A 57,671-nucleotide genomic window follows, 5' to 3' on the forward strand; every position below is an offset into this window, starting at 1 on the left:
ACCGTGTTCGGCGGTGATATTACTCAGCATTGGCTTATTATGAAAAACGGTGACCACATCATTGGTCTGTTTCAGGGCATGTTCGAAGGTAATGTACTTACGTTTAATCCGGGTTGGGATCAAAACGCCCGAAACCTGGACAGTTTTACCGATGTCAGAGAGATCGAGGCGCAACTGGTTGCGCAAGGCGTTGAACTGACAAAACCCACTGAACCAGGCGGGGAGGGGCCGGAAAGCATTGCATTCCTTGACCCCGACGGCAACGCCATTCTTATCGACCAACATCGTTAGCACTGCGTTCTGCAGTCATTAGACATACTTTTTTACAATACTGTGTTTAAGGGCAGTAGCCAGTGACGCAAAGTTTGCTTAATGTTGCGATACCCAAAAAGGTATACATATACGTGCGACAGATGAGCAACATTCATTGCGTCTTTTGGCGGCGTTTTACGTATATGTCCACTAAATACAGATAATACAAGGCACCTAGAATGAAAAAGCTCTTTGCTATGAGTGCAGTTACACTGGCTATTCTGGCTGGATGTAGTGCAGAGCAAGCGAAACAAGTTACCCCTACACAAACCAATGCAGAGGCGGTTGCGCCATCAGTCATTATTTCTGCGAACGACAATCGCCAGTACGATACGTTTACCTTACCGAATAGCGTTGAGGTGATGCTGGTGTCAGATCCCGACGCAGAAAAGTCAGCTGCCGCACTGAGTGTTAGCGTTGGTCTGCTGCATGACCCTATGTCTCAACAAGGTATGGCTCACTATCTGGAGCATATGTTGTTTTTGGGGACGGAGCGTTTTCCTGACACCAAAGGTTATACCGACTTTATGACGGCCAATGGCGGTCAGCACAATGCTTATACCTGGCTGGACATCACTAACTACATGTTCAAGGTCAATAACGAGGGCTACCCGGAAGCGCTAGATCGTTTTTCTGATTTCTTTAAGGCCCCTAAGCTTTACCCTGAATATACTGACAAAGAAAAGAACGCGGTAAATGCTGAATGGTCAATGCGCCGCGAAATGGATTTCTTTGGTCAGTTTAAGCTGGCGCGAAACCTGATGGGTGATCACCCGGCGAACCGTTTCCTAATCGGAAACCTGGAAACCCTGGGCGACAAAGAAGGCAGTAAGCTGCACACCGAGACGGTGAACTTCTACGATCAGTATTATTCTGCCAATATTATGAAAGTCGCGATGATCAGCAACCGTCCGCTGAGTGAAATGAAAGCACTGGCTACCCAGTACTTTGGTGACATCAAGAACAAGCAAATTGAAGATCCGGAAGTCACAGAGACGCTGGACTTTGCCAAAGTCGGCGGCAAACGTATTCACTATGTGCCAAACGAAGACGTAAAACAGCTGAAAATTGATTTTACCATCACCAATAACAGCGATCAGTATGCGTCAAAGCCCAACAAATACCTGACGTACTTAATTGGCTCAGAGATGCCAGGTACGCCAGCCTATCAGTTGAAAGGGATGGGGCTTATTTCCAACCTGGTCGCCAGCGCATCACCTGATATGTATGGGAACTACGGCTCTTTCAGCATTGATATTGATTTAACCGATGCAGGTATGCAAAACCGCGAAGCTATTGTGGCGGTTGTAATGCAATACATCGACCTGATTCGTGAAAAAGGCGTTGATGAGAAATATTTCAGCGAAATCAAAACCAGCCTGAATAATCAGTTCCGCTTCCTGGAAAAAGGCGATGAATTCGGTTATGTGTCGAATCTGGCCGCGGCTATGCAAAACGTTCCTGCCAAACATGCGGTATCTTCGCCGTACTATTACGAAGCCTTTGATGCTCAGGCTATTAACGACGTACTGGCGCAATTGACACCAGAACATCTACGCATTTGGTATATCAGTAAAGGCGAGCCGTCGGACAGTCAGCTGCATTTCTACGACGGTAAATACAAGGTTGCCGATATTGGTCAGGAAGAAGTCGCGAGTTGGAAACAAGCGCCCCAAATCCCACTGCAGTTGCCTGCAGTCAACAATCTACTGCCTGAAAACTTTGAAATTAAAGACACTGGCAGCAAAGCAAAGCCTGAGCTGGTTGTTGATAAAGACGACATTAAAGTTTGGCATTACCCAAGCAAAGCGTTTGCCGATCAGCCGCGCGGCGCCATGGAAATCTATATCAACAACGGTAAAGCCGAAACCGATATTAAAGCGAATGTGCTGACCACGCTTTGGAAAGATTTGTACTCGCTGCAGCAAAGTGCGCTTATGACAGAAGCCAGTATTGCGGGTATGAACCTGAAACTGAACGACGGTAATGGCTTGAGAATGACCCTGTCAGGCTTTACCGACAAGCAACCACAGCTGTTAAAACAAGCGCTTGGCGCGCTGGTGGTAGACGTCAATGAACAGAACTTTGCCCAGGCGGTAGACCGTTTCATTCGCGGCTTACAAAACCAGGGCAAACAGTTCCCGTTCTATCAGGCATTTGATGCTTATGGTCGTCTGGTCCGTAAAGGTAACTTCAACACAGAGGCGTTGATTGCCACTGCGCAATCGCTCAAGCCTTCAGATTTAACTGCCTACATGCCGGCCTTATTGGGCGAGCATCAGTTACGTGTCTTTGCATTCGGTAACTACGACAGCAAAGATTTGGAAAGTGCTGTTGCACAAATTACTGCAGCGTTGCCTGAAGATCGTAAAGCCATTGCGTATGACTACCGCGATTTCTGGAAGCCTCAGCCAGGTGAAAAACTGCTGTGGCAGCAAGATCTCGATGTGGCTGATGTTGCCATTGTTGATGTTTCCGTTCACCCTGAAGCTGGCTTCGAGGCGCAGGCACAGGCATCAGTGTTACGCGGTCATTTCCGCACGGCAGCATTCGATAAATTGCGTACCGAAGAGCAGTTGGCTTATGCCGTAGGTGGCGCAGCTGTGCAAATTGGCGATTACACCGGTTTTGCCATGTACATTCAGACGCCGGTTAAAGATGTAGAGGCTATGCAGGCTCGCTTTGATACCTTCAAGCAGGAGTATGTAGAGCAGCTAAACAGCATGACCGAAGAGACCTTCGCGCAGTTAAAAGCCAGTACATTGGTTACGCTGAAAGAGCCGCCGAAGAACCTGCAGGATGAAGTTACGCCGTTCATGGCTGATTGGTACAAAGAAAACTATGATTTCGACAGTAAGGAAAAGCTCATTGCTGCCGTTGAAAATGTGACGTTGGAAGGATTAAAAGACTTCTACGCTAAAACCATGCTGAACAAAGACGCAGCAAGAGTGTCTGTACAAATGCGCGGTGCAAAATTTGCCGATAAGCCATTTGCAGGCCTGGAAGGCGCGAAACCGATTGCTGACATGGCAACATTCCACAGCAATATGAAAACCCAATAACGTTAGTCATTTCGCGTTTTACGTGTTGTATTGAAAAGGCCTGCTGATTCAGCGGGCCTTTTTATTTGGCAAAAAATAAAAGGGCACACGCTTTGAAGGCAAGCTGTTATACTGCAAACAGACTATAAGGAAGATCCATATATTATGAGTAAAGATCCGCATTTCGAGCGGGAAAAATCCAAATACGACAATCCAGTCGCCAGCCGTGAATATTTGCTGGAAACACTGAAAAAATACGGCAAACCCATGTCCTTTATGGATATTTGCCACAGTGTGAATGCGCTGGACGAAGACAGTCGTATTGGTATTCAACGCCGTTTACGCGCCATGGAGCGCGAAGGGCAAATTCAATTTACTAAACAAAAGCGTTATGCGGTGCTGCAACAAGAGCAGCTGTTTCGTGGACGCGTGATTGGCCATCGCGATGGTTACGGCTTTCTGCGACCAGAAGACAAATCCGGCGACTTGTTTATTAGCGCAGGGCAAATGCAAAACCTGTTGCATGATGATTTTGTTGAAGCCAGAGAAAGTGGTACCGACAGGCGAGGTAAGCGCGAAGCCTTTATCAATCAGGTTATCGAACCGCGCAAAGAGCCCATTGTTGGCCGCTATTTCACCGAACAAGGTATGGGCGTTGTTATTCCTGACGACAGCCGAATTAATCATGAGATCATCATCCCGCCTGAGCATGCCCACGGCGCACGTCAGGGGCACGTGGTTGTTGTTGAGATCACGCAGCGACCGCGTCGACGGGTAAATCCGGTTGGGCGCATTGTTGAAGTGCTCGGCGAGCATATGGCGCCGGGCATGGAAATCGAAATGGCCCTGCGCACGTTCGATATCCCGCATCAGTGGCCAAAAGGCGTTACCCGCCAAATTGAAGGGTTGGGTGATACCGTAGACGAAGAAGCAAAAGCCGGACGTATCGACTTACGCCAACTACCGCTGGTTACCATTGACGGTGCAGATGCACGTGACTTCGACGACGCGGTATTTTGTGAGCCGTTGGATGACGGTGGCTGGCAGCTTTGGGTCGCCATTGCCGATGTCAGTCAGTACGTGCGAATGGGCACAGCTTTAGACACAGAAGCGCTGAACCGGGGTAACTCAGTATACTTCCCGGACCAGGTTGTCCCCATGCTGCCAGAAGTACTGTCGAACGGGTTGTGTTCGCTGAACCCGGAAGTCGACCGCTTGTGTATGGTGTGTGAAATGACCATCAGTCCGCAAGGGCAGCTCAAGCAATATCAGTTTTATGAAGCAGTGATGAATTCTCACGCGCGCTTCACCTACACCAAAGTCTGGCAAATACTTCAGGGTGACAAAGAACTCCATCAGCGTTACGAAAGCTTTGTACCGCATTTACGCAATCTGCATGATTTGTATCGCGCCCTGAAAAAAGCGCGTGGTTTGCGTGGTGCCATTGAGTTTGAAACTCAGGAAAGTAAATTCGTGTTCAATGCACAGCGCAAAATTGAAAATATTGTGCCTATTGAGCGCAATGATGCGCATAAGCTCATTGAAGAATGTATGATCATGGCTAATGTGAGTGCCGCTCAGTTCATTGAAGCGAATAAAGCGCATGCGTTGTTCCGGGTGCATGACAAACCCGATGCCGACAGATTGGCCGCATTTACCGCTTACTTAGGTGAAATTGGCATTCCACACCGCATTACCGATGGCGCGGCGCCTGCTGATTTTACCGACGTGGTATCGAAAACACTGTACCGTCCTGATCAGGAACTGATCCAAACCATGTTATTGCGGTCTATGAAGCAGGCCATATATGACGGTGAGAATATCGGCCACTTTGGGTTGGCGCTCGACGCCTATGCCCACTTTACTTCACCCATACGGCGTTACCCGGACTTAGTTGTTCACCGAACAATTAAAGCAATTCTGAAGAAACAAGGGCAGACGGTGCACGGTGCTAAAGCTTACAGCGCAGAGGAAATTGAGCAGCTCGGTGAGCAGTGTTCTATGACCGAGCGTCGAGCGGATGACGCCACCCGGGACGTTGCAGACTGGCTCAAGTGTGAATTCATGCAGGACCATGTTGGCGAGACCTTTGAAGGGGTCGTCAGCTCGGTAACCGGTTTTGGTATTTTTGTGCGGATCACCGAATACCATATCGACGGACTGGTGCATATTACCTCACTGGATGACGACTACTATCGCTATGATGATGTAAAACAATGCCTGGCTGGTGACAGCGGCGCGCGTCAATACCGATTAGGCGATCAACTACAGGTAAAAGTCGCTGCAGTGAATCTGGATGAGCGTAAAATTGACCTCATCCTCGACAATAAATGGTTAAAAGCGACGACCGGTAAAAAGGTCAAAGTCATGAAGAAACGGGAACCTCGCAAAACGGCCGACGCCAAAGGCAGTCGAGGCACACCCAAATCCGCCCCGCCACCGAAAAAGCGAGGCTCAAAGAAACCCAATAAGAACAAAGGTAAACGACGTTAATGGCACAGCAAGAGTGGCTTTATGGTCTGCATGCATTGCAGGCTGTGATCGACAAAGAACCCGAACGGTTAATTGAAATCATGGTCCTTAAAGGACGTGATGATGCGCGCTTACAATCTATTGTGAATACCGCGCGCCGTATGGGGGTGTCAGTACAATTCTGTAACCGCAAGGTGCTGGATGACAAAGTAAATGGTGAGCAGCACCAGGGAATTGTTGCCCGGGCGAAGCCGGCGAAAACCCTCGACGAAAGTGATCTGGACTATTTGCTGGATAATACCGATTCTCCCCTGTTATTGTTTTTAGACGGCGTGACAGACCCTCACAACATTGGGGCCTGTTTACGAACCGCTGATGCAGCGGGCGCGCACGCCGTGGTTGTGCCTAAGGATAAATCTGGCGGGCTAACTGCTACCGCGCGTAAAGTGGCGTGTGGCGCAGCCGAAGTGGTGCCCTTCATTCAGGTGACAAACTTGTCTCGTACGCTTAAACACATTCAGCAAAAGGGTGTCTGGGTTATCGGCACCGCAGGTGAAGCGGAACAGCTGATTTACGACTGCAAACTGACCGGTCCAATGGCACTGGTGATGGGCGCAGAAGGTAAAGGCATGCGACGTCTTAGCCGGGAACATTGCGATGAGCTGGTTAAACTCCCCATGGCGGGCAGCGTTTCTAGCCTGAACGTCTCGGTCGCAACGGGTGTTTGTTTGTATGAAATCGTGCGCCAGCGCACGGCAAATTAATAGATACCCAATGACTCCGGCGGCACTGGAAAAGTGGTTGAAGGCGGTTGATGAACCCCATGTTATCATGGGGTACGGCAGCCTGATGAATGCCGATTCGCGCCATCGCCATTCCAATATCCCTCATCATGGCATTGCCGTCAGTGTACTCGGATTTGAACGGGCGTGGGTAACACGCTCATTGCCTGAGAAACAAACCTATGTCGGTGCGTATCAACAGGCCGATGCCTGGTTAAATGCGCAGTTAGTACCGTCACACCTCGACCCAAGTATTCAACAACGCGAACAGGACTATCGTTTTACACGGGTAAGCGAGGCGCAACTTTGCTTGCCCTACGATGCAGAGGTGAACGAGACTCTCGCATCCTGGTTGTCTGAACGGGACCTGTGGATATGCGAAACGCTGGATACCCATCCGGCAACCAATGACTTCCCGGTCAATCAATCTTACATCGATACGTGTCTGGCGGGTTGCCTGGAGCTGGGCGGCGAAGCGGCAGCACGCGAATTCATTCACTCTACAAAAGCCTGGAATCATCCACGAGTTAATGACCGGTCGTCCCCCAATTACCCCAGAGCTGCGCGGGTCAGTGCGGCGCAGCACACTGTCATCGACGGGTTGTTACGTGAATACGGTTATTGAATCAGGGCGCGTGCGCTTTCGTCAGCTAACCACAGAGGATGTGGATTTCGTGCTGGCAATTACCAGCGATCCGGACTGGCTCTACTTTATTGGCGATCGCGGGGTAAAAGAGCCCGACGAAGCCAAACAATATATCAATACGTCAAGTAGCAGTTTCTCCCAGCAAGGCTTTGGTCTCTGGGTAGTTGAAAGTGATGTGGTAGAAGGCGACAGCCGCGTTGGCTTATGTGGTTTTCTGCATCGCTCGTTTTTAGATTGCCCGGATCTCGGTTATGCATTTTCGCCGCATGGCAGAGGACAGGGGTTGGCATTAGAGGCGGTGACTTTAGCCCTCAGGTGGGCTGCAAAGTCCGGGCTTAACTCTAAGATCAGTGCGATCTGTCGTTGCGACAATACTCGCTCTTTACACTTATTGGAAAAAGCCGGCTTCACCGCCATGGGCAAGTTTTTTCAGCGAGACGTGCCCGCCCACCAGTTCTTTCTGACAACGATAGCGCCTGAATAAGTCCTGATTCAAGGAACATTTGCTGTCAATGTTGCTCTAATAAGCGGTTGCTACCCGCACGTCCAGACATTGAGTTGTTTCTGATTTTGTTACAAATGAACGGTTTACAATGATTCTGGCTAAGGTAGTTTACGTTAAATGTTCAAATTACGGTTGGCTGGTTGTTACGTTGCAGGCCATCAATTTTTCCACAACGTGTTTATCAAAAGGAATTGAAATGACTTTTAAAAAAGCGTCATCCACACTGGCTTTTGCTGTCCTGGTGTCACTGTCGTTACCGTTACAGGCATTGCCAGATAGCGTCGGAATCAACGCCGAATTGCTCGATGAGCACTTTAAGCAAGGTGATTACGAATTCGTTATTTCAGCGCTGGAAGACACCAATTCAAAGACACCTGAGCAGTACAACATGCTTATTTCTGCGCTTATGAATACCGATCTGGATGACGCGGAAGAGATTGCCGAAGAATTTATAGCGCACTACAAAGACGATTACAGAGCCTATCACACGCATGCCAGCGTAATGGGCGCGCAGGCATCGAGCAGCATTTTCTCTGCGTTAGGCTATGCGGAAAAAGCGAAACACAGTTTAGAAGCGGCGATCACCGTTGCGCCGGAAGAAGTAAACGTCTATCAGGCACTGATGCAGTTTCATTTAATGGCCCCCTCTATTGCTGGCGGTGATATGGAAGAGGCCGAGAAACTGGCCGACAAAATCGCCACGCTCGATGCGCTTGAGGGGCAGTTTGCGAAAGCGAAGTTTTATCTCGAAGATGAACAAACGGAAAAGGCCAGTGCTATCTATGAATCACTCTCTCAGCAAGACGAGACGAAAATACGTGCCAGCTACGAATTAGGCAGTTTTTATCTCTCAGATGAGCGCTACGAGGACGCGTTTAATGCGTTATCTGCACTGCTAACGGCGTCGGTTGTGTCCGTTGAAGATACTGAGTCGGAAGCGTGGGAAGCCTATGAAAAGAACAAAAGCAATTTGCTCTATGGAAAGTACCGTCTTGGTCAGCTTGCAGTAGAGAGTGGTGACTATACCCAAAGCGGAATAACTGCACTTGAGCAATACATTGAAGAATATAACGCGACTAATATCGAAACGACCCATTTACCCAGCATGAACTGGGCTCACTTGCGCCTGGCCGAGCTACGCTTAAATGCCAATGATGTCGAACAAGCAAAAAATGCCCTGGCGTCAATTCAAGGCGAGGAAGACAAGCGCTTTGCAAAAATTTTGAAAGGCCTGAAAAAGCAGCTAAACAAGAAGGCTTAGGAGGTTCAAAAGCCTACTTGTCGTTTCAGACGCTGTGGAATGCACAAGGTTAACGAACTTTCACTGCATACGTATTCTTATTGAGGGCAAAGCGGATAGCACCTAGGGTTGTTATCTCTTTTATTGCCAGGAATTCGAATCATGTTTGCCATACTGAGTCGCTTTTTGCGTTTTACCGTGCTTGCCGTGGCGTTGTGTTGTCCGTTCAAACTCATGGCGCAGCCTGATTTACAGGCCGACACTTTTGTACACCTGTTTGAATGGCGCTGGCCTGACATTGCAGCTGAATGTGAGGCGTTTCTTGGGCCACATGGCTACAGCACCGTGCAGGTATCGCCGCCGAGTGAACACAGAGCCGGTTCACAATGGTGGACGCGTTATCAACCGGTTAGCTATGTATTAATAAGTCGCAGTGGCAATCGTGCTGAATTCATCGATATGGTACAGCGGTGTAAAGCGGTTGGTGTGGATATCTACGTTGATGCAGTGATCAATCATATGGCTGCAGGCAGTGGTCGCAGTCTCACCGGAACCGCATTTGAACGAAAGCAATTCCCTGATTTTACCCCCAAAGATTTTCACATGGATTGCGGTATTACTAATTACCGGGACCGGGACAATGTTCAACAGTGTGAATTGGTTGGTCTCGCCGATCTCAAAACCGAAGACCCGCAAGTACAGGCGCGTATTGCCGGGTATTTGAATGATCTGGTCAACATTGGCGTAGCCGGCTTTCGTATTGATGCATCGAAGCATATGCCTGCGCGCGACATAAAGCAGATATTGGAGCAGGTAGAAGGGGAACCATGGGTATTTCAGGAAGTCATCGACCAGGGCGGTGAACCTATACGTGCCTCGGAATATACCGACAATGGCGCTGTCACTGAGTTTAACTATTCGCTGGCAATTGGAGAGGCTTTCAGCCGTGGGACGCTGGCTTCGCTACACGAACAGGTGGGAGCGGGGCAGTGGTTAGCTTCTGGCGACGCCGTGGTGTTTGTCGATAACCATGATAATCAACGTGGACACGGCGGCGGTGGTCATGTCATTACTTTTGAAGACGGCCGGTTATATGACTTAGCCAACGTCTTCATGCTCGCCTGGCCATATGGTTATCCTAAAGTGATGTCGAGTTATGCATTTGACGGTGATACCGACGCAGGGCCGCCTGGTGTGAATGTGCACGGTGATGCAAAACCCGCTTGTTTTAACAAGGCATGGCAATGTGAACATCGCCGGCCCTATATCGGAGGTGCGGTGGATTTCAGGCGCAATACGTCTGCGCATACCGACGTCACAAACTGGTGGGACAATGGCAGTGACCAGATTGCATTTGGCCGGGGGAGCAGCGGCTATGTGGTGATTAATGCCAGCGAACAGCGCCTTAACAAGACGCTGTTGACCTCTCTGCCGGAAGGACGGTATTGCAATGTACTAACCGGCGGGCTGGATACAAAAAAACAGCAGTGTACCGGAGAGGAAATTGTGATAAACGACGCCGGGCAATTCACGTTGTCATTACCTGCAATGCAGGCTATTGCTATCCATCACAACGCTCGGTTAACCTCAAACTAAACCCGGCGTCTGGCTTATAAAAACAAGGGAAAGCATTATGAACCAAATATATTCACTCACTAATAAGGTGGCTATCGTAACCGGCGGCGGTAAAGGACTTGGCCGCACTATCACCGAATATTTACTGGCTGAAGGGATGTCAGTGGCCATCTGTGGACGGACTGAAAAAACGATTGCAGATACCGTTGAGGATTTGTCCGAACGATTTGGCAACCGCCTGTTTGGCGCGGTGTGCGATGTGAGTGATGCCAGCGAGACCGCAAACTTTGTGCAACAGGTTATTCGACAGTTTGGCAGCGTACATGTGTTGATCAACAACAGTGGTTTTGGCAAGGAAACCCGGGTGTGGGAAACCCCTGAAGCCGACTGGGATGAGGTAATGAATACCAACGTGAAAGGGACGTTTCTGATGTGCAAAGAGACGGTGCCTGCAATGATAGAAAATCGCGAGGGATACATTATTAATATTGCTTCACAGGCCGCGTTGAATGGCTATGCGAAAGCCGGCGTGTATTGCGCGTCGAAGTTTGCCATGGTGGGCCTTGGAAAGGCATTGCAGGAGGAAGTGCGTGAATATGGTATCCATGTACATTCGCTAAACCCTGCACTGATCCAGTCATCACGTCAACCTGATGAAGCCATTGACGATGGTCTGATTCAAAATGAAGATATTGCGGGCATGGTTGTGTATCTGCTGCAACAGCCAAGACGGTTGAAGATCGATAATATTGGCTTATGGGGGTTTTAGCTAAAAGTTGCAGGTAGAGCCTTGTTTTTTTGCATCGCAAGGCGCAGTATATTTGCTATACGCTATATTAAATAATAACTGAGTAAAATGTTTGGATTAGCAAATTCAAACGCGGCGTATATCTGCAAATTTGCACAATTACCTAGTGAGGGATGCACTAGTGTCCATGTATTCTGGTATCAAAAACGCGCTGGCTTCCTTTAGCAAAAAAGAAGGAAGCTCACTCACTGTACTTGCTATTGTACTGTTTCTTCTTTTCGATTTTATTGCCCTGTCTTTAAATGTCTGGTTGTCATACCGAATTGAACAGCAAGCCATAAATATTAACTTGTCTGGTCGTCAGCGTATGTTGAGCCAACGTATGGTTAAAACACTGTTGCTGATGGACAAAAATATTCAGAATGAACAGGTCTATCTTGAGTACCTGGACGAGCTGAGCAGCACCTTCGACCGCTTTGAATACACATTAGATGCCTTTCATCGAGGGGGACGAACATTCTCCGCAGAGTCTGACATGATAGAAGTTGCGCCGCTAACCAGTGAAGCCACACGGAAAATTATCAATCAGGCGTTACGTGAATGGGCACCGTTAAGGCAGAAGGTTCGCCAGTTGATAGGGCGGGAATTCGATACGCTGTTACTTCAGCAAGCCAACGATGTCGCGCAACGAAAAAACCTCGCGCTGCTCGCACTAATGAACGCCCTCACCGTAGAACTCGAACATGAAACACAGGAAGAGGCGCAACGCATTCGCTTTTTCCAGGGAATAGCGTTTCTTTTGGCGCTGGTTAATTTTAGCGTTGCCATCATTTTATACAGACTGCGGGTCAGAAAAGCGCACCACACACTGGACCTGGTCGATAACATAATGAATCGTATCGCGACAGGGATCATCGTTGTTGACGCCAGTGGGTCAATCGTAAGAGCCAATAAGGTAATGGCTGAGATGAGCGGCTTTTCTCAGCAAGAACTTCTGAACAAGAAAAAATCTGTGCTGCTAGTTGATTATGAGGGTAAAACCTATGGGCTCAGAAAATACGGGGAACGGTATCACTGCAAGCTTGAAGTGAGCAAGGTGACGCTAAACAACAAGCCCGCAACGGTGTATACCGTAATAGACGATACAGTATCTGTTGTACAGCAGCAGGAACTGGCCCAGTTAGCTTATCACGATCAGTTAACTGATTTGCCCAATCGTCATTTGTTCAAAGACAGGCTCGATTTGGAATTAAAACATGCCAGCCGTCGGGGCGAAAAACTGGCTGTGTTGTTTATTGACCTCAATGGTTTTAAAAGTGTTAACGACCAATACGGACATAAATTTGGCGATCTTCTATTAGGTCGCGTTGCAGTTAGAATGCGTGATACGGTGAGGGAATCAGATACGGTTGCCAGAATTGGCGGTGATGAATTTACACTGATCCTGACTGACGTAGCAAACTATCAACAATGCAAAGCGCTGGTGGAAAAAATACTGGCCGCCATTTGCAAGCCTTATCTGATTCAGGACATCGTGGTAGACGTTGGCGCCAGTATCGGCGTGGCGTGTTTCCCGGATGATGCACAAGAGGAAGCGGATTTATTGAGCTTGGCGGATAAGGCCATGTATCAGTCCAAGGCATCTGGCGAAAGCCGGATTACTTTCGCCAGTGCATGGAGAAGCCCTGACGATTAGAGTTCTGGTAACACCGTCGCTTTGTGCAAAATAATGGGTTCTACGGGCGCGTCAGCGAACCCCAACAGCGCTTTGTATTCAGTTTCTACCTCACCCATGGCATCAACGACTTCGTACCCTTCAACTACCGCACCGAACACGGTGTAGCCCCAGTTTCTGCCCGGGTCGAGACTGTCGTTGTCGTCCAGATTAAAGAAAAACTGACGCGTTGCCGTATGCGGGTCATTTTGTCTCGCCATGGCGACAGAGTACAGTGAGTTTTTCAATCCGTTACCCGACTCGTTATAGATTTCCGGGTACGAAGGCTTTTCGTCAAAGTCGACAGTGTAACCGCCACCTTGGACAACAAACCCGGGCACAACACGGTGGAAAATGGTTTCTTCGTAGCTGCGCTTGTCGACATAGCGCAAAAAGTTGTTCACCGTAATGGGGGCTTTTCTGCGGTCCAGCTCGATGACAATGTCACCCATGGATGTTTCCAGTTTTACTCTGGGGTAGTAATTGTCAGGTTGAATTTGCGAGCCGTCATCGGCTTTCTTCGCGGCAAATGCAGGTGCAGTTATCAACGCTAAACACAGTAGTAATGATCTCAGCATGAGGACTCCTTATCGTTTCGCTGCGCTGTAAATTACGAACTTTCGGTCATTGGCGATGGTGTTTACGCCACCAAATAAGCGCTTTAATTTAGGGTAATAATCTAAATGGCGGTTGGCTACCACGATAAGATGACCGCCTTTATTAAGCAGTTCATAGGCATCGTGAAACATCTGCCAGGCAATATGGTCGGTGATGGCGTTTTGCTGGTGAAAAGGGGGATTACAAAACACTTTTGTCACTAACGGTCTGTAAGGGCGATCCAGCAGTGACTCCAGACAGTTGCTGGCAACAAACTCGCATTGCTCAACTTGATCTTGAAAATTGTTTGCCACGTTGTCTTTGGCTGACTCAACCGCCATCAGTGATTCATCAACAAAGGTTACTTTGCATCCCGGCGCCAGTGACAGGGCATTGAGTCCAAGTACGCCGTTGCCACAACCCAAATCGACAACATGGTCATGGTCTGCGACGGTCATATGTTCCAGTAACAGGCGAGCTCCGATGTCCAGAGACTGCCGGGAAAACACATTGGCGTGGTTACTCACCGAGACTGCCTGACCGGTTGCCAGCTTGCATTGCCAGCGGGTCGGATAGGGCGATGAGACAGGCGTATTGAGTTTGCTGGAGTCGGCTTCACAGAAGATCAGTCGGGACTTCTTTTTGGCCAGTGAAGTACGGGTTGGGCCGAGATACTTCTCAAACAGATCTAACACGCCGCGGGTAACGGCTTTAACCTTGGCGGCGGCAACAATATGCGTTTGCGCCGACACTACACTGCGCAGTTGAATAAGCTGGTGTTCCAGAAGCGCAAGGGTTCGGGGGACTTTAATAACAACCAGCGCCGGAGCGGTCGGTAAAGAGGCCAGGCAATCAACCACGTCTACCTGTTTACAATGATTAACCTGCAGGTTTTCTGCCAGGGACAAGCGGGCAATGGTTGAGTCGCTAACCCAGGTCGGAACAGCCGTAGTCGCGTTCTGACCGGCAAAAAACGTAGCCAGTGATCCAAAATCATCGTTCATGATTATCCATGGCTGAGCGTCAGGCACGCATTGCTCGGTTAACAGGTGTTCGATAACCAGTTCATCGGCACTGTCCCAGGCCTGCAGGCTTTTGTGTTGATGCTTGGCCGGGTAACGAATCAACGTTAGCTGCCGGTCAAATAGTGTAAACTCTGTGTTCATGAACGCATTTTATCTTGGTGTTGAATACTGTGCAGTCTGATTTATTTCACACATCCACTCCGGGCCTTCAGGCATTGCCGCTCAAAGACGCCCAGGTGAGTTATCAGCCTGATTGGTTGTCGGAACAAGCCGCGTCGACACTCATCACGCAACTGCAACAAAGCTTGCCCTGGCGGCAGGATACTATCAAATTGTACGGCAAATCGGTATCGATTCCACGCTTGCAGAGCTGGCACGGGGCACCACACTGCGAATACACCTATTCCGGGCTGCGCATGAAACCTCACCCCATGCCAGAGGCATTAGGCGCATTGCAACAACGGCTTACAGATGAGCTGGGCGCGCCATTTAATTGTGTGCTGGCCAATTGGTATCGCGACGGCCAGGACGGCATGGGGTTGCATGCAGACGATGAACCTGAGCTCGGCGAAGAGCCTGTCATTGCGTCTGTTTCACTGGGCGCGGAACGCAAGTTCAGTTTCAAGCACCTGCCCACCGGTGAGCGCACTGACATTCAACTCGAAAATGGCAGTCTGCTGGTCATGGCGGGTCAGACTCAACGTTTTTACCATCATGGGTTAAGCAAGACGCGCAAAATCATTGATGGTAGAATTAACCTCACATTTCGCTATATTTCACCGGATTTATGCAAGTATACGAGTTTATCGAATCACAACTGAGCGAACACCTTAAGCCCACTTTTCTTGAGATTGTGGACGAAAGTCATCAGCACAATGTGGCGCCTGGTGCGCAAAGTCATTTTAAGGTTACCGTTGTGACTGACGCTTTTATCGGGCAACGCCTGATTGGTCGCCATCGCCAGGTGAACGGCTTGTTGGCTGATGCATTAGCTGGCCCGGTTCACGCGTTAGCCTTGCACACCTATACACCTGAAGAATGGACCGCACGTGGTGAACAGGCGTCTGCATCACCGGCATGTCGCGGCGGCAGTAAGGCGGATTAGCAACATCTCACAACAAGTTACGCGAAGCCAATAAGTCAAACGCAACGATGGTGACGGGTAACGACAGCAAGGTGGTGACCGCAATAATACTGGCCGCCAGTCGGTGATCACCACCTAAACTTCTTACCATCACGTAACTGGCTGCCGCCGTGGGCGAAATAGCCATGAGAAGTACAATCCCTAATGGCATACCACGTAGTCCGACAACATAGGCCAGTGCGACCAGCACTAACGGGTAAAACACGCACTTACTGAGCGTACTCAGTGAAATATTGAACCAGTCGTCACTAAACGAGCGGAATTGCAACGAGGCACCTGTGCAAAGCAGAGCCAGTGGCAACGTCAACTGGGCGAAGTACTCACCGGTGGTCACAGCAATACCTGGTAGAGACCAGTCAAAGTAGGAAAACGGCAAGGCACAGCAAATGGCAATAATGAGTGGGTTTTTCGCAATACCTGAGAGCTGTTTGGTCAGTGAGCGTTTGCCTTCCTGATAAAAATTCAGCACAAACACACTCAGAATATTAAACAATATGGTGACTAACCCGAGGTAAACCGACGCCGCGGCTAAACCATCATTGCCATAGGTATTGGCACAGTAAGCTAAACCAATGATGCCCATGTTGGCTCGAAATCCGCCCTGAGTGACCACGCCTTTGGCTTCTGATGCTGACACCATGAAATGGCTAAGTCCCATAAGGATCAGAAAATACCCCAGGGTGCCGACTAACCCAACGCCTATCAATAACGGGTTGGCAGCATGACTAAAGTCCGCCTGGCTAATCGACAAAAATAGTAAGGCAGGCAGAGCAACGGTAAACACCAGTTTTGAGCCCATAGCTACAAAATCGTCGTTTATCAGTTTCACGCGAATAAGTACGTTACCCATTACGAGCAAAGCGAGCACCGGCCCAATAACGGTAATCGCGAAATCTATAGTGGAGGACTGCATGAGTAGGTAGGTCGCAGTATGATTGGAATGTTGAATAGTTTACCACCTAAGCCTATGAACAATAAGTGCTGTTTACGGTATTTATCAGTGTATAGAACCGAGCGTTTTATCGTAAAAGCCGGTGATTCAACGTAGAACCGGGGCGTGTTTGTATACATTAATTGCATTTTAAGTGATGTTATACAGTATCAATGTGGCGTAGGGACAATCATGCAAACACGACGACAGCTATTAAAAAATGTAACAACACTTTCATTGGCAGGATTGTCATCATCCGTTTTCGCAGGTAGTACTCAAAACGAGCGTATCAAACTTGCTGATACGTTGTTAACAAGCGAGTCAGCGAGTGAAGTAGCGACTAATGAAGCCTATTGGAAGAAAGTGACAGATTATTATGACAAGGGACGCGAAATTATAAATTTAGAACAAGGCTATTGGGGAAAAATGGCGTTGCCGGTTGAAGCGGAATACATTCGACTGACAAAAAAAGTAAATAAAGACATGTCCTGGTATGCCAGAAAGGACTGGTACGAAGATTTTAAACACGTAAAGCTGACACTTGCCTCTGCTCTAGGAGCACAACCAAGCGAGGTGGCGCTAACCCGAAATGCAACCGAGTCATTTGTTAATTTAATCACCCAGTACAAAGGATTACAGCAGCAGGATGCGGTCTTATGGGCTGACGTAGACTACCCTAGTTTTCAGCGCATGATGAAATGGCTGTCGCAAGAACACAAAGTACAAGGTGTTGAAATTGCATTGCCTGCTGCCGGTAAAAAGCAGGATTTTATAGACACCTATGCACAGGCTTTTGAACAACACCCAAACCTAAAACTCATGCTGTTAACACATACCAGTAACCAACATGGTCTCACTTTACCGGTAAAAGAAATCGCAGCACTTGCCAAGTCTAAAGGTATTGATGTTATTTGTGATTGCGCCCAATCCTGGGGTCTGGTGAACTTCCAAATGGATGACCTTGGAGTCGATTGGGCGGTGTTTAATTTACATAAGTGGATAGGCTCGCCAATTGGCGTAGGCGCGTTGTATATGAGAACCGGCACGCTGGATCGTGTATCTCCCTTTCCAGGGGAAGCTATGGGTAATGAGTCAGTTCAAAATCGCGTCCATATTGCCACGTCTGATTTTGCGTCGTTTCTTGCGGTACCCGACGCATTGGCTTTTCACTTTACCGTAGGGGCCGAAAATAAAGCCGAGCGTTTGCGTTACTTACGACGTCGCTGGGTAAGTGTAGCGGATAACCTGCCCAACATTGAAGTACTCGGAGCGCAAGATCAGGATTGTGCTTCAGGCATGGGCGGCTTCAGAATTAAAGGTCAAGTTACCAAGGAACAGGTATCAGCACTTCAACAACGTCTGGAAAATGAATTTGGTGTATTTACTGTCGTCCGTAAGGACCTGGCAAGTGGCTGCAATATTCGGGTTACTCCTCAGGTATTTACTACAACGGATGAAATAGACACGTTTGCTAATGCGCTAATTGCTGTAGATAAGTCATTGTAGTTAAGTCGGTGCGAGCGAATACAGGTGGTTAATTTGACGTGTATTCACGCGTGATATTAGCCACCTGCACTTGATAATCCTGATACCAACTGCGCTTACCTTGCTGCTGAGCAGCTTTGTGGAGCGGATCGTTTTTCCAACGCAGTACACTGTCTTCGTCGGGCCAGTAGGATAACGCAATTTCTTTATCGCCTTCACATAGCGCGGTAAATTCGAGGCAGCCGTAGTGGTCTAACGCCAGCTGGCGCAGTTTGCCTGCTTGTTGCAGGTACTCGTCATCTAACTGCTTTACCGTGGCGCGAAAAATGACCACGATCATGAAGGTTCATCCAATACCGTTCGCAAGCCGTTTTGCATAAGTGTTTCACGTCGGTTGTTTATCATAATCCGGGAGATAACCAGGCCAGCGATCAGTGCGACTACAGGTACCCAACTGGCAAATCCTACCGTGAAGTATAACCCGGCACCGATACCGGCAATCCACAACATCGGCACCAGCCAACTGTAAAGTGTATATGCGCGCTGTGCGGCGGGCGTGAAGGCGGCGGCCTGCGCCTGTTCCAGAATCTTAAACTGCTCGTGGCGTTCGCGTTGGGCAATTTCGGGGAAATGGTCGATATACTCTTTGATGTCCATAACTTTATTTTGTAAAAACCACACCGGGTCAGTAAATCGAATATCGTTCACAGGGTCAAGTGGACGGTCAAATATTAACAAACTGTTAAAGGACAAAATGCCCGGATAGTGGTAGGATCCCCGACCAATTTTTAACCACCCCACTGAAGAAACAAATATGTTTGACATAATCTCCAGTAAAGACAGCAACATCAAAAACGATGTGCTTTCAGGGATAACGGTTGCACTGGCATTGGTGCCAGAAGCCGTTGCCTTTGCCTTTGTGGCAGGTGTAGAGCCAATGATTGGCCTGTACGCCGCTTTTATGATGGGTTTGATCACGTCTGCCATTGGTGGCCGTCCCGGTATGATTTCCGGTGCAACCGGAGCCATGGCCGTCGTCATGGTGTCGCTGGTAAGCGAGCATGGCGTACAGTATTTGTTTGCCGCGGTTGTGTTGGCGGGTCTGCTGCAGATACTCTGCGGTGTGTTCCGCCTAGGTAAGTTTATACGTCTGGTGCCGTATCCGGTTATGCTGGGCTTTGTAAACGGCCTGGCCATCGTGATTTTCCTGGCGCAGCTCGGCCAGTTCAAAGTAGCTGACGCACTGGGTGAACAACAGTGGATGCAAGGCACCATGTTGTACTGGATGCTGGGTCTGGTTGCACTCACTATGGCAATCATTTACTTGCTGCCGCGCCTAACCAAAGCCGTTCCTGCCTCACTGGCTGCCATCATTACCATAACGCTATTGGTTCACGGTTTGGATCTTGAAGCGCGTACGGTCATTGATTTTGTGCGTGATATGCTGCCAGCAGACCAGAAAGACAGTGCAACACTGGCTGGAGAACTGCCGTCATTTGCGATTCCGATGGTGCCGTTTACCTGGGAAACCTTCATGATTGTGCTGCCGACAGCAGTAATTTTGTGTTTGGTGGGCCTAATTGAATCCTTGTTAACGCTAACGCTTATCGACGAAATGACCGACACACGCGGTCGTGGTAACAAAGAATGTATCGGTCAGGGTGTAGCGAATACGGTTAATGGCTTCTTTGGCGGCATGGGTGGTTGTGCCATGATTGGTCAGAGTATGATCAACATTAACTCTGGTGGTCGTGGGCGTCTGTCAGGTATTACCGCTGCTATCGTATTACTGGGCTTTATTTTGTTTGCCGCGCCGCTGATTGAAATGATTCCGCTTGCCGCGCTGGTGGGCGTTATGTTCGTAGTGGTGATTGGTACCTTCGAATGGGCCTCGTTCCGCATTATTCGTGGTGTGAACAAAGAAGATGCCTTTGTATTATTCCTGGTAACAGCGGTTACCGTTATTGCTGACCTGGCTATTGCTGTAGTGGTAGGTGTCATCGTGTCTGCACTGGTATTCGCCTGGAAGCACGCGCGCCATATCGAGGTCAAAACACACGTCGACAAAGACGGCTGGAAAGTGTACGAGTTGCAAGGGCCCTTGTTCTTTGGCTCTGTAAGCCATTTCCGTGATTTGTTTGATATTACCAATGACCCGGATGATGTGGTGATTGATTTTCAGTCCAGTCGTATCTGGGATTCATCGGGTATCGACGCGCTGGACGGTCTGGCCGATAAGTACGAAAATGCAGGTAAAAAGCTGCATATCCGTCACGTCAGTCAGGAGTGTTTAGCACTGCTGTCGAAAGCCAATAAGTTTGTAGAGATCAACGTGAATGAAGATCCACGTTACCGGGTAGCCACAGATAAGCTGGGCTAACCCCTAATTTGAACAAGCGTTATTATAAAAACCGAGTCATTTCACACTGACTCGGTTTTTTTGTGCTCTACTGTTAGCTGTCGCTTCGGCTGATAAGTTTAAAACCCTGTGCTTCATAGTCGTTAATACACTTCTGGTATTTATTCTGGAGCTTAATCTCATCAAAGAACCCAAGTGAATAGGCATCGCATTTTACTTTCATTTTTTCGCTATTCTCCAACACGGCAACCAGCTTGAGTTCAGCAAACCCAAATTTGTAAGCCAGTTCAGAAAACTGTGAGTAGAGTAAAAAGATACAGGCAACCAGAAGGAGCGCAGTGATGGTTTTATTCATGGTTTATTCCCTTAAAAGTTGTTCATTGTTAGAAATCATTACTACTTTGTCACTGGAGAAGTAGCAATTATTGAACCAGTTTCCAATATCCCCTCATTCGGCGGCTTTCAGGCCAGTGGCTGGTATGCGCCTATTGTTTGTTTTAGTCACAATGTGGTGAATATGCTCACATTGTGAGTAATCGTAGCACCCATACTTTAGCGAAATATAAGTTGTTGATATTCAGATCTCTGTTTCAGCCAGTAGCTTCAGGATTTTCTCTTTTAGTGCATAAAGCGTCGATTTGTTTCCATCGCTGGACATCAATATGATGACAATCTCGTTTTCGAAATCATGGAATTTTAATGTGTGGTGAGATGGGTTCGAACCGTCATGTTGCCAGTAAAGTAATGCGCCTTTTTCATCCTTAAAGAATGAACCAAAGTCGTACAGCGCGCGATGTTGTTGTCCGGATAACACATCACCGTCCAGTTTGGCTTGAAGTGATGAAAATGGCAGTAATAGCTCTGACGTCAGGGCCTGCTCGAATTTCAATAATTCTTCAGGTGTAATGTAAACAGTAACGCCGTTGATATACGTCGGGTAATCACCTGCGGCCTTGTTGGCAGAGACATCTTGCGGGGTCAATTGCTGGTAGGCCTCCGTTATTTTTGCAGGCTCGAATATATGTTGTTGCAAGTAGGCTGAAAATGGCATGTTTGCTATCGCTTCGATTATCAACGCGCGGACCACAACATTTAAATTCGAGTATTGATATCCGCTTCCTGGCGTGAATAACCCCTCACTGCTAGCGATTTGCGAAATGGCATCGGCGGTTGAAATGCCACTGTGCCATTTGATTTTGGGGAAGCCTGAAGTGTGGTTGAGAACCTGATGAATGGTTACTTTCGACGCCCATTCAGGGAGCCCTTTGACATATTTCGAGACCTTGTCCTCATAAGACAACAGGCCTTGTGCTTCGAGTTGCATCATGCCGACGGTTGTAAATTCTTTGCCAACTGAACCTGGACTAAACAGGTGTTGGCGAGTTAGCGCCATCGTCTTTTCACTATCCGCGTAGCCAAGATAGGCTTCGACAATCAGCTTTTCATTCCGGGTAACTAAAATGGCGCCGTTGAAGCCTGCCTCATCAGCGTAGGTATGAATTTCAGTCAGGTTTAATTGGTTTTTGCTACTGGCAATGACTTGCAGCGACATGCTCAATAACAATAAAAACATAAGGCGTGACTTCATAAATTCCCTTTGACTGTAACTAGCAAACCATCTAATTATTCACAGTAACACGTTGCAATATGCGGTTCCAAGTACCTGCTGAATTAACGGATTTCTCCAGGGAACCCGGATTTTGCTGCCCGATTTTGGGATGACGAAATGGGGCAGGGCCCGGCACTATATCATGCCGGGTTAATCGCACATTAGCGTTAGGTCTTTGGCTGTTCAGTGTAGCGTTTAAGTGGCAGGTTTATTTGAGATGACAGGTACCAGCGTAATTTCAGAAGCTCACCCGCTTGTGAAATGTGTTCATGGTTAACTGGCCCTCCGGTGCCGAGGTTCACCTGCGCATCCCTGTTTTTGTTTACGTTTAGCACCAAGGCTATTTTGCTGCCTTTTGGAATTAACTTTGATGTGAAGCGCGCATTGACAATAGGCACGCGCGTTAATTGATCAGGCTCCAGTAGCTTTCTGCTCTCATTGCTGTCGGCATGACTGGCGCGACTGCGATAGTTGTTCAAGTGAAACACCCTGCCATCTGGCAAAATATGATAATAGTTAAAGCCGATATCAACATCCCGTTTATTAACGGCAATATCGAAAAAGCCAGTGATCGAACCGGTTAATTCCATATCCTGTTCAAAAACAGGGGTTTCAATATGGATCCCACCCTGCGTGTCCAGTGTGTCCTGAATAACTGGCCAGGGAGCCAGATTGCGCTGCTCCGTTCGGTCTGACATATCTACGATTTGTTCCAGGTAACGACCTGCATGGCGAGAAAGTTGCCGACCCAGTTTGTAGGGTTGTACTTCATTGGGCTCTAGGGGCTGTATAAAAAAGGGGATGTGCTGCTTGTTGAGCAGGTCAATCGAGTCGGCGAAGCGCCACTCGTTGGCTCCCATTAGCTGATAATTCACTGTATTTTGCACCAGTTCTGGTTTTGGTTTGTCCTCCAGTACATGATCGAACCAACGAAAAACAAGATCTTCTGTATCTTTCTTTAACGCAACCGGGTCCAGCGCATAATTGCTGTGATGAGAACGAGGTACATTTTGTGCCGTCCAGTGATTATAAGGGCCGATTAATAGCGCGTGGTTGGCGTTGCTGTTGTATTTGTAGTGTTCGTAGAAGTAATCCAGTGCAGAAATCTGGCCTCCCTCAAAATAGCCGGTAATGGTTAGCACCGGAATGTTTATGCGTTGATAATCGGTTTGGTAGGGCACCATAGCCTGGTAATAGCTGTCGCTTTGGGGATGTGCCAGCCACTTTTGAAGCCACGGACTTGGACGGCCAGCAAGTTTGTCGATATCCACAATAGGACGACCACTGGTGTAGAGTGTGTCGACAATGTCGTTTGTACGTTGCCAGTCACTGTAGACGCTGTCGTCGAGAGTCGAATTACTCGCGGCGTAAATAGGCCACTCGAAATTGCCGGTTAACGCAATATTATTTTCATAGGGGAGTCCGGTAATCAGGTTTGCTGCCACATAGGGGGCAATTGCTTTTAATGCCTTGGGCATGTGTTTGGCGGCTGCCCACTGAGTAAATCCATTATAGCTGCCGCCATACATCACTACCTTACCATTGCTAAAGTTTTGCTTTGCAATCCACTTAATCAGTTTCGCTGCGTCCTCGCCTTCGTGCTCCCAGGGGACAACACGGTTTTTACTTGAACGTTTTCCACGGGAATTGGCGACTATGCCAATGTATCCGTGGGCGGCGGCATTCATTGCGGTTTTAATGTGAGCCGATTCGTCAGCGTAAATGGTGTATTGCAAAGCGGTGCTGGCAGGATTGCTCTGGTCCCGGCGACGCACAATGGTTGTAGACAGCGTAAGGTCGCTATCTAAGTTCACTACAGTGTTGGGCTCAATAATGAAGCGCCGGTGTTGCTGTTGTGTGATCACCGCATTGGCAACAGGAATGATGTCTGCAAGCACGTAGTAAAGCTGGCAATTCACGGCGATATTGAGCAACTCATCTTTGCTGAGTGACGATTCTTGTTGTGCTTGTTTGAAGAGGTTAAACACGTAAGTTCTGGCGTTGGATACTGACCAGCCCAGCGCCATGTTCATTTTTACAAATTGCTTGTCATCCAGCTTTGCCAGTTCCGTTTCAATGACGCTGGCAGCGATATGATTAAAGTTTGTTTCCGGAGCATCTTGCAAAGCCAATACAGATTGGTGGTAAAACTGATAATGCGCATAAGTGTAGGGCGCGTGCTGTTGATCTGCTATTTTGTTGATAGTCTGCACGTCGCTTCGCAGTGACAACAGCGCTATTTTGTTAAATAGACTTTGCTGTGCAATTTCTTCTGGGGTTAAGCCGTTGGCAAATTTGTGCAAGGTTTGTCGAAACTGCGCAGAAGTAAGAATCGCATCTGCATCCCGCACCTCTTGTATGTTCGCATTGGCAATATCGGGGGGCACAGGAAAATCCTGCGTAGTACTTGCATAGGTATTGTGGGTGAAATTTAGTAAGATGATCGCCAGGTAAAAAAGCGGGGTGACGCGTTTAAGCGGGTCCATGTTAGCTCCGGTAGTACAAAAAATAAAACACATGACGCATCGTAAAAGACAGCAACAAACAACGTCCTGACCAACACAGGAAAAGTTGTGACTTTTTATGACGGCCTTGTATTTAAAGGGCTGGGGAAGCGTAACAATGGATTATTATGCGGTGGAAAATTAGGGACTTTGTCCTTTGCGAGCAACAACAAACTTTATCGAGCCCACAACATTCGGTTCGCATTGAACCGATGATGAGCGAGCTGCTGGCCTATTTTTGCCATCATCAGGGGGTCGTTGTTAGCAAGGAGCAGCTATTGGACGATGTGTGGCATGGCCGCTATGTTAGTGACAATAGTATTGCCAAACTTGTCACTAAGCTAAGAAAGGCGCTAGGTGATGATGCCAGAAACCCAATGTATATCGTTACGATACCAAAACGTGGCTACCGGTTAGTCGCGCCCGTCGAGCAAATATCAGAACCATCAGAACTAACAGAAGTACAGCAAAGTGGCAGCGCTGCTTCTGAAAGGTCTTTACCGAGCAGCTTTTTAGGCATGGTATTGTTAGTCGCAATCGCAACGGCAGTGGGTGGTTTTTACTGGCTCTATGACGCAGCACCATCCATTGCTACATCAGCCAAAGCGCTCACCGCAGACAGAGGCAGTGAGCACTTTCCAGCCTTTACTTCGGATGGGGAAAGGCTGGCATACATGCATCATGATGGTCATCGTTACCGGCTGTTTGTGAAACTGGTGGCCTCCGAAAGCGTGGTTGAAATTCGTCATGGGAAAGAGGAAGGAGTAGGTCCGGGCAGCTGGAACGATAAGGGCAACAAGCTGGTTTACCTGGTGGCGACGAAAGACAAATGCCAATACTTTACTCGTGAATTTCACGGCTTACACATGTCGGAGCCAGAGTTGATTCATACCTGTAAGCCTGGCAGCTATGGTGTGGTGAAGTTTACCCACGACGATAATCTTGTTGTTTTCGCTGAATCTCCCGGTCCCGGAAAACCTTATTCTCTGTATCAATTGGACATAACCACCAGGCAAGTTCAGTGGTTACCTCAACCAGAATTACATTTAGGGGGTAACAGTCAGTTCGATCTTCACCCGAAAGAAGACAAACTGCTGATTTCTTCGCCGGATCAGCATCAGTGGGAAGGGTTTTATGAATTAGACCTTAACACCCGCACTTTGACACAGCTCTTTAAATTAAATGCCTATATTTGCTGTGGGATTTGGTCACACGATGGTAAACACGTGGTGTTAATGGGAGAGCATCCGGCCAGAGAGATTGTCCGCTACGACCTCGATGGAAACAACAAAACCCTGATCTATTCAGGCACTCAACAATTGTCGCGACCTGAACGGCACAGCAATGGTGAAGATTATGTTTTTATCGCTTATCAGTACGATCTGAATGTTGAGGAGTACCACCTCGTCGAGGGACAAACTCAGGCAATATTACAAGATACGGTAGACGAGCGGCTTGCCGTATTGTCGCCAGATGAAATACAAGTGGCCTATATCAGCTTAACCACGGGCAGTGAAGAGTTGTGGCTGTACAATCGCCAGTCGGGCCAAAAACAAAAAGTGACCGCGTTTGACGACAGCCGGCACTATCTGGATCTCGCCTGGTCACCTGATCAAACTCGGGTGGCGGGCCTTACACTGAATGCAATCCATATCATTGATGTAGGAACCGGTAACGTAACTGCACTCTCTCTGCCAGAAAAGGAACTGCGTGGTATTTCGTTTAAATCTGCCACAGAGCTCGCATTCAGCATGCAGTTGGGGAAAAACTGGCAAGTGGTGTCGTACGACTTAGTTAGCGATGTCATGACGCGTTTGGATCCGCAATGGCAAAGTGTTCGGTTTGACACATCGCCAGACAATTGGTTGTGGGTCAATCAGGAGCAACAGTGGTTTTACGGCGAAGACGTGACACCCTTAACGATGCCAGAGCTTCCTCTTACGCCATTTGCGGGTCGGCAATTCGCTATGCAAAAAGCTGGCGACTATTTGGCGTATTTCGATTGGTCGAAACAGCAGTTGGAAGTCTTCAATCAACGTGAGGGTTCTCTCGTAGCCGAATTAGAAAGCCAGATTGGGCATTTCTCCATACGGGGCAATACTGTTTTAATTAGCCGAAAAGCGTCGAAGGTAAATAACAGCGATATTTATCAGACACAACAGCGTTCTGCATCGTTTTAAGTGAAAAGCCAGGGGCGTACTGCAATAGTTATGAGAATGCCGCAAACAAAAAAGCCGAACAATGTGTTCGGCTTTTCAAAGAATTAAGAGGCGGTATTAGCTCTTCTTAGCGGCCAGGAAGTTAATCAAATCCAGACGATCTTGTTCAGTCATATCACGGGTAAACTGTACTTTGTATTTCCCGTTTACAATAAACGTAGGTACTGAGCGAACCACGTTGCGGTAGTCTTCGATAGCTTTGTTATTTCTTGCTAGCTGTGACTGCAGGCCATAGCTTTTTACCAGACTATCGAACTTCTCACCATCGACACCGTTAATGACGAAGATGTTGCGAAGGTCTTTCATACCGGTAATGGTTGCGCGTTGACGGTGAATGTAGTTGAAAATAGCACCGCTCAGTTGGTCTTCCTGTTTCAGCGCTTTGCCCATCAGCATGGCACTGGTTACGTCGTCCTGCACTTCTTTTGTGGTGTAAGGCATAAAGTTAACGTGGACTTTGTCGAATTTAACGCCTTTGTCTAATTCGCCTTTTAATTTCGCTACAAAAGGTTCTGTGCGATAACAGTGCGGGCACCAGTAAGAGAAAAACTCAACCACCTGAGGCTTTTCGCTCAGTGGCTTGTCCAGCACTTCATAGTGTTCGCCTTCCTGCCATTTCTCGGCAGCACAAGCCTGTAGTGGCACCAGTAATGCCAAGATCATCCAAAACGCAAACTTCTTCATTCCTGTTTACTTCCTTCGTCAAGCTATGGAAAGTGCTGAGATTATCACAAGGGCTCATATTCGCCTAGTCGCTAACGACCAGGCGAATATTGCTGTCGGTTAACCGTTAAAACGAATAGCGTGTGTGCGCCAGAATTCTACGGTTACTGCCCTGGTACCCAACAATATCTTCAAACGATTCATCCAGCGCGTTATCGACGCGTAAGCCAACCTGCCAGTCGCTATCAATTTTGTAGTCAACGTTGACAGTGGTCAGCCAGTAAGGCGCCAGATTCAGCGTTTGTGCCGTAGCCGGCCAGGGTGGATAAAAGGTATCCAAACGTGTACCGGTATACGCAGCCTTAATGTAAGCAGACAAACCCTGAACCGGGAATGAATAAGCCGCCGTGATTGAACCTGTGTGGTTTGGACGGCGTAGCTCCACGGTTTGCGCTGTGCCATCTCCCTGAGAAGCGTCCAGGTAGCTGTAATGTGCTGTCAGGCTTACATCATCTGTACGCCATTGAGCTGAAGCCTCAAAGCCGTCACGTCGAGATTTTTCGCTGGCGTTCTGCGCCGTATACATTCCGCTGTTTGCGTCATACACAAAGCCAAGTATCTCGTCTTCCAGACGGGTGGAGAACACACTCAACTGCAGTGTCACATTTGCAGGGAGAATGATATCGGCTCCTAACTCCACTTCCTGGCTCTGTTCAGGAAGCAGGGCAGGGTTGCCTATGAAGGTAGATGGGTAGTAACCGTACAGTTCGGTAAAGCTCGGTGTTTTTACCGCTTGCCCCACACTAGCAAATACTTTGATATTGCGGGTGACGGCGTAGCGAGCCCCAGCGCGATAGCTCCAGGCGCGGCTGAAACGCTCGTTGTCGTCGTAACGCAGGCTAAACTGGGTATCCAGTTTGTCGGTGCCCAACCCGGTTAACTCGGCAAACACACTGCTGGTGCTGTCTTCACCGCGGTAATTCGGATCGTCCCAGCCTATCGGACCGCTTTGTTCAAACTCTCTGCGCAAAAACTCGCTGCCCACGCCCAGCGTGGTGTCACCAAACGACACGAATTGCGTCCAGGTAAATTGTTTGCGTTCACCTAATGTACCGCCAGCATCTGCACCCGACGTCGTGTTATTGTTCTCGTTGCGATTGTACTGCACACTTACCAGACTGCGGTAAGGCAGGTCGCTGTCCTGATATTGCCAGTTTAGTTGCGTGGTAAACTGCTCACCGTCGGTCACATTGTCGGCGTCGGCAGGCAAGCCGGTAGTTACGTAATCTGTACCGTCATATTCGTTGGTGTAGTCGACATAACGCACTTTTGCGTCCAGGTTGTGTTGTGCAGCAGGCTGCCACTGGATACCGGCGTTCAGCGCTGTATTTTCGTAACCATCGCGTTCATTGCCGGTGCGTGAAACATTGTCTCCTGCGGTGTCGAAAATACTGGCTGACACATTCGCCTGCATGTGTTCGCCGCGGTGACTGGCTGAGGCTGATGCCCGGTAAGTGTCAGCGTTGCCTGCACCGGCAGTCAAACTGACCGTTGAATCGGATTGGTGAGCCGCGCTGGTGGTAATACTCAGTACGCCAGCTACAGCACCACTGCCCCAAAGTGCGCTCTGTGCACCACGGTGTAATTCAATGCGTACGATATTCGCTGCGGTTAAATGGGCAAAATCAAATAAGCTACCCTGACTGATGTCGTTGGCTACCACACCGTCAATTAGCACTAACAGGTGGTTTGTTTCACTGCCGCGCAAACGCAGTTCCGTCAATGAACCCGGACTACCCGACTGGCTGATGCTGATACCTGGCAAACCACGCAATAAATCGGTAACTTGTGTTGCGCCAGACGCTTGTATTTCTTGTTCTGTAAGTACAGTGACTGAAGCAGCCAGTTTGTCGATGGCGATTGGACTGCGAGACCCGGTCACCGTAATGGTTTCTACTGAATTTGATTGCGCTGCGGCGGCTGCTGAAAAACCCGCAGAGCAAGCGATTGCTACCGCGTAAGATAGTGTGCGAATTGTCATAGTGTGCTCTCTGTTAGCACTCCCACCGAGTGCCGAGATAAATACTTCGATGCGTTAATTTCGCATCGCCCTGCACAGGCCGGTCTCCGGGCTTTCAAACACGCTATGGCGTGCGTCCCGCCTTCCCGGCAAAGCCGGTGGCACGTTGGGAACACAATATGGAGATTGTTTGATTACCGTTGCGGGGGCAGCGTAAGACTTTAACTTACTTCCCGATTATCCCAGCGCGTATAAGGCTGGGCACCTGTGTTGGCGGCAATTATAAGTGGATGGAATAAAAAGTAAATCGATTATGCCAGAATGCATGTCGTACAAGCTTCTGGCATCAGGCAGACAGATATCAATACTGCGGTGTCAGCGACAACGGCGGTTCGTGCAAGGCGGAAAACTGTTCCTTCAGCGCCAGTACCTGCTGTTCCCAGTATTTTAATTCACCAAACCAGGGGAAGGCTCGGGGAAATGCAGGGTCTTGCCAGCGATCCGACAGCCAGGCCATGTAGTGAATCATACGCATGGCGCGCAGCGGTTCGATTAACGCCAGTTCGCGGTTGTCGAAATCACAGAATTCTTCGTATGCGTCGAGCATGGTTTCTAATTGCAGCATTTGCTGAGGGCGATCACCGCTTAACATCATCCATAAATCCTGCACCGCCGGGCCCATTCGGCAATCGTCCATATCGACAAAGGTCGGTCCATCACGCCACAGGATGTTACCCGCATGGCAATCACCATGCAGTCGAATGGCACTGGTTGGATGATACTGCTCTTCTGTAAGCGCAATAACCTGATCAAGAATGGTAAAAAAAGCAGTCTTTAAGCCGTCGGGAAGCAGCTCACTGTTTTCCAGGGTTTGGCGCGGACGGGTTAAATAGCTTTCCGTGGTCAGGGTAGGGCGATGTGCAAAAGCCTTGCTGCCCGCGACCTTATGCATGCGCCCGATAAACCGTCCCATCCATTCCAGATGATCCAGGTTGTCCAGCTCAAACTGACGCCCACCGGCAGACGGGAAAAGGGCAAAACGATATTGCTCTGCGTAATGCAGCGACTGACCGTTGTGGATGCAGGGGGCAATAATGGGAATTTCAGCGTCGGCCAGTTCCTGACTGAACTGGTGTTCTTCCAGAATTTGCTCGTCTGTCCAGCGCTGGGGCCGGTAGAATTTCACAACAAAGCGTTGTTGTTCATCGCTAACGAACTGATAAACGCGGTTTTCATAGCTGTTTAACGCCAGCAGGCCCGACTGTGGAAAAATGCCGCACTGTTCAAGTGCGGCAAGTATGGTATCGGGTGACAGCGCAGAAAAAGTAAAGTCACTCACAGAATAATTGGTTACCGATAGAGGAATTTCGTTGGTTCAAGGACCTCTACGATACTGCTATCCTGGTCGGTAGTCGAGACATGGAAGTAGATTTCGGTAACCCGGCCGTCAAGGTTGTACGGATCGGTTGCGATGGATACCGGTAGACTAAACACTTCACCCCCATCCACAGTGACGACCTGTTCGCCAATAAATTCGTACTCTGGCAAGCCTTCGACCTTGATCGTATAGGTATACTCAGTCTGGGATTTGTTGAGTACTTTCAAGGTGTAAACATTTTCAATTAAGCCGTCGTTATTTTCGCGGTACAGGGAGTTGCGGTCGCGAATAATATCAACTTCAAGCGGAATACGGGTGGCAATGTCGGCGATCAGCAGCCCTACCATCACCAGCAGAACCACAAAGTACCCAATGAGTTTGGGGCGCACGATATGTGTGGTGCCACCATTGAGCTGATGCTCAGAGGTAAAGCTGATCAGGCCCTTGGGGTAGTCCATTTTTTCCATTACGCCGTTACAGGCATCCACACACGCACCGCAGTTTATACACTCATATTGCAGACCGTTGCGAATATCGATGCCGGTCGGGCACACCTGCACACACAAGTTGCAGTCAATACAGTCTCCCAGGCCTTTTTCTGCCAAATCAGTGTGCGCCAGTTTACGAGGGCGCGGGCCGCGCTTCTCGCCCCGGGTAGGATCATAGGAAACCGTAAAGGTATCTTTGTCGAACATAGCAGACTGGAAGCGGGCGTAAGGGCACATGTGCGTGCACATGATTTCGCGCATCCAGCCGGCATTGCCGTAAGTACAAACGGTAAAAAACAGTATAGAAAACGTTGCCCAGAAGCTCGCGTTAAACGTAAAGAAGTCAATGAAAAGCGGGCCGATAGGGGTAAAGTAGCCAACAAACGTTAAGGCCGTTAACAGGGCTACCAGGACCCAGGCAGTATGTTTAGCCGTTTTGCGCAGAAACTTGTCAGCATCCATGGGGCGTTCGTCAAGTTTGATACGCTTGTTGCGATTGCCCTCAAATTTTTCTTCAAACCACACGTAAATATAAGTCCAGGTGGTTTGCGGACACATAAAGCCACACCAAACACGACCGGCAAAGGTGGTAACGAAGAACAGGGCAAAGGCAGAGACAATAAAGATGTAAGCCAGCAATGTCAGGTCTTGAGGCCACAGTGTTAGCGAGAAGATCGTAAAGCGTTGGTCAATAATATCCAGCAGTATTGCCTGATGACCGTCGTATTGAATCCACGGAAAAACCGCAAATATGGCAATAAAGAAGAAACCAAATAAACGCCTGAAGTTCTCAAGAGGTCCTTGAACCGCTCGTACGTAAATACGGCTGCGAGGCGTGTATTTCTTTGCCTCTTTACTCCCCTCGGGTTTGTGAACTTTTACCGGAGTAACGTTTTTCACCGGAATTTCATCGTTCATTTGACTACCTTTTTTAAAACAGAAATCGAAGAATGCGGCAGCAGTATACCAACAACATATTAATTTTAATTAATATAGATCAAGTCCACTGTGTTCAGATTAGCTTGCGAAGCAGACTGGTAAGTCAGAGGCTTGCTGTTGGTCATGACTTAAGTGTAGACCAAGCGCATCGTTCCCTCTATGCCACAATGGTATCAATAGCGCAGTGCTTGTGGCCAGCTTATGCGCTGTGTCGCTGAAATTATAAGGTGCTCTGACCGTGAACGATTTACCGGTTATTGAAGAAAACTATAACTAGGTATAAATCAAACAACGTATTCAGGTGAGAGAATGTAATAGAGTCAATACCGTTGACCTGGCTATATGTTTTGAGGCGCGCATCAGCGCGCTGATTTTTCCAGGTAACCTGATGCTTATAACTGGAGACCAATACTCACATGTTTCGTTCATTTGCCATCGCTTTAGAAGTCGCGGTGTTGGTGGTGATTTTACAGCTGCCATTTGTTCAGTATTTGCTGTCAGATGTGCAGGAGACTGTAAGTGAATGGATGACCGAAATTGCCCAACGAGAAGAACGCGAACAACTCGCGGATATTTCTGCCAACCTGCAAGGTCAAATCGACGCTATGCGTCCTTATCAACAAGAGTATGTTGCAACCATTCTGTCGTCACGCCTGCAACTCATAAAGTTTTATGACAATTATTGTGTGAATGATGATCGTAACCCTTATGTGTACGGCGCGACTCTGCATTTATTCTGTCAGGAAATAAAACAGTCGCCATTGTATTATCAGGGCAGTGGGGAAGAGCGTTTGACAGCGTCGAAATAACCCAATAGAGCAATATGCTACTCGTTCATGTTCTGTTAAGGATAAATAGTTGACACTGGAAGCCGAAAACATACACTTTGGTAGTAGAGTTCGAGGTGCTTGTTGAGAAGTCTGATTTTCAGAACGGGAGAGCGATCATGCGTAAACTGGCTACAACTTTATTATTGTCTGCAACCGCAGCGTGTTCTCTGGCCGCTGTGGCTGGTACTGAAGCTGACGGCAACGACGCCCAAACCAGTAATGTAGAAATAACCTGGGAAGATCCCAAGTCATACACAGACGTACGCCCAAGTAATGAATCCCGGGTACGGTTTCGCAACCGTGTAATGCGGGAACTCGGCGAATATTTTGAAGAGCTGGCTGAGTCATTGCCAGAAGGGCAGCAACTGTCGATAAATGTGACCAATGTGGATTTGGCCGGGCATGTTTGGCCAACGTTTGGCGGTGGGGCAGTGGATATCCGCATAATCAGAGACCTGGATATTCCCAGAATGACATTTAGTTACTCACTTACTGAAAACGATGAAGTGATTAAAACGGCGGATGTGTCATTAAAAGACATGGCTTTTATGAATCGTGCAACGAACATCCGCCATAATGATGCATTGCGCTATGAAAAAGTCATGCTAAAGCGCTGGTTTGACAAAGAATTTGCTGACTCATTAGTCAAATCCTGATTTCAGATTCTGTATTGTGGCGCCGTTCTGGCGCCACGCTTATAACCATTTCTATTGGTCTTACCACATTTCCACAAAAAATATTCTTAACCATTGATTTCGGATGGTGTCAGCTTTTTTTACGTTTTCTCCCCAAATTAGCCTGACTGATAACTGTTTATTTCTTATACATACCCGTTTTTTGGTGCTCAAAAAACGTTCGGTTTTTCGTCATTAATGTGTCAGCTATTTTTACACTTTTTTCTTGTTTTTGACCAGACCGTCTGGTCCGTTTACAAATACTAATAATTGATAGATAAGGGAAAATCTCTTAACTTGTACCATTAGTACAGGTGTCACAATGTTGTCACTTGCTGCTGATAATTTTACAGGCCCGAAACACACACACCTAACGATAAGAATTAGGATAACTGGCTTCCAAGGAACAACAATGAAAATAAAGTATCCCGCTCTCATCAGCGCGATGTGGGCGTCACAGGTTTTCGCAACCGATATCTTCATCAATGAACTTCATTACGACAATTCAGGTGGCGACGTTGGCGAGTTCGTCGAAGTCGTAGCGCCTGCTGGTACCGACTTAACCGGCTACAAAGTGCTCTTTTATAATGGTAGCAATGGTACGCAATACAACAGCCGTGAACTGGTTGGTTTGGTTGCTGATATGGGCAACGGTTTTGGTACCTATGCAATCGACGTGTCTGGTATTCAGAACGGCGCCCCGGATGGTGTTGCGCTGGTCGATGCCAGCAGTAATGTTATTCAGTTCTTAAGTTACGAAGGTAGCTTTACCGCAACGGCTGGTGTTTTATCCGGACTTACCAGTGTGGACATTGGTGTTAGCCAGTCCAGCAGCACGCCGGCAGGTGCGTCGCTGCAGTTAACCGGAACCGGCGCCCAATACAGCGATTTTACCTGGCAGGCATTTACCACGGCTACAAAAGATGCTGTTAACGAAGGTCAAACTTTTACGGGTAATGAAGTTGTCTTTTTTAATGAAATTCATTACGACAACGCAGGCGGCGATGTCGGTGAGTTCATCGAAATCGCCGGGACTGCAGGTTTAGACCTGACCGGGATGACCATTGAATTATATAACGGCAGCAACGGCACAGTTTATAACACCATCGTGTTGTCGGGTGCACTGCCAGACAACGGCAATGGGTTCGGCACTATTGCTTACTACCCGAGCTCTATTCAAAACGGGGCGCCAGACGGCATGGCTCTGGTGTCAGCAACTGGCGAAGTTATTCAGTTCCTGAGTTACGAAGGGGTAGTGAGTGCAACTGCGGGTGCCGCCGTGGGTACAGACAGTACTGATATTGGTATCGCGGAAACCTCTTCAACAGCGATTGGTCAGTCTTTGCAATTGAGTGGTACTGGTACGCGTTACAGCGACTTTACCTGGATCGCCGGTGGTGAAACGCCAGACAACACCAATGCTTCGCAAACTTTCGATGGTGTAGGCGGCGGAACGCCAGAAGAACCTGAAGAGCCAGAAGAACCAACTCCGGGCACGGGTGATGTGGCTAAACTATTCATTAACGAGCTGCATTACGATAATGCCAGTTCGGATGTGGGTGAATTTGTTGAGATCGCGGGTCCTGCGGGCACTGACCTGACCGGTGTTAGCATTGAGTTATACAATGGTAACGGTGGCGGTGTTTATAAAACTGTTGCGCTGTCTGGCACAATCCCGGAGCAAGCTGGTGGTTTTGGAACTGTTGCCGAGTATATTTCCGGTATTCAAAACGGTGCACCTGATGGCGTCGCACTGAGTTACAACGGCGAGTTAATCGATTTCATTAGCTATGAAGGCGAACTGACCGCGACAGGCGGAAGCGCGTCTGGTGTGACTGCTACCGATATTGGTGTTGCAGAAACGGGCTCAACACTGTCCACCGAGTCTGTTCAGTTAACTGGCACCGGCAGTGAAGTCTGTCACTTCTCATGGAGTGGTCCGGCAACGTCTTCACCGGGAGAAATTAACGCGGGTCAAACCTTTGATGCGTCAGTTGGTGCGACTTGTGGTGGCAACGACGGTGGTGACGGCGGTACTGGCGGTGAAGTTACGTTGGTTAAAATCAGTGAAGTGCAGGGCAGTGGTTCGTCAAGTCCTCTTATCAACGCCCAAGTCGCTATTGAAGCCATTGTTGTGGCAGACCATCAAAGTGGCAGCGGCACAGATGGCGATTTACGCGGCTTCTTCGTTCAGGAAGAAGATGCGGATGCCGATGCAGATTCATCAACGTCGGAAGGCTTGTTCGTATTTGACGGTAGCTCTCCAGCAGTTGACGTGGCTGTAGGCGATAAAGTTTATCTGGTAGGAACCGTTGACGAGTACTTCGGCGACACCCAGCTGGATGTGCAGTCTGGTTCAGTACAGGTTGTGTCTTCGGGCAATACATTGCCTTCGCCAGCAATTGTAACCTTGCCACTGGCGACGACTACTAACTCTGGTGGTGAAGCCATTGCAGATCTGGAAGCTTACGAAGGTATGCAGGTTGTGTTCGCGCAAACCCTTGCCGTTACCGAGCTTTACAATCTGGACCGTTTCGGTGAAATCCTGCTGAGCAGCGAAGGCCGCCAGGTGCAATACACTGAAATCATGACGCCATCGGTTGAAGGCTATGCTGCTTACGTTGCTTCCGCTGCAGCGAATCGTTTGATGCTGGACGATGGCTTTAGTATCCAGAATCCATCGCCCATTCGTTTCCCGGCACCTGGTTTAACAACGGCTAATACCGTGCGAATGAGTGATGAAGTTACCAACCTGACAGGTGTTATCAGCTATCGTCGTGGTAGCGGCGGTTCAGGTGATGAAATGTACCGTCTGATGCCGACTGTTGAGCCAGTGTTTACGCGTCCAGAGTCTCGCAAAGATCGTCCGGATGTGGGTGGTTCGATTCAGGTGGCGAGCTTTAACCTGCTGAACTTCTTCAACACCTTCGGAAACAACTGCTACCTGGGTGGCGGTACTGGTGACTGTCGCGGCGCTGACAACACCGAAGAGTACGATCGTCAATTACAGAAAACAGTCACTGCAATTACGGCGTTGGATGCTGACGTACTGGGCGTGATTGAAATTGAGAATGACATTGTCGAAGGTCAGAACAGCGCAATGGCGTCGCTGGTTAACGCATTGAATCAAGCGGGCTCCGCCTGTAGTGATTACCAGTATGTTGACCCGCAGCAGCGCGTTGGTACTGATGCGATTGCAGTCGGCTTCCTTTACTGTGCTGACACGGTAGAAGTCACTGCTGGCAGCAGCATTGCAATCCTTGACGACAGTCAACTGGCTGGTTTGGGATTAAGTGATTACGCGCCTGTATTTGACGGTTCATCAACCAGCCGCCCAAGCTTGACTGTGAGCTTCACGGAGAAAGCGACGTCGGAAGTGTTCACTGTGTCAGTTAACCACTTTAAATCTAAAGGCGGTTCTGGTTCAGGTGGTAACGCCGATGCGAATGATGGTGCGGGTAACTGGAATGAGCGTCGCACTCAGGCTGCTGAAGCGCTTCACAAGTGGTTAGCCACGTATCCAACAGGGGTAAGCGATGATGACATCCTGATCATCGGTGACCTGAATGCCTACAGCATGGAAGATCCGATTGTTGAGTTAACGTCTAACGGTTATACCAATGTAACGGATGGTGAAGCTCATTATTCTTACGTGTTCGACGGTTTTGCAGGAAATCTGGACCATGGTCTGGCGTCAGCCTCACTCATGGAGCAAATCACCGGTGCAACCTCATGGAATATCAACTCAGACGAAGCCGACGCGTTGGATTACAACACTGACTTCGGCCGTCCGACAGATATCTTCGACGGAACCACACCCTACCGTACGTCTGACCACGATCCGCTGCTTATCGGTCTGTCGTTGTCTTCGGTACTGAAGGGCGATTTGGATGGCGATGGTGACATTGACCGCATGGACTTTATTCTGATCATGCGTGCCATTCTTACCAGAAAGCCGTTCGATGCTGCTAACGACATAAACGGCGACGGTGTTGTGAATATTGTTGACGGGTTACTACTGCGTCGCAGCTGCACACGTGCTCGTTGTGCAGTGAGATAACTAACACTGATTAATACGCAACAAAAAGCCGCTCATTGTTAAATGAGCGGCTTTTTTATTTCTGCTTCGATATGCGCCGTTGGTGCTAACGATGACTAGTCAGCACATCGGCAGATTTACAAATAGTCGAATTCACTTCCGCTGATATCCAGCAAGTTCGACGCGCCGGAAAACAGCGCGGCTTTGTGCCCCTGCATACGCGGTAACAAGCGCTCGATATAAAACTTGCAGGTTTTCTGTTTACCTTCTGAAATGTTGGGGTTATCACAGCGGCTGGCTGCATCTGCCATGGAATACCACAGTACGCCAAGCAAGGCATAACCCGTGTAATGCAGATAGTCACACGCGCCGCTGGCGGCATTAACTGCATCAAAGTCCTTAACGGCCTGCGACGTGATATACCAATCATTCAGCAATTGTTCGGCTGCTTGTTTGGTCAGCGGTTGTTCAATATCGTGCACCAGGGTATCGAGAGCGCGATAGGTGGTGTCCAGCATACCTTGCTTGTCACGGGTCAGTTTTCTACCAATTAAATCCAGTGCCTGAATACCATTGGTTCCCTCGTACAGCATGGCAATGCGCACATCACGCATAAGTTGCTCCATGCCCCACTCACGAATGTAGCCATGGCCGCCAAATACCTGAATCCCCAGACTAGTAGACTCTAGTCCTGTGTCAGTCATGAACGCCTTACACACCGGGGTTAAGAACTGTAGTATGGCTTCTGCCTCGTCGCGACGCTCATCGTCTGCGAGGTGTGCAATATCCATGTATTTCGCATATAGCATAGCCAGAGCGCGGCAGCCCTCTGCAAAGGCTTTTTGTGTTAGCAGCATACGCGCAACATCAGGTTGATGAATGATTGCATCGGCTTTGTCGTCTGGTTGCTGGACACCCTGAGGGGCTCGTGATTGAAGGCGTTCCCGTGCATAGGTCAACGCGCCCTGAAAGGCAGCTTCTGTGGCGCCCAGGCCTTCCAGTCCAACCTGAAAACGCGCATCGTTCATCATGGTAAACATACATGCGAGCCCCTGATTAGCTTCGCCAATCAGCCAGCCGGTAGCACCGTCAAAGTTCATAACGCAGGTGGGACTGGCCTTGATACCCATCTTTTTCTCAATGGCACTCGGGCCCAGTGCGTTGGGTTTGTCAGGGGTACCGTTAGCGTCGAGTAAAAATTTAGGCACCAGAAACAAACTGATCCCTTTTACGCCCGGTGGGGCATCCGGGAGTCTGGCTAAGACCATATGAATAATATTATCGGTCCAGTCATGGTCTCCGGCCGTGATAAAGATTTTGCTTCCGGTAATGGTAAAGCTGCCGTCCTCATTGGGTTCGGCTTTGGTAGACAGCAAGCTTAAGTCTGTACCAGCGTGCGGTTCCGTCAGGTTCATAGTCCCTGTCCATTCACCGGTTACCAGTTTCTCGAGGTAGGTTGCTTTTAGTGATTCACTGGCGTGTTTGCTAATCGCCAGCACGGCACTTTCGGTTAACATAGTCGTCAGGCGCCAGCTCAGGTTGGCGGAATTCAACATTTCGTGAACCGGCACTGCCATCGAGTAGGGCAAGCCTTGTCCACCGTAATTAACGTCGCCTAACATGGCGTTCCAGCCATTTTCGACATAGCTGTGATACGCTGCTGCAAAGCCCTCTGGTGTAGTTACTTTACCGTCAGCCAGGCGACAACCTTGTTCATCGCCTTCCCGGTTTAACGGGGCCACGACATCGGCAGCAAATTTACCGCCTTGTTCCACAACTTCCATCGCGAGGTCTGCATCAAAATCTTCTAACCCCAGTGCCGCATAGTGTTCATTTATCGTTAACCAGTCGCGCAGTAAAAAACCAAAGTCTGCGAGTGGTGGAATGTAGCCAGGCATAGCCTTCTCCTAATGTGAACCGTATTAACCCCTGATGTAGCGATAACAATCTGCGCCAGCGCGCAGCAATGCGATCCCGTTCGATCAAGCGTGATGTAGGTAAATATAAACAGGTGTTTTAATTGTAGAAGTGCTACCAGAAAAATGTACAGCCGGATCACAAATAATCACCGGTTAAGTGTCAAAAGTTTGCGCCAGAGCAAAGTTACTATGGCGGCGTTATTGAGCTTACTTGGCTTGTTTGCCCGCTTTTACATAGGCATCGCGCAAGGGGATAAGGTCATCGGCAAAACGCAGGGCGTTCTTGTTCAGTAGAAAAGGGTCGGTCTTTTCAAGTTGAATGACTTCCAGAGCGGCCCAGTCCGGTGCGTCGAATGTGGCTGGCAGTCGGGCAAGTGATTCGTCTGCGATACAGTTAAAGATGGGCATACCAGATGCCGTTGTTGCGAGTTGTTCGCCAACTTCAACATTGAACCCGGTTTCTTCCCAGGCTTCACGGTGCGCTGTGCACTGAAGTGACTCACCTTCGTTGCGACCGCCTGCCGGAAAGTCCAGCTTTCCGGTTAAACGATGACGAATGAGCAAGACGTAACCTTCAGTCCTTACAAGACACGCAGCACCTGTCGCTGTCGAATCGATGGTGAGCGATTCCGCCGCCGTTCGGCAAAATGGTGCGGAAGGCGAGGAGGGCGTGCAGCCGAAAAGCGTTAAAACTACGAAAAACGCTGTTAAAAGCGATCCGCGATTCTGATGTTTCGGTAGAATTAGTAAGTGATTTTGCATGTTTTTAACAACAGGTGCCCATGGCTACGTGCCAGCGAGGGTGCAGTATAACAGGGTTTATTATGGCAATGGGTAAAAAGCTGTCACCGTTACTCTTCGGTGTTGTCTTGATGATAGGTTTATTAGCGTTTTTAAACTGGCCTGAAGACAACGTTGCGCAAGCGGTTGCACAGCGCGCCACACCTGTGAAAGTTTTCACTGTCGAGCACCGTTTGTTTCCCGTTACCATAGACGCATTGGGCACCGCTAACGCCAACGAGTCTGTAACTCTCACTGCGCAGGTCACCGATACCGTCACTCAGGTAAAGTTTGACGATGGTGATACCGTCGAGCAGGGGCAATTACTGGTTCAGCTTAATGATACTGAAGAAGTGGCGCGTGTAGCCCAGTTACAGGTGAGTCTAGACGAAGCAAAGCGCCAGCTAACCCGGATTAAAAATCTGGCCAAGACCAGCGCCGCGTCACAGCAACTGCTGGATGAGCAACAAGCATTAGTTAAATCGCTGGAAGCGCAAATTGCTGTAGCCAATGCGCAATTGGCCGACCTGCAAATTCGTGCGCCATTCAGCGGAAAGCTGGGCATTCGTCGGGTCAGTGTCGGTTCTTTGGTTCGTCCCGCCGATGAAATCACCACGCTGGACGATATCAGCATTATTAAAGTTGACTTCAACGTCGCTGAAAATCATTTAGCCAGTATGGCGGTAGGTCAAAAAGTGACTGCGACGTCGGTGGCGTATCCTGGTCGTGAGTTTATGGGCGAAATCACGGCGATTGATTCTCGTATCGACCCGGTAACGCGGTCGATTCTGGCGCGGGCAATGATCAACAATGCCAGTGCAGATTTACGTCCGGGGATGTTAATGAGCGTCACCATTGAAAAGCAGGTACTTGACACGCTGGTGGTACCTGAAGAAGCCCTGGTGCCGAATGGTGATAAACAATTTGTGTACGTGGTCGGCGAAGACAACCTTGTGGCCGAACGTGAAATCCTGATTGGCGAGCGCCGCCCGGGCTGGGTTCAGGTAGTGAGCGGACTTGCATCAGGTGAACACATCATCACAGAAGGCACACTACGGGTTCGCGATGGCTCGTTAGTGAAGGTGTTAAATCAACCAACGCAGGAGAGCTGATTGATGTGGCTGTCTGACGTTTCGGTAAAACGCCCGGTTTTTGCCTCGGTAGTTAATCTGCTTCTCATTATTTTCGGCATTGTGTCTTTTTCGATGCTGTCTTTGCGTGAATACCCCGATATCGATCCGCCGATTGTAAGTATTAGTACCAACTATCCGGGCGCATCTGCGAATATTGTCGAAACCCGCATTACGCAGTTGCTGGAAGATCGCATTAGCGGTATCGAGGGAATTAAAAATATTACGTCGACCAGCCGGAACGGACGTTCCGACATTACCATCGAGTTTGAATTATCCCGTGACATCGACGCTGCATCTAACGATGTACGTGAACGCGTCAGTCGTGCACTCAACAACCTGCCTGATCAGGCTGATCCTCCCGAGGTGTCCAAGTCAAACTCCGACGAACAACCGGTAATGTGGTTTAACCTTCGCAGTACCAATTTAAATACTATGGAGTTAACTGATTACGCTGAGCGTTATCTGGTCGACAGACTGTCCATCGTAAACGGGGTCGCCCGAGTGCGCATTGGTGGCGGCCGTACCTACGCCATGAAAGTATGGTTAGACAGAACATCCATGGCGGCTCGCGGGGTTACGGTAGCAGACGTCGAGTCGGTGATCCGTTCTGAAAACGTGGAGCTACCAGCCGGACAGGTAGAGTCGTTTAACCGGGACTTTGAGGTACGTGTTGCCAGAAGTTTCTTAACACCGGATGATTTTGCAGCGTTAACGGTAGCCATTGGCGACGATGGATACCTTGTACGATTGGGGGATGTGGCTAAAGTCGAACTAGCAGCGGTAGACGATGAAACCGAGTTCCGTGGTGACGGCGTAAATATGATTGGCCTGGGGATTATCAAGCAATCCAAGGCCAATACGCTGGATGTTGCTCGTGCGGCCAGAGAGCAAATCGCCCGAATCGAACAGTCATTGCCAGACAACATTTTTATTGTGCCGAGCTATGACTCGTCGGTGTTTATCGAACAATCAATCTCAGAAGTATACAACACCCTGGGTATCGCCATGTTGCTGGTCATTGTGGTGATTTACTTATTCCTGGGCAATGTAAGTGCTACGTTGATTCCGGCAGTGACCGTGCCGGTGTCGTTAATAGCAGCGTTCATTGTAATGCTGGCGCTTGGGTTTTCCATCAACTTACTGACCTTGTTAGCCATGGTTTTAGCCATTGGCCTGGTGGTGGATGATGCTATTGTGGTATTGGAGAATATTCACCGCCGCATTGAAATGGGCGAAGCGCCGTTACTGGCTGCTTACCGAGGAACCCGGGAAGTGGGTTTTGCGGTTATCGCGACTACGCTGGTACTGATATCGGTATTTGTACCGCTGGTATTTCTGGATGGCAATGTGGGGCGTTTGTTCACTGAATTTGCCCTCGCTATTGCCGCTGCCGTGGCATTCTCAAGTGTGACGGCATTGACCCTGTCGCCAATGCTCGGCTCAATACTGTTGAAGAAGAGTGAGCGTTCCGGATTTGGCAACTGGCTGGATAGTCGCTTTAAGAAACTGGAGTCGGGCTATCATGGGAGCTTAGGGAAAACCATTCATCAGCCGTTTATGATGGTGCTATTGCTGGCTTTTGCGGTTGTGGCTATTTACCAGCTTAGCGAACGTATACCCAATGAATTTACCCCGAAAGAGGACCGCAGTAATTTCTTTATCATCATGCAGTCGCAGGAAGGTGCCAGTTTTGAAAGTAATTCGCGCAGCCTGAAGCAGATTGAAGATATTGTCATGGAATATCGTGAAGCCGGTGAGTTGGACCGTGTATTGGTACGTGCTCCCGGGTGGGGTGGGCGTGCCGGTATTGTCATTGTTGGCGTAGTCCCTTGGGATCAGCGAGATCGCAGTTCATTTGAGATCATGGATGAGATCAGCGAACGTCTAAACGTAATCCCCGATGTACGCGCTTTTGCTATTATGCGCTCCGGACTAGGGGGCGGTGGATTTAACCGCCCAGTACAGTTCGTGCTACAAGGCGACACCTACGAAAACCTCGCGGAATGGCGGGATATCCTGATCGAGAAAGCCTCAGAAAACCCTAAACTATTGCGATTAGATTCTGATTATAAATCCACATCACCGCAGTTACTTATTGAGATCGATCGCGACCGTGCCGCCGACTTAGGCGTGTCTATTAGTGATGTAGGCAGAACGCTTGAAACAATGTTGGGACAGCGCAGGGTATCGACTTTCCTTGACCGTGGTGAAGAATACGATGTGATCCTTGAAGGTGAAGAGTCAGCTTTCCGCAGTCCTAACAGCATCGAAAACCTCTATGTGCGCTCGGGGTATACCGGCCAGTTGATCCCGCTGGACAACTTATTGAGTTTTACTGAGTCAGCTACGTCAGCGCAGTTAAATCGTTACAACCGCATGCGCTCGGTGACGATTTCAGCAAACCTGGCAAACGACTATTCCTTGGGCGAAGCGTTGGATTACCTCAATAACATTGTCGAGACCGAATTACCGGATTCAGTGTCGGTTGACTACAAAGGCGAGTCTCAGCTTTATCAGGAGTCAGGGAACTCGTTTATCTTCGTGTTCTTGCTGGCTTTGTCTATTACGTATCTCATTCTGGCCGCTCAGTTTGAGAGCTGGGTACATCCGCTGGTGATCATGATGACCGTGCCGCTGGCACTGCTCGGTGCGTTTATTGGTATTTTCTTTGCCGACATGACACTGAATATTTACAGCCAGATTGGCCTTGTCATGCTTATAGGGCTGGCAGCCAAAAATGGCATACTCATCGTCGAATTTGCCAATCAGCTTCGCGATGCGGGGGAGGAGTTCGAATCAGCGCTGCGTAAAGCATCGGCATTACGTCTTCGCCCGATTGTGATGACCGGCTTTACAACCGTGTTCAGCAGTATTCCTCTGGTACTGGCCTCCGGGCCAGGAGCCGAGAGTCGAATGGCGATAGGCATGGTGATTTTTGCCGGTGTATTAGTGTCAGCATTTCTGACTTTATACATCGTTCCTACAGCTTACTACTGGATGGCTCGCCATACCGGCTCGCCGCTGAAGCGTACGCACGAACTCGAAAAACTGGATGCTGAAACGCCTTATGTGAAGGGTGAGTAGTTTCGCAATAAGATGCTATATATTTGAAATAATTAGTGAATGCATTTGCTAATAATGCTGTTAAGATAAACTTATACATCAGGGAAGATGTTGGGTATTTATCCGTGTTTTGACGGTTTATTGCGTCATGTACTTCTTTGATGTCGTTGTTTATTACAAAGACCAAGCAAGGAAGTTCAAATGAAAAAGCATGCTTTTAAACTCGCCCCAATCTCCCTTTCCGTTTTATTTTCGTTAACTGGCTGTATTGAAGTTGATGACAGTGGCAATAAGCAAGTTGTCGCTTCTCTTAATCAGCAAAACGCTATTTTAGCTGAACAAAATGCGCTGTTGTCTCAACAACTTCAAGAAGAGGCTGCGACCATTACTGTCTCTGGTGCCGTATTTGATACCGATACATTTATGCCTGTTTCAGGCAGCGTAGCGACCGTACAGGTTCTGAAAGGAGAAACAGTGTTAGTCGACAGTGTTTCTACAGAGGATGGTCTTTTTTCCATAGAAGGTTTGCCTGCCAGCAGTGATTTATCGCTTTACGTAACGTTCAGCGATGGTTCGTATGTTGATCGCGTCTTCTTTATTACTACTCCGCCCGCTGCTGAGGATGTCACCTTTGACGATATTGGCTATCTCAGCGTATCCAAGCCGGTAGAAGTTTCGTTTTCAATTCTCGACGGTCAGAGCGGGGAAGCTATTTCGGATTTAGTGTTCTCGGGTACATCACACTCGGGTACAAGCAGCTATAGTACGGCCTACATGTATCAGCATGTCGCAGAGTTTGATGCAGATGAAGGTGTGTATCGTATTACATTACCCAAGTACCTGGACGTCACGCTGAGAGCGAATTTAGATGTAAATGGCGATGGTGACGTTGATTACGATCTGGCTGCGGGTAACAATGCGTATATTGTCGGTGATCGTTTGATGTTGGTGTCGGCCAATGAAATGGTTGATAACGTAATCAGCCTGTCTGTCGATGTAGAAAACCCTGTTGAGACCAAAGTCATCAATGTTTCATTGCTAGACATGGATGGCAATCCCATTGAAGGGGCCAGTTTCGTCAATGACGAAAATGAGGCTGTTGTGTCTGAATACAATGCGGACGAGCAGTACTACGTTATCAGTACGGACTTTGATGGCTATTTGTCTCTAAGTATGCCTTCATTTACACAAGAAGAAACGACTTATTCTTCCGGTAAAATCACCATTGACCGGTATACGAATTCACAGACCGGCGATTATCTGAGAATTTATACAAGCGGCTTTGATACTAACCTTAGCTACAATATCGAGGATTATGACGAGCTATTTCTAGCCGTTATCGCAAACCCTACTGCTGATTTATTCGATGTACAACTTGTTACTTCTTTTTTATCTGCTGAAGACTATGCCTACACAGTATATTATTCAGAGCCTGTCTTACTTACAGATGAGCAGGTAAGCCTGACTTATGAGCGAGTTGCAGTCACGCCAGGGAATGAGAGTACTGAAGATAATATACCTGTTGGGTTTACCTATATTACCAGCACAGATGAGAGTGCCAGTATCAATATTGAAAGTGGCAAAAACAGCACGACATTTACGCTGTCTGCCGTTGATGCCCTTTTACCTGGTACGGAATATACCTATGAAATAGGAACATTGCTGTCACCAGACTCCTCTCAGGAGATAGATGTATACAATGATCAGCGTTCGTTTACTACGTCTGTGGCAGCGTCTCAGGCTTTTGATATAAATGATGTATACATCGATAATCACAACTACTATTCAAACGGCACTATATTGGTGAGTGAAAATACTGCTGGAGTGGCAAGCAACTATACAAATCGGTCAGGTTCGCTTTATCTTCACTTCCCTACCAGTATTGAAACGCTCAACTACTTGGTTGTGAATGTTATTGGCTATACGCAGAATGGCGTCGATTATCCGGATACAGAGTCGCTTGATATTGTGTTAAATAACAATGTTCGGGTGAGCAAAACTCTGGGGGTGGTTGCTGCTGCCAATGAGGATGTGCGCAATGAAGCGTCTGTTAGCTACACTCAAGGCTCGACTATGGAAAATGGAGTATATGAATATATCGCATATAGCGGTCAGTACTTAAACGATAATGAAGCTGACAACGTTAACGCAGTGACGTTTAACTACGAATATCAAACCCAGGACGGTGAAACAGTCAGTGGCACATTGACTCTGCCAGTTATGTAGCAAGTTAACTATTAGTCGTTCAAAAAGGCCTGCATTTATATGCAGGCCTTTTTTATAACAACCAGTCTGGCAGCAGTGAACACACTACAACCAGTAAGGTACACCAGACAAATAACGTGGTGGCCAGCATAGGCGTAATCCCCGAGAAGGCACGTTGTGGTTTTGGTTTGTTGCTGCTTGGAATCAGTCTGTTTGCAAGGTGTGCAGACAGTATCGCAACGACAAAGCCAATAAAATTCCACCAGAACCAGAACAGCGGATTGTCGCTGAGCCACAGGAAGGTGTTACTAAACACGCCCAACAATAAACCTATGTTGGCTGCTTTCGCAGTAATGCGTTTACTGTGGATACCCAACAAAAACGTGGCCAGTACCGGACCATAAAACACTGAGCCGATTTTATTGATCGCTTCAATGATGGTTGGGGCTATATCGCCGGCAAAAAACGACAAAATCAGTGTGATAAGTCCCCAACCCACACCAGCCCGCTTGGCAAAGCGCATGTATTGCTCGTCACTCAGTTCATGGCCTTTCACCCGGCAAATATCTTCGGTTGTGACCGCCGCCAGGCTGTTAATCGCAGAGCTCAGTGACGACATGGCCGCCGCCATAATAGCGACGACCAATAATCCTATTAAACCACTAGGCAGATAATTAACAATGAACACCGGCATCATCCAGTCGGGTTTATTGTCAGGAATTTGCGTCTGCAATTCCGGTGTTTGCATAACCAGGGTGCCTATAACCAGACCTGCGCAACAATAGATTAAGGTAATGGGAAATCGACTCAGCGCGACGGTGTACATAACCTTGCGTAAATCACTGACATTATGGGCAGACAGGGAACGCTGGGCTTCCGATTGGTCGCAGCCATAATAAGACGCATACAGCACAACGCCGCCAAACAGCATCGGCAGTAAACCAAAATCATTACCTTGCAAGCCAAGGGATTCAAGGTTGATCGCGTTTAGCCTGTTTGTATCCAGTGCCGCTAGTGTCGCGTCGATACCGCCCATTGCGCCAAGTGCAACTACCAGGCATATAATTGCGCCAGCCAGAATAAGCACCATTTGCACCGCGTCGCCAAACACAACGGCTTTCATGCCGCCAACGGCAGAGTAAATCAGGGTAATCACACCGATCAGCACGATGCTTTGCCACTGCGCCATGCCCATGGTGCCTTGCAGGATCAATGAAATCGCATAAATCATGATTGCGGTGGCAAAAGAGCGGCTTAATTGAAACACAAAACTAATAAGCAGCCGTGTTGAGCGCTCGAAACGGCGCTCTAGAAAATCATAGACACTGACAACACCACTTTGATGCAGGGTAGGCAATAAGCGCCACATCATGAGCAATACTGCCAATGGCAGGGCAAGTTCATACGACAGCCATATTAAACCACCGCCTTCCCTGAGTCCTACGAAAGCCGGAGCAGAAATGAAACTGATTGCCGACAGTTGAGTGGCCATAACAGACAGCGCCAGGGCTGGCCAGGGAATGGTTCTACCCCCTAAAAAATAGTCTTTGCTGGTCGGTTGATTGCGAAAACTGACGCCCATGGCAAGCAAGCCAATGAGGTACAGCGCAATAATGCTGTAGTCTATCCAAGTCACGATGCGTTTCCTTCCTTTCTGACCAGTATGCTTATTTGCTCATTAAATTACCAGTCACGTATTGGTCGAGCTAGCTGGTGGTTTGGTCTGAGGACTACTTGCCTGAATTCTGCTCACCTGATTAGATGGGGTTTATACATTAATCCGGGAAATTAATTATGGGTAGACTGGTCTGTCTGGTGTTTTTCATGTCTTTTTTTGTGTCGGCGTGCAGCAACAGTGACTGGCGCACGGCTAGCCGCGAACCGGCTGGTATTGCACCGTCCCCGGAACAAACTACCGAAGCTGTCATTGAAGTGTATGCCGCCGATGCATTTAGCTGGCGGGGATGGTTCGCTGTTCATACCTGGATTGCCGTGAAGGCAGAAAAAGCCGAAGAATACACCGTCTATGAAGTCGTTGGTTGGCGTGTCAGGCAAGGGCATCCTGCCTTGCGTACATACACTACAAAAACTCCGGACCGCTACTGGTATGGCTCCCGTCCGGAGAAGGTGCTGTCTATACAGGGAGAGAAAGCGTCATTGTTAATTCCGAAGGTGAATGAGGCTGTGGCAAATTATCCCTGGGCCAATGAATATCAGGTCTTCCCCGGGCCAAACAGCAATACCTTTCCTGCCTGGGTGGGGTTACAAGTACCTGAGTTAGGGCTGGATTTGCCGTTTAGTGCAATCGGGTCAGGGTACGCCGACAACGAAGTGGATGCAGAATAATGCACCTGATACATCAGGCACGACTAACCCTTATCGCCTTTTTTAGCTACATGGTTATGTCCGGCCTGTTGACGCAGGCCGGGGTTATTCTGAATGCGGTAGCTGATCAATTGCAGCTAGCGCCTGCTGTTGCGGTGAGTATATTTTCCTGGCTAACCGGTGGGGTATTGATTGGCACGTGCGTGTCTATGTATCTCTATACACGCTTTTCTATTAAAAGTTTGTTGGTACTCACATACTGTTTGTTACTTGTTTTATTGTGCATATTGAGCGTTTTCAAGCCGCAACACTATGCTTCGGTTGCGTTGATTTTCATGGTGCTTGGTGTGGCCTGTGGTTGTGGTTTGTCTGGCGGGGCAGTAATTATTTCAAAAATTTATCAGGCTCAAAGGCGGGCTTCTGCGTTTATTGCTACGGACTGTGCCTTTAGTGCTGCAGGGTATCTATTTCCAACCTAGGCGGGTTGGTTACTGGCACAGCAATATCCATGGCAATACAGTTATCTGGCGGTTGGTATAGTTGGGCTGTTTATTATTGCCCTGGTACTGTGTGGAGACAGTCCGCAGGCGCATCAGGTAAAAGCGAGTAAAGCACCCGATAAAGGCGCAGACTCTGAAGAGCCTTATTCTGCCTGGCAGGAGTTTCGCTCACTCCTCAGTGTGCGTGTATTGTGCATGGCTACGGCAGTGTGCTTATATTTGGTAGCGCAAACCAGTTTTCTTACCTGGGCACCGAGTTACCTGACATCGGCTTTTGCGCTGCCACCTGACCAAGCCGGTCAGGTAGTTGGCAATTACTGGGGCGCTTCAATTTTCGGATTACTGCTATCTGTGGTGCTGGTCAATATTGTGCCGACCAGATTGTTGCTGCTTAGTGCCAGTGTTATCGCAATTGGCTTGACCACCGCTATGGTTGTGAGTGGTTCACCAGATACCTTTGTGTCGCTGGGCTTTGCATTTGGCTTTATGACCACCTGTATTTACAAAGTCGCCATCTCCCTCGGCACGCAACAGATACCGAATGCTCCGCCTATGCTGGTTACGCTGATGCTCTTCAGTGGCAGTGTTGGTAGCACACTGGCACCTGCTGTATCAGGTGTGGTGGTGTCACTCAGTCATGAGCAAGGCGCTTTATGGCTGTCTGTTTGTTGTTACTTGCTTATGGCACTTCTGTTTGTTGTTACTCTGGTAAGCGAGAAAAGAGCCCAATCGAGCTCCTCTCAATTATTACAACAAACTAGCGGCGGCGCAGTTTCAATATGCCTACCGATAAGAGCAATAAAGCAAAGGTGCCCGGAGCGGGAACATCGTTAGTCACTGATTGCTCTGCTAGCATGTTCGGTCCAAATCTTCCAAGTGATTGAGTCACACCGGTTGGGAAGATGAAGCCTAAATCTTCCGCTGCAGGAAACACGGCGTTAAGGATGGTAACGTTCGACGTAGTCACTGAAGAAGGGCTACTGATATAACCATCTCCGTCGTCAAACTCAAATACCGCACCAAGTACATAAGAAGTGCCCGCTGTTAGTTGCAATGCTGAAGACAAATCAGCATATCGAAACGAATCAAGTAACAGATCACTATTATCAACAACAACACTGCCAAGCAAGCTCTGCGAATTAAGGTCCCATAATCCAACCTGATGAGATGAATTAAGTACACCATCAGAACCAATCCAGACCCCTAGCGCTGTGGCTGTCAAATCTACATCTGCTGTAAATGCAAACCCTATTACGTCGCCTGGAGTACTTCCATAATAACTATCGTATTCAGTCCCGCCTGTAATATCTGAAATAATAGGCGCTGCATTTGCACAAAAGCCAAAAACGCTTATACAAGTAACAGCCAGATATTTTCTTAATTGACTCAACATAAACTTCTCCTACTTCGCATTATGTTTAAATACTTAATCCTGTATAGTTCGCAAGCATTAATCGCGCCAAAAATATAATCGTTAATTAACAAAAGTTTAACTATCCGTCGCAGACATTTTAGGTGGGAGTGTAAAGCAATCAGACAATTGAATTGAGTGAGTCAGGTAAGGAATAACGGCTGTAAAAACACTGCAATCATCAATTATTTTCATACATCGTGTCGATAAGCAAAGCCTGATGAATTCGGCCGGATATCAGATTGTTACCAGTTTCTCGGATTTGATGGCCTTTCTATCAGTTAACATAAGTTCAAAATGTAATTCTTGCCCGTCTCATCCAAGAGCGTATATCCATTTTGGCCATGCCTTTCTTTGGATTGTGTGCTGCGTGGAGCTGAACACTTTCTTCTGTGTCGGTCTGTTTAGTTCTGCTACTAAGCCTTCTAGCTCAGTGACAATTTACTAAAGTAAGTCGAAGCTATTCTCATGTAAGGTTCCTGGTTTCTGCTCCTTGCTTCTACTATTCACCAAACGAACAACCTTATAGCGATTCGATTTCTGTTCCATTAAAAAGTATCTGCTCATCGATGACTTAAATTTCGTTTGGGGTATCTTCTCCTCCGTCGGGGCGATTCAGGGTTCTTTCAGGATGGGACAGGGTAAACAAAAAAGGCCAGTCGACTGACTGGCCTTTACAACGTGCTGCATAGTGCAGCTAATTTCTTACTTATTCATCCAGGAAGCTGCGCAGTTGCTCTGAGCGGCTTGGATGACGCAGTTTGCGTAAGGCTTTCGCCTCAATCTGACGAATACGCTCACGGGTAACGTCGAACTGCTTACCTACTTCTTCCAGCGTGTGGTCGGTGTTCATATCAATACCAAAACGCATGCGCAGTACTTTCGCTTCACGAGCTGTTAAACCTGCCAGCACTTCCTGTGTCGCGTCTTTAAGACTGTTGCCAGTTGCTGAGTCCAGAGGCTGCACAATAGTGCTGTCCTCAATGAAGTCACCCAGATGTGAATCTTCATCATCACCGATGGGGGTTTCCATCGAGATTGGCTCCTTGGCGATTTTCAGTACTTTGCGGATCTTGTCTTCTGGCATCAGCATGCGTTCAGACAATTCTTCCGGCGTAGGCTCACGACCCATTTCCTGTAACATCTGACGCGAAATACGGTTCAGCTTGTTAATGGTTTCAATCATGTGAACCGGAATACGGATAGTCCGTGCCTGGTCCGCAATTGAACGGGTAATTGCCTGACGAATCCACCATGTAGCGTAAGTTGAGAACTTGTAACCACGACGGTATTCGAACTTATCTACCGCTTTCATCAGACCGATGTTACCTTCCTGAATCAGATCCAGGAACTGCAGGCCACGGTTGGTGTATTTCTTCGCAATTGAGATTACCAAACGCAGGTTGGCTTCAACCATTTCCTTCTTCGCACGGCGGGCTTTCGCTTCACCGATAGACATACGGCGGTTGATGTCTTTGATGTCAGAAATAACCAGACCGGTTTCCTGCTCCACCTGAGAAATCTTGCTAACACTACGCTCAATTTCTTCTTTGTACTGAGCGAGCAGGCCAGCGTAAGGCGCGCCACTGTTCAACAAGGTGTCTAACCAGGCTGTTGTAGTTTCGTTGCCAGCAAATGCTTTAATGAAATCTTTCTTCGGCATTTTCGCGTGCATGACACAGTACTTCATAACCAGACGTTCCTGGATACGAACACGGTCCATCATTTCACGCATGTTCTTCACTAAGCGGTCAAACTGCTTAGGCACTAAACGGAATTCTTTGAATATATCGCTAAGCGCAGCAATTTCTTTGCGCGATGTTTCGTGCGTACGGCCTTTGGCTTCAATGACCTTGCGGGTAACTTTGTACTGTTCACGTAATTCGGCGAACTTTTCACGCGCTTGCTCAGGATCGACGCCGCTATCGTCGTCGTCATCCGAGTCGTCATCATCATCGTCATCGTCTTCATCATCCAGTTCTTCCTGAGATAATTCAGAGCCAACGTGAGTCGCGGTAGGGGCTAGATCTTCTTCGCTGTTCGGGTCAACAAAGCCAGAGATAATATCGCTCAGGCGAATTTCTTCGGCTTCGTAAAGATCCCATTGATCCAACAGATACGTGATCGCTTCAGGGTACTCAGCCACTGAACACTGCACCTGGTTAATACCGTCTTCGATACGCTTGGCGATTTCAATTTCGCCCTCACGCGTAAGCAATTCTACGGTACCCATTTCACGCATGTACATGCGCACCGGGTCAGTGGTTCTGCCGATTTCACTTTCTACTGTGGCCAACGCTTGCGCGGCGGCTTCAGCAACTTCTTCATCGGTGGTGGTTTCCTGCATCAACAATTCATCAGAATCCGGTGCCGACTCGGCTACCTGAATTCCCATGTCGTTGATCATACGGATGATGTCTTCGATCTGATCCGAATCGACAATGTCCTGTGGCAGGTGGTCATTAACTTCTGAGAACGTTAAGTAACCTTGCTCTTTACCTTTCGCAATCAGGAGTTTAATCTGAGACTGCTTGCTTTGCGCCATATACCCTACACTTCTTAAATTCTAACCATTGCAATACCCTTCAAAGTTTAGACACTTTAAAGGTGTGATCGTTCGATGTTCGCTCAAAGCGATATCGGTTTACACGTGCTTCAATGTGGTTTTGTCTGTTCGACTGCCGTTTGCGACAGTGGCAGCGAATTACACAGTATAACAGAACCGTCGTTATTTTGACTACTCTGCTGTCTATTTTTGACTCGTTTATTTTAGCTTTTTGACGATTGTTGTTATCGACCAGCCTGGCGTTCTTTCATTAGCAGCGTCAATTCCTTTTTTTCGGAATCAGACAAGGCTTCTATACGTGATTTGGACAAAAGTTGATCGATTCGGCTGTCGAAATGCCAGTCAAGCAATCGGGCAAAACTGTCGCGATAAACCCGTGCTGCATCCTCTTCTGATACCAGGTGTTCTTGCATGAGCATCTTGCCCAGGGTTACTGAGTGGGGATGATCGCGGAAGTTTTCAAGTACCATCGCGGTGCTGGCATTAGGATGCTGCTCGCAAAACGCAAATAAATCCTGTAACACCGGAAGGCCAGCGATGCCAGATCCCGCCAGATAAGAGGGCTGCACGGAATCTGCGCAATCCGCGGCTAAGCCCGGATGCTCAAGTAGCAGACGTATCATCATGCGAATCGGTGACAGGCGTGACTTTTTCATGTTGTCGAAAGTACCGGCCCGATTGGGTTTCTGGGCCCGGTCATTGGCGTTGCGAATATCACGGTCCAGTTTGAAGCGGTCGTATTCGCCTACGTGCTTGCTCAATTCTTCCTGCAGCATTTGTTTTTGTTGTTCGCCGGCAACCTGATCAATCAATGGCTGAGCGGCAGACTTCAACGCAACCTTGCCTTCGGGGGTACCCACCGGATGCTGTTTGAGTAACGTATCGAAGAAAAAGCGCGATAATGGCGCAGCGTCGGCAATCAGAGATTCAAATGCCTCTTTGCCAACTTTACGCACCATGGTGTCCGGGTCTTCGCCGTCGGGAAGGAACAGGAATTTTAAATGCACGCCATCTTTCAAAGCGGGTAGGGCATTCTCTACCGCTCGCCAGGCTGCATCACGTCCGGCGCGGTCACCGTCGTAGCAACACACGATTTCCTGATTGCTGCGCATCAGCATAGTCATGTGTTCCTGAGTGGTTGCTGTACCCAGGGCGGCGGTTGCGTACTGAATGTCAAACTGACTGAGTGCGACCACATCCATATAGCCTTCAACAATCAAAATCCTCGGTAAATTGCGTTGTTGACGGGTGTGGTGATAACCAAACAGTTCGTAGCCTTTGTGAAATATGCGGGTTTCCGGGGAGTTCAGGTATTTCGGCCCATTACCTTCCAGAATACGCCCGCCAAAGCCACACACACGGCCGCGTTTATCGCGAATAGGAAACATGATGCGGTCGCGGAAGAAGTCATATTGCTTGCCATTGTCGTTTTGATTAACCAGTTTTAAGTCAATCAGTTGCTTGCGTACCTGGTTGTCGTTACCAAATGTTGATAACAGCGCATCCCATTCCGGCGGCGCGTAACCAATTTCCCATTGCTTAACGATTTCGCCAGACAGGCCGCGTTTTTTAAGGTATTCCACTGCACCGGCGGCTTGTTTGTGGTGTTTTAATTGGTGCTGAAAAAAGCGCGTCACTTTTTCCATTAACTGATAATCAGACTCGGTTTGCTGCTTCTTCTCGGGGCTGAAGCTTCGTGCGCCAATGCCTTGTTCTCGCGGCACATCAAGGCCGTGCAAGCGGGCAAGTTCTTCAATGGCCTCAACAAACTCAAGCCTGTCGAATTCCATTAAAAACGAGATAGCGTTCCCGTGGGCTCCACATCCAACGCAATGATAAAACTGCTTATCCTGTGCAACAGTGAAAGACGGTGATTTTTCGTTGTGAAACGGGCAGCAGGCAGAGTAATTTTTACCGGCTTTTTTAAGGCGAACGCGGCTGTCGACGATTTCGACAATGTCTGTTCGAGCCAGTAAATCATCAATAAATTCGCGAGGGATCTTACCCGCCATAACTGTTACACACTGCCAAGAAGTTAATTCAGAAACGTATTCAGGCTACTGTATCAGGCTGGGGAAATTGCGCAAACAGTTAGCTGATTCAGAAAAGGGAAAATACAGCTATTAGTTTAATTGCTGTTTGATTTTTGCGCTGAGCGCACCCATGTCGGTACGGCCCTGGACCTTAGGTTTCAGGAAGCCCATTACCTTGCCCATGTCTTGCATGCCACTTGCTCCCGTGCTCGCCATGGCTTCGTTAATTAACGCGGCCAATTCGTCGTCGGTGAGTGCTTGTGGTAAGAAGGTTTCGATGACGGTGATTTCAGCACGTTCTGTTTGTGCCAAATCATCGCGACCTGCCGCGTCGTATTGTGACGCAGCATCCTGACGCTGCTTGACCATCTTGGTTAAGATCGCAAGCACATCGGCGTCAGACAGGGTTACCTGTTCGTCGATTTCTTTTTGCTTTATGGCAGCAAGGGCCATACGAATAGTCCCCAAGCGAACTTTGTCTTTCGCTCGCATAGCGTCTTTTTGGGCGTTTTTTAATTCGTCAATCAGTGCCATTGGGATACTCGTTTACTGCTAATCAATAAATTGCAAAGAGGTCTCAACGAGACCCCACTGCCAATCATTGCTTAGTAAAGTTTTACGCGACGTGCGTTTTCGCGAGCCAACTTCTTAAGATGACGCTTTTTAGCAGCTGCTTTCTTGCGCTTGCGTTCCCAAGTAGGCTTTTCGAAGAATTCACGACGACGTACTTCAGACAGTACACCTGCTTTTTCACAAGAACGCTTAAAACGACGCAGTGCTACGTCAAATGGCTCGTTTTCTCTTACTTTAACGATGGGCATTAAAATCTCACCTCAAAACTTAACGGATTTCCGGGGTTCAACTGGGTTTTTTCAACCACCCGGGTTAAAAATGGTGCGAAATTCTAATCATTCGAGACGGCGATGTAAAGCCCCGGTGACAAAAAAGCCGATAAAAAATAGTCAATGTGTCGGGGCACGGCGTGGCTGATTGAGATTGTTGATTGTCCAGCCCGCTATGAATCGGGTAAACTTTAACGATTAAATTCGTCCTTAGCAAAGAAATTACGACCATGCGTGTATTAGGTATAGAAACCTCATGTGATGAAACCGGCATTGCGGTATACGATGATGAAGCGGGCTTGTTGTCGCACACATTGTACAGTCAGGTGAAACTGCATGCTGACTATGGTGGCGTTGTGCCTGAACTGGCTTCGCGGGATCATGTCAGAAAAATTGTACCGCTTATTCAAAAGGCGCTGGCTGACGCCAACTGTAAAGAAGAAGATATAAACGGTATTGCTTACACGCAGGGGCCGGGACTGGTTGGCGCGCTGTTGGTCGGCGCGTCAGTCGGACGTTCACTGGCCTACGCCTGGGATGTGCCTGCTATTGGTGTTCATCATATGGAAGGGCATTTGCTGGCGCCTATGCTGGAAGAGACTGCCCCGGAATTTCCATTTGTGGCACTGCTGGTGTCTGGTGGCCACTCTATGCTGGTACAGGTTGACGGTATTGGCCGTTATACGTTGCTAGGTGAGTCTATAGACGACGCAGCGGGGGAAGCATTCGATAAAACCGCAAAATTACTGGGGCTGGATTATCCCGGTGGTCCGTTGCTTGCCAAACTGGCAGAGCAGGGCGAACCCGGCCATTACGCTTTTCCACGTCCAATGACCGATCGCCCTGGATTGGATTTTAGTTTTAGTGGTTTGAAAACGTTCGCCGCCAATACCATTCGCGACGCTGATGACAATCCGCAAACCCGCGCTAATATTGCTTATGCGTTTCAGGAGGC

Annotated in this window: 45 protein-coding genes and 1 riboswitch (1 of these 46 running past the window's edge); of the genes, 25 read left to right on the plus strand and 20 right to left on the minus strand. The window is 48.5% G+C overall.

Annotated elements, in window-relative coordinates; translation table 11 throughout:
* The 10 genes from AC4MRN_RS00800 to AC4MRN_RS00845 all read left to right on the plus strand — a co-directional run.
* Positions 1-291 (plus strand): VOC family protein (locus AC4MRN_RS00800; protein WP_491202217.1); only part of this gene is annotated, 291 nt, incomplete at its 5' end.
* A 200-nt stretch (positions 292-491) separates the two neighbouring features.
* The gene (locus AC4MRN_RS00805; RefSeq protein ID WP_491202218.1) at positions 492-3,374 is read left to right on the plus strand and encodes an insulinase family protein; all 2,883 of its coding nucleotides are present in this window, start codon (positions 492-494) and stop codon (positions 3,372-3,374) included.
* A gap of 144 nt (positions 3,375-3,518) precedes the next feature.
* On the plus strand, positions 3,519-5,846 hold the full coding sequence (gene rnr / locus AC4MRN_RS00810; protein WP_491202219.1) for a ribonuclease R: 2,328 nt from the start codon (positions 3,519-3,521) through the stop codon (positions 5,844-5,846).
* Positions 5,846-6,589 carry a 23S rRNA (guanosine(2251)-2'-O)-methyltransferase RlmB gene (gene rlmB / locus AC4MRN_RS00815; protein WP_491202220.1) on the plus strand — a complete coding sequence of 248 codons (744 nt, stop codon included), beginning with the start codon at positions 5,846-5,848 and terminating at the stop codon, positions 6,587-6,589. Before rnr ends, rlmB begins: the two co-directional genes overlap by 1 nt.
* Positions 6,590-6,599: 10 nt before the next feature.
* Complete coding sequence (locus AC4MRN_RS00820) at positions 6,600-7,232, plus strand: gamma-glutamylcyclotransferase (protein WP_491202221.1); 633 nt, start codon at positions 6,600-6,602, stop codon at positions 7,230-7,232.
* Positions 7,216-7,737 carry a GNAT family N-acetyltransferase gene (locus AC4MRN_RS00825; RefSeq protein ID WP_491202222.1) on the plus strand — a complete coding sequence of 174 codons (522 nt, stop codon included), beginning with the start codon at positions 7,216-7,218 and terminating at the stop codon, positions 7,735-7,737. The genes AC4MRN_RS00820 and AC4MRN_RS00825 overlap by 17 nt, the downstream gene beginning before the upstream one ends.
* Before the next feature lie 217 nt (positions 7,738-7,954).
* Positions 7,955-9,019 (plus strand): tetratricopeptide repeat protein, encoded by a 1,065-nt coding sequence (locus AC4MRN_RS00830; RefSeq protein WP_491202223.1) that lies wholly within the window; start codon positions 7,955-7,957, stop codon positions 9,017-9,019.
* 141 nt (positions 9,020-9,160) lie between these two features.
* A complete protein-coding gene (locus AC4MRN_RS00835) occupies positions 9,161-10,594 on the plus strand; it encodes an alpha-amylase (protein WP_491202224.1) in 1,434 nt (477 codons plus the stop codon).
* 37 nt (positions 10,595-10,631) lie between these two features.
* Positions 10,632-11,342, plus strand: coding sequence for an SDR family oxidoreductase (locus AC4MRN_RS00840; RefSeq protein WP_491202225.1), 711 nt, complete (start codon positions 10,632-10,634; stop codon positions 11,340-11,342).
* A 166-nt stretch (positions 11,343-11,508) separates the two neighbouring features.
* Positions 11,509-13,017: a diguanylate cyclase domain-containing protein gene (locus tag AC4MRN_RS00845; RefSeq protein WP_491202251.1), complete on the plus strand. Its 1,509-nt coding sequence runs from the start codon at positions 11,509-11,511 to the stop codon at positions 13,015-13,017.
* On the opposite strand, the gene AC4MRN_RS00850 is transcribed toward AC4MRN_RS00845, so the two are convergent.
* Together AC4MRN_RS00850 and AC4MRN_RS00855 are read right to left on the minus strand one after the other, a co-directional pair.
* Positions 13,014-13,613, minus strand: a complete 600-nt coding sequence (locus AC4MRN_RS00850) for a peptidylprolyl isomerase (protein ID WP_073320604.1) — start codon at positions 13,611-13,613, stop codon at positions 13,014-13,016. The two genes, AC4MRN_RS00845 and AC4MRN_RS00850, sit on opposite strands and share 4 nt — an antisense overlap.
* A 9-nt stretch (positions 13,614-13,622) precedes the next feature.
* Positions 13,623-14,798, minus strand: a complete 1,176-nt coding sequence (locus AC4MRN_RS00855) for a methyltransferase (protein ID WP_491202226.1) — start codon at positions 14,796-14,798, stop codon at positions 13,623-13,625.
* A 29-nt stretch (positions 14,799-14,827) separates the two neighbouring features.
* On the opposite strand from AC4MRN_RS00855, the gene AC4MRN_RS00860 reads away from it, so the two are divergent.
* Both AC4MRN_RS00860 and AC4MRN_RS00865 read left to right on the plus strand, forming a co-directional pair.
* Positions 14,828-15,478, plus strand: a complete 651-nt coding sequence (locus tag AC4MRN_RS00860; protein ID WP_073321109.1) for an alpha-ketoglutarate-dependent dioxygenase AlkB family protein — start codon at positions 14,828-14,830, stop codon at positions 15,476-15,478.
* A complete protein-coding gene (locus AC4MRN_RS00865; RefSeq protein WP_491202227.1) occupies positions 15,445-15,762 on the plus strand; it encodes a BolA family protein in 318 nt (105 codons plus the stop codon). Before AC4MRN_RS00860 ends, AC4MRN_RS00865 begins: the two co-directional genes overlap by 34 nt.
* 7 nt (positions 15,763-15,769) lie before the next feature.
* Here the strand turns inward: AC4MRN_RS00865 and AC4MRN_RS00870 are convergent, their stop codons facing one another.
* Positions 15,770-16,714, minus strand: a complete 945-nt coding sequence (locus AC4MRN_RS00870) for an AEC family transporter (RefSeq protein WP_491202228.1) — start codon at positions 16,712-16,714, stop codon at positions 15,770-15,772.
* Positions 16,715-16,924: 210 nt separating this feature from the next.
* Here AC4MRN_RS00870 and AC4MRN_RS00875 point away from each other — a divergent pair, with 210 nt between their 5' ends.
* Positions 16,925-18,238: an aminotransferase class V-fold PLP-dependent enzyme gene (locus AC4MRN_RS00875; protein WP_491202229.1), complete on the plus strand. Its 1,314-nt coding sequence runs from the start codon at positions 16,925-16,927 to the stop codon at positions 18,236-18,238.
* 28 nt (positions 18,239-18,266) lie between these two features.
* On the opposite strand, the gene AC4MRN_RS00880 is transcribed toward AC4MRN_RS00875, so the two are convergent.
* Positions 18,267-18,557, minus strand: coding sequence for an antibiotic biosynthesis monooxygenase family protein (locus tag AC4MRN_RS00880; protein WP_490402428.1), 291 nt, complete (start codon positions 18,555-18,557; stop codon positions 18,267-18,269).
* Complete coding sequence (locus AC4MRN_RS00885; protein WP_491202230.1) at positions 18,554-19,042, minus strand: hypothetical protein; 489 nt, start codon at positions 19,040-19,042, stop codon at positions 18,554-18,556. The genes AC4MRN_RS00880 and AC4MRN_RS00885 overlap by 4 nt, the downstream gene beginning before the upstream one ends.
* On the opposite strand from AC4MRN_RS00885, the gene AC4MRN_RS00890 reads away from it, so the two are divergent.
* A complete protein-coding gene (locus AC4MRN_RS00890; RefSeq protein WP_073320587.1) occupies positions 19,032-20,597 on the plus strand; it encodes a SulP family inorganic anion transporter in 1,566 nt (521 codons plus the stop codon). The genes AC4MRN_RS00885 and AC4MRN_RS00890 overlap by 11 nt on opposite strands.
* 73 nt (positions 20,598-20,670) lie before the next feature.
* On the opposite strand, the gene AC4MRN_RS00895 is transcribed toward AC4MRN_RS00890, so the two are convergent.
* From AC4MRN_RS00895 to AC4MRN_RS00905, 3 genes are all read right to left on the minus strand, one after another.
* Positions 20,671-20,931 carry a hypothetical protein gene (locus tag AC4MRN_RS00895; RefSeq protein WP_073320584.1) on the minus strand — a complete coding sequence of 87 codons (261 nt, stop codon included), beginning with the start codon at positions 20,929-20,931 and terminating at the stop codon, positions 20,671-20,673.
* A 222-nt stretch (positions 20,932-21,153) separates the two neighbouring features.
* On the minus strand, positions 21,154-22,164 hold the full coding sequence (locus AC4MRN_RS00900) for a serine hydrolase domain-containing protein (protein WP_370242032.1): 1,011 nt from the start codon (positions 22,162-22,164) through the stop codon (positions 21,154-21,156).
* Positions 22,165-22,352: 188 nt separating this feature from the next.
* Positions 22,353-24,671, minus strand: coding sequence for a CocE/NonD family hydrolase (locus AC4MRN_RS00905; RefSeq protein ID WP_491202231.1), 2,319 nt, complete (start codon positions 24,669-24,671; stop codon positions 22,353-22,355).
* A 146-nt stretch (positions 24,672-24,817) separates the two neighbouring features.
* Here AC4MRN_RS00905 and AC4MRN_RS00910 point away from each other — a divergent pair, with 146 nt between their 5' ends.
* On the plus strand, positions 24,818-26,869 hold the full coding sequence (locus AC4MRN_RS00910; RefSeq protein ID WP_491202232.1) for a winged helix-turn-helix domain-containing protein: 2,052 nt from the start codon (positions 24,818-24,820) through the stop codon (positions 26,867-26,869).
* Between the two features lie 96 nt (positions 26,870-26,965).
* Here AC4MRN_RS00910 and AC4MRN_RS00915 read toward each other — a convergent pair whose 3' ends face one another.
* The 4 genes from AC4MRN_RS00915 to ccoG form a co-directional block, all read right to left on the minus strand.
* Positions 26,966-27,592, minus strand: coding sequence for a thiol:disulfide interchange protein DsbA/DsbL (locus tag AC4MRN_RS00915; protein WP_073320572.1), 627 nt, complete (start codon positions 27,590-27,592; stop codon positions 26,966-26,968).
* A 106-nt stretch (positions 27,593-27,698) separates the two neighbouring features.
* The gene (locus tag AC4MRN_RS00920; protein ID WP_491202233.1) at positions 27,699-29,612 is read right to left on the minus strand and encodes a TonB-dependent receptor plug domain-containing protein; all 1,914 of its coding nucleotides are present in this window, start codon (positions 29,610-29,612) and stop codon (positions 27,699-27,701) included.
* A gap of 60 nt (positions 29,613-29,672) precedes the next feature.
* A riboswitch (cobalamin riboswitch) is annotated at positions 29,673-29,875 on the minus strand.
* 77 nt (positions 29,876-29,952) lie between these two features.
* Positions 29,953-30,930 carry a serine/threonine protein kinase gene (locus tag AC4MRN_RS00925; RefSeq protein WP_073320566.1) on the minus strand — a complete coding sequence of 326 codons (978 nt, stop codon included), beginning with the start codon at positions 30,928-30,930 and terminating at the stop codon, positions 29,953-29,955.
* Between the two features lie 11 nt (positions 30,931-30,941).
* The gene (ccoG, locus tag AC4MRN_RS00930) at positions 30,942-32,375 is read right to left on the minus strand and encodes a cytochrome c oxidase accessory protein CcoG (protein WP_491202234.1); all 1,434 of its coding nucleotides are present in this window, start codon (positions 32,373-32,375) and stop codon (positions 30,942-30,944) included.
* A gap of 437 nt (positions 32,376-32,812) precedes the next feature.
* Here ccoG and AC4MRN_RS00935 point away from each other — a divergent pair, with 437 nt between their 5' ends.
* From AC4MRN_RS00935 to AC4MRN_RS00945, 3 genes are all read left to right on the plus strand, one after another.
* Positions 32,813-33,205, plus strand: coding sequence for a hypothetical protein (locus AC4MRN_RS00935; RefSeq protein WP_073320560.1), 393 nt, complete (start codon positions 32,813-32,815; stop codon positions 33,203-33,205).
* A gap of 137 nt (positions 33,206-33,342) precedes the next feature.
* On the plus strand, positions 33,343-33,882 hold the full coding sequence (locus tag AC4MRN_RS00940) for a DUF3016 domain-containing protein (RefSeq protein ID WP_084526309.1): 540 nt from the start codon (positions 33,343-33,345) through the stop codon (positions 33,880-33,882).
* 430 nt (positions 33,883-34,312) lie between these two features.
* A complete protein-coding gene (locus tag AC4MRN_RS00945; protein WP_491202235.1) occupies positions 34,313-37,960 on the plus strand; it encodes an ExeM/NucH family extracellular endonuclease in 3,648 nt (1,215 codons plus the stop codon).
* Positions 37,961-38,076: 116 nt separating this feature from the next.
* Here the strand turns inward: AC4MRN_RS00945 and AC4MRN_RS00950 are convergent, their stop codons facing one another.
* Both AC4MRN_RS00950 and AC4MRN_RS00955 read right to left on the minus strand, forming a co-directional pair.
* Positions 38,077-39,837: an acyl-CoA dehydrogenase family protein gene (locus tag AC4MRN_RS00950; protein WP_491202236.1), complete on the minus strand. Its 1,761-nt coding sequence runs from the start codon at positions 39,835-39,837 to the stop codon at positions 38,077-38,079.
* Between the two features lie 228 nt (positions 39,838-40,065).
* Positions 40,066-40,620 (minus strand): NUDIX hydrolase, encoded by a 555-nt coding sequence (locus tag AC4MRN_RS00955; protein WP_073320551.1) that lies wholly within the window; start codon positions 40,618-40,620, stop codon positions 40,066-40,068.
* 62 nt (positions 40,621-40,682) lie between these two features.
* On the opposite strand from AC4MRN_RS00955, the gene AC4MRN_RS00960 reads away from it, so the two are divergent.
* The 3 genes from AC4MRN_RS00960 to AC4MRN_RS00970 all read left to right on the plus strand — a co-directional run bounded on the left by AC4MRN_RS00960 (position 40,683) and on the right by AC4MRN_RS00970 (position 47,060).
* The gene (locus tag AC4MRN_RS00960) at positions 40,683-41,750 is read left to right on the plus strand and encodes an efflux RND transporter periplasmic adaptor subunit (RefSeq protein WP_370240536.1); all 1,068 of its coding nucleotides are present in this window, start codon (positions 40,683-40,685) and stop codon (positions 41,748-41,750) included.
* Between the two features lie 3 nt (positions 41,751-41,753).
* The gene (locus AC4MRN_RS00965; RefSeq protein ID WP_491202252.1) at positions 41,754-44,855 is read left to right on the plus strand and encodes an efflux RND transporter permease subunit; all 3,102 of its coding nucleotides are present in this window, start codon (positions 41,754-41,756) and stop codon (positions 44,853-44,855) included.
* 180 nt (positions 44,856-45,035) lie between these two features.
* Positions 45,036-47,060 (plus strand): hypothetical protein, encoded by a 2,025-nt coding sequence (locus AC4MRN_RS00970; RefSeq protein ID WP_491202237.1) that lies wholly within the window; start codon positions 45,036-45,038, stop codon positions 47,058-47,060.
* Between the two features lie 52 nt (positions 47,061-47,112).
* On the opposite strand, the gene AC4MRN_RS00975 is transcribed toward AC4MRN_RS00970, so the two are convergent.
* On the minus strand, positions 47,113-48,675 hold the full coding sequence (locus AC4MRN_RS00975) for a sodium:solute symporter family transporter (protein WP_491202238.1): 1,563 nt from the start codon (positions 48,673-48,675) through the stop codon (positions 47,113-47,115).
* Between the two features lie 188 nt (positions 48,676-48,863).
* Here AC4MRN_RS00975 and AC4MRN_RS00980 point away from each other — a divergent pair, with 188 nt between their 5' ends.
* Genes AC4MRN_RS00980 through AC4MRN_RS00990 form a run of 3 tightly spaced genes read left to right on the plus strand, consistent with a single transcriptional unit; the run spans position 48,864 to position 50,698 of the window.
* Entirely contained in the window at positions 48,864-49,385 is a 522-nt protein-coding gene (locus AC4MRN_RS00980) for a DUF3750 domain-containing protein (protein ID WP_491202239.1), read from the plus strand.
* Entirely contained in the window at positions 49,385-49,843 is a 459-nt protein-coding gene (locus tag AC4MRN_RS00985) for a hypothetical protein (protein ID WP_491202240.1), read from the plus strand. The genes AC4MRN_RS00980 and AC4MRN_RS00985 overlap by 1 nt, the downstream gene beginning before the upstream one ends.
* Positions 49,844-49,855: 12 nt before the next feature.
* On the plus strand, positions 49,856-50,698 hold the full coding sequence (locus tag AC4MRN_RS00990; protein WP_491202253.1) for an MFS transporter: 843 nt from the start codon (positions 49,856-49,858) through the stop codon (positions 50,696-50,698).
* Here AC4MRN_RS00990 and AC4MRN_RS00995 read toward each other — a convergent pair.
* The 5 genes from AC4MRN_RS00995 to rpsU all read right to left on the minus strand — a co-directional run bounded on the left by AC4MRN_RS00995 (position 50,622) and on the right by rpsU (position 56,695).
* Positions 50,622-51,257: a hypothetical protein gene (locus AC4MRN_RS00995; protein ID WP_491202241.1), complete on the minus strand. Its 636-nt coding sequence runs from the start codon at positions 51,255-51,257 to the stop codon at positions 50,622-50,624. The genes AC4MRN_RS00990 and AC4MRN_RS00995 overlap by 77 nt on opposite strands.
* A 727-nt stretch (positions 51,258-51,984) precedes the next feature.
* Positions 51,985-53,820 (minus strand): RNA polymerase sigma factor RpoD, encoded by a 1,836-nt coding sequence (gene rpoD, locus AC4MRN_RS01000; RefSeq protein WP_073320519.1) that lies wholly within the window; start codon positions 53,818-53,820, stop codon positions 51,985-51,987.
* Positions 53,821-54,065: 245 nt separating this feature from the next.
* The gene (gene dnaG / locus AC4MRN_RS01005) at positions 54,066-55,853 is read right to left on the minus strand and encodes a DNA primase (RefSeq protein ID WP_491202242.1); all 1,788 of its coding nucleotides are present in this window, start codon (positions 55,851-55,853) and stop codon (positions 54,066-54,068) included.
* 111 nt (positions 55,854-55,964) lie between these two features.
* Positions 55,965-56,408, minus strand: a complete 444-nt coding sequence (locus tag AC4MRN_RS01010) for a GatB/YqeY domain-containing protein (RefSeq protein ID WP_073320512.1) — start codon at positions 56,406-56,408, stop codon at positions 55,965-55,967.
* Between the two features lie 71 nt (positions 56,409-56,479).
* A complete protein-coding gene (rpsU, locus tag AC4MRN_RS01015) occupies positions 56,480-56,695 on the minus strand; it encodes a 30S ribosomal protein S21 (RefSeq protein WP_012517258.1) in 216 nt (71 codons plus the stop codon).
* A gap of 251 nt (positions 56,696-56,946) precedes the next feature.
* On the opposite strand from rpsU, the gene tsaD reads away from it, so the two are divergent.
* On the plus strand, positions 56,947-57,671 hold the 5' portion of the coding sequence (gene tsaD, locus AC4MRN_RS01020; protein WP_255054026.1) for a tRNA (adenosine(37)-N6)-threonylcarbamoyltransferase complex transferase subunit TsaD. Its footprint extends 289 nt past the window's final position; the window shows 725 of its 1,014 coding nt (coding positions 1-725); the start codon lies at positions 56,947-56,949; its stop codon lies off the right edge, out of view.

This window comes from Marisediminitalea sp. (assembly GCF_984433645.1).

Excerpts from the sequence above, each read along its gene's own strand:
- AC4MRN_RS00935 (WP_073320560.1), top strand. The coding sequence starts at position 32,813 with ATGTTTCGTTCATTTGCCATCGCTTTAGAAGTCGCGGTGTTGGTGGTG.
- AC4MRN_RS00845 (WP_491202251.1), top strand. The coding sequence starts at position 11,509 with ATGTATTCTGGTATCAAAAACGCGCTGGCTTCCTTTAGCAAAAAAGAA.
- AC4MRN_RS00840 (WP_491202225.1), top strand. The coding sequence starts at position 10,632 with ATGAACCAAATATATTCACTCACTAATAAGGTGGCTATCGTAACCGGC.
- ccoG (WP_491202234.1), bottom strand. The coding sequence starts at position 32,375 with ATGAACGATGAAATTCCGGTGAAAAACGTTACTCCGGTAAAAGTTCAC.
- AC4MRN_RS00830 (WP_491202223.1), top strand. The coding sequence starts at position 7,955 with ATGACTTTTAAAAAAGCGTCATCCACACTGGCTTTTGCTGTCCTGGTG.
- AC4MRN_RS00835 (WP_491202224.1), top strand. The coding sequence starts at position 9,161 with ATGTTTGCCATACTGAGTCGCTTTTTGCGTTTTACCGTGCTTGCCGTG.
- AC4MRN_RS00890 (WP_073320587.1), top strand. The coding sequence starts at position 19,032 with ATGTTTGACATAATCTCCAGTAAAGACAGCAACATCAAAAACGATGTG.
- AC4MRN_RS01010 (WP_073320512.1), bottom strand. The coding sequence starts at position 56,408 with ATGGCACTGATTGACGAATTAAAAAACGCCCAAAAAGACGCTATGCGA.
- AC4MRN_RS00875 (WP_491202229.1), top strand. The coding sequence starts at position 16,925 with ATGCAAACACGACGACAGCTATTAAAAAATGTAACAACACTTTCATTG.
- AC4MRN_RS00940 (WP_084526309.1), top strand. The coding sequence starts at position 33,343 with ATGCGTAAACTGGCTACAACTTTATTATTGTCTGCAACCGCAGCGTGT.
- AC4MRN_RS00995 (WP_491202241.1), bottom strand. The coding sequence starts at position 51,257 with ATGTTGAGTCAATTAAGAAAATATCTGGCTGTTACTTGTATAAGCGTT.
- AC4MRN_RS00880 (WP_490402428.1), bottom strand. The coding sequence starts at position 18,557 with ATGATCGTGGTCATTTTTCGCGCCACGGTAAAGCAGTTAGATGACGAG.
- AC4MRN_RS00910 (WP_491202232.1), top strand. The coding sequence starts at position 24,818 with ATGCGGTGGAAAATTAGGGACTTTGTCCTTTGCGAGCAACAACAAACT.
- AC4MRN_RS00850 (WP_073320604.1), bottom strand. The coding sequence starts at position 13,613 with ATGCTGAGATCATTACTACTGTGTTTAGCGTTGATAACTGCACCTGCA.
- AC4MRN_RS00960 (WP_370240536.1), top strand. The coding sequence starts at position 40,683 with ATGGCAATGGGTAAAAAGCTGTCACCGTTACTCTTCGGTGTTGTCTTG.
- AC4MRN_RS00980 (WP_491202239.1), top strand. The coding sequence starts at position 48,864 with ATGTCTTTTTTTGTGTCGGCGTGCAGCAACAGTGACTGGCGCACGGCT.
- AC4MRN_RS00955 (WP_073320551.1), bottom strand. The coding sequence starts at position 40,620 with ATGCAAAATCACTTACTAATTCTACCGAAACATCAGAATCGCGGATCG.
- rpsU (WP_012517258.1), bottom strand. The coding sequence starts at position 56,695 with ATGCCCATCGTTAAAGTAAGAGAAAACGAGCCATTTGACGTAGCACTG.
- AC4MRN_RS00895 (WP_073320584.1), bottom strand. The coding sequence starts at position 20,931 with ATGAATAAAACCATCACTGCGCTCCTTCTGGTTGCCTGTATCTTTTTA.
- dnaG (WP_491202242.1), bottom strand. The coding sequence starts at position 55,853 with ATGGCGGGTAAGATCCCTCGCGAATTTATTGATGATTTACTGGCTCGA.
- AC4MRN_RS00820 (WP_491202221.1), top strand. The coding sequence starts at position 6,600 with ATGACTCCGGCGGCACTGGAAAAGTGGTTGAAGGCGGTTGATGAACCC.
- rnr (WP_491202219.1), top strand. The coding sequence starts at position 3,519 with ATGAGTAAAGATCCGCATTTCGAGCGGGAAAAATCCAAATACGACAAT.
- AC4MRN_RS00870 (WP_491202228.1), bottom strand. The coding sequence starts at position 16,714 with ATGCAGTCCTCCACTATAGATTTCGCGATTACCGTTATTGGGCCGGTG.
- AC4MRN_RS00950 (WP_491202236.1), bottom strand. The coding sequence starts at position 39,837 with ATGCCTGGCTACATTCCACCACTCGCAGACTTTGGTTTTTTACTGCGC.
- AC4MRN_RS00915 (WP_073320572.1), bottom strand. The coding sequence starts at position 27,592 with ATGAAGAAGTTTGCGTTTTGGATGATCTTGGCATTACTGGTGCCACTA.
- rpoD (WP_073320519.1), bottom strand. The coding sequence starts at position 53,820 with ATGGCGCAAAGCAAGCAGTCTCAGATTAAACTCCTGATTGCGAAAGGT.
- AC4MRN_RS00855 (WP_491202226.1), bottom strand. The coding sequence starts at position 14,798 with ATGAACACAGAGTTTACACTATTTGACCGGCAGCTAACGTTGATTCGT.
- AC4MRN_RS00885 (WP_491202230.1), bottom strand. The coding sequence starts at position 19,042 with ATGTCAAACATATTTGTTTCTTCAGTGGGGTGGTTAAAAATTGGTCGG.
- AC4MRN_RS00865 (WP_491202227.1), top strand. The coding sequence starts at position 15,445 with ATGCAAGTATACGAGTTTATCGAATCACAACTGAGCGAACACCTTAAG.
- AC4MRN_RS00920 (WP_491202233.1), bottom strand. The coding sequence starts at position 29,612 with ATGACAATTCGCACACTATCTTACGCGGTAGCAATCGCTTGCTCTGCG.
- AC4MRN_RS00900 (WP_370242032.1), bottom strand. The coding sequence starts at position 22,164 with ATGAAGTCACGCCTTATGTTTTTATTGTTATTGAGCATGTCGCTGCAA.
- AC4MRN_RS00905 (WP_491202231.1), bottom strand. The coding sequence starts at position 24,671 with ATGGACCCGCTTAAACGCGTCACCCCGCTTTTTTACCTGGCGATCATC.
- AC4MRN_RS00965 (WP_491202252.1), top strand. The coding sequence starts at position 41,754 with ATGTGGCTGTCTGACGTTTCGGTAAAACGCCCGGTTTTTGCCTCGGTA.
- AC4MRN_RS00945 (WP_491202235.1), top strand. The coding sequence starts at position 34,313 with ATGAAAATAAAGTATCCCGCTCTCATCAGCGCGATGTGGGCGTCACAG.
- AC4MRN_RS00970 (WP_491202237.1), top strand. The coding sequence starts at position 45,036 with ATGAAAAAGCATGCTTTTAAACTCGCCCCAATCTCCCTTTCCGTTTTA.
- AC4MRN_RS00805 (WP_491202218.1), top strand. The coding sequence starts at position 492 with ATGAAAAAGCTCTTTGCTATGAGTGCAGTTACACTGGCTATTCTGGCT.
- rlmB (WP_491202220.1), top strand. The coding sequence starts at position 5,846 with ATGGCACAGCAAGAGTGGCTTTATGGTCTGCATGCATTGCAGGCTGTG.
- AC4MRN_RS00985 (WP_491202240.1), top strand. The coding sequence starts at position 49,385 with ATGCACCTGATACATCAGGCACGACTAACCCTTATCGCCTTTTTTAGC.